Raw genomic sequence first — 57671 nt, 5'->3', positions numbered from 1 at the left:
CACCGTTTGTCTCACCTGGCTCCTGTAATAGTCATATATCTTCTTTCGGATTGGTTCTGGGGCGATCATCCTGAAAAGTTGAAGATTTTTCAGGATGTTGTTTCGCTTTATTTAACGGCGGTAATTGTAATGAGCTTCAGAGCATTGCTCAATGCTTTTGAAGATATTTACAATACTTTTCCGTTTGCGCATGAAAGACCTATTAAAGGATATCTTCAGGTAATTCATTTGATCGCCATAATTGTAGCAGTGCTTGTTGCAGTATCTATTATTTTTAATGTAGAGGTTCTTTCCATTCTGGCCGGAATGGGTGCTATGGCGGCTGTTCTGATGTTGGTTTTCAGAGATTCTATTCTCGGATTGGTGGCAGGGATACAGCTTTCGGCAAACCGGATGGTACGAGTTGGTGACTGGATATCGATGCCCAGTCATAATGCTGACGGCACGGTTATGGAAATAACACTCAATACGGTGAAAGTACGCAACTGGGATAAAACCATTTCCACCATCCCCACCTATGCTATGGTTTCCAACTCTTTTGTTAATTGGCGGGGAATGGAAGAGTCGGGTGGAAGAAGAATTGCCCGGGCCGTACACATTGATATTCGTAGTGTAAAGTTTTGTACTCCCGAGATGCTCGAAAAGTTCAGGAAAATACATCATTTAAAGGACTACATCGATCAGCGGCAGAAAGAGATTGAAGAGTACAACCGCACACACAATATTGATGAGTCGCTTCCTGTTAACGGAAGAAGAATGACCAACCTGGGCGTTTTCAGAAAATATCTTGAGAATTACGTGGCTAATCATCCCAAGATTAATGAGAAAATGACGCTTATTATACGTCACCTGGCACCCACTGAGAAAGGCCTGCCTGTGCAGATATACGCTTTTTCCGGAGAACAGGAGTGGGCTAAATATGAAAGTGTTCAGGCCGACATCTTCGACCATATACTGGCCATTATTCCGCTGTTTGAGCTTCGCGTGTTTCAAAACCCGAGTGGCGATGATTTTAAAGAATTGGTTGGAAGTTTTTCAAATTAAAAGTGAAATTGAAAGTTTATAATTTATTACCACCTGTTTTTATGCATATTTTGTTGGAATATTGGATAATTAATTCTAAATTCGACAAGAATCATTATTAAATAAGCAGGAAAACTTTTAAATTCTAACATTTGTCATTTTTTGATATGGAGAGCAATTTACAGATTGATAGTCTCGACAAAAAAATTTTGTCGATGATCACTCAAAACGCACGAATTCCATTTCTTGAAGTAGCCCGGGAATGTAAGGTGTCAGGGGCAGCTATTCATCAACGTATTCAGCGATTGATGAATATGGGTGTTATTAAGGGGTCTGAATTTATTATTAATCCCGGCAAAATTGGTTATCATACCTGTGCTTTTATTGGGATTTTTCTAAAAAAGGCCAGCTTGTTCGACAAAGTGGTTAAAATGCTCGAAGAAATTCCAGAGGTTGTGGAATGTCATTATACCACCGGGGAATATGCAATGTTTATCAAGATTTTTGCCAGGAGCAACGAACATCTGAAACGTATTTTACACGACCGGCTTCAAAATATACCCGGAATTTCTTCAACCGAGACCATTATTTCTCTTGATGAGTCATTTAAGCGGCAATTGCCTATTGAATAGCTGGATAAAATAATTAGGCAAAAGGGGCATTACAACGGTGTTCCTTTGTTTTTATCTGATGAAATGCTGAGTTGCCAAAATTTCGGGTTGTTCCCGGGTCATTGAAACATCGATTTGCCCCAGCATTACGCCTCCCCATCCAACCTGGTTAATGATTACATCCTGCCCGTCTTTGTTCTTTATTATATCCGGCTTTTTCATGAACGTGTGAGTATGTCCGCCAATAATAATATCGATTGATGAGGTCTGCCGGGCAGTTTTAATATCCGATTCAGGCCTGTCGGGAGTACTCTCGTATCCGAGATGTGAGATGGCCACTACAAGATTGCATTTCTTTTCTTTTTTAAGGAAACGGGCTGTTTCTTCTCCCGTTTGTACCGGGTCGAGCCATTTCATTCCTTCATAATTGGATGGTGAGATCAATCCGTCCGGATTTATTCCCAGACCTAATAAGCCAATTCTGAATTCACCTTTTTCAATGATTTTCCACGGAAGTGTTTTCCCTTTTAAAATGGTGTCACTGAAATCGTAATTGGTACAAATGAAGGGGAATTTGGCATGTTTCATTTGGTCGGCAAGGTGAGTCAGGCCATTGTCGAATTCATGATTTCCAATGGTAGCGGCGTCATATCTCATGTCCGACATCAGTTTCAATTCGGGTTCCCCTCCGAAGAAATTGAAATAGGGTGTCCCCTGAAATATGTCTCCTGCATCAACCAATATCAGATTCGGATGTTTCTCTCGCAATTGTTCTATTAAGGCAGCACGCCGGGCAAATCCACCTATATTGGGAAATTCCGGATGATCCGGGGGGAAGGGATCAAGATGGCTGTGTACGTCGTTGGTATGTAAAATGGTGAGAGAATGATTGTTATTTCCACCCACAGATCGGAAAGGAAGGGCTGTTGCCATCCCTCCGGCTATGAGTGTTTTTATGAATTGTCTACGATTATGTTTCATCCGTATAAAATTTATTTATTAAGGTCGGATGGAACTCGCATGCAAGGATTTATATATGTTCTTTTGTGATAAACCTTGTCATGCTCGTTTCATCAGTATAAAATTAGTCTAAGTTATTGGAACGATGCAACTTATCATACTTTAATTGATGTTAGATTCTTCGCTCCGCTCAGAATGACAGAGTGCTCAGTGTCATTCTGAGGAGGTAACGACGAAGAATCTGTTCCTTGTTTTTGGTTTCTTAGAATGATTAGAGGTTAGATGGTGTTTATACATGTTCTTTTGTGACAAACCTTGTCATGCTCGTTTCATTTGGTCGTTTTTTCTTCTGCCTTCAGGTTGTCAGATACTTTTATTTAACTCAAGATGAAAATAGATTTATATCAATCACTTATTGTATTGGGTCAGATGTTTGCTAAGCTGGCAAATTTTCAGAACAAACTGATATATTCTTTTCTACAAAACTTATTACTTCTGCCTCTCGGTTACTTTTATCTAACTAAAATCATAAGCTTTTCAAAATGATATTTATGTGCATTGGGTAGTTTCTTGAGTGTATCAGTGCCTGAAAATCTCCACTATTGACTACTGACTACTGACTACTGACTAAAAACTACTGACTAAAAACTACTGACTAAAAACTACTGACTAAACTATATCTATACATCTAACGATCTGTTGGAACGTGTTATTCCAGAATAACTCTTTTTTCATCCGTTGGGTTTATTATTATGCCGTGACTTGTCAGCTCGCGGATGTGTGAAATAATAAGGTCTCTTATTTTATGTTTCGATGTATGTTTTTCAGAAGCTTTGGTGAAAATGGTATAATGATCGCCACCGCTGGCGAGATAGTCTGATGTCGCTACATAATAGAATTGGCCGTTTTTCAAGGGGTTCTCGTTAATTTTCGGGTTCAGAACCTGCTGATTCCTGAAAGTGAAAGTTGCGCCGGCTATGCCGTCACCACCCGAAGTTCCGATGTGATTGAACAATTCAGTGATTTCTTCTCCCGATAACTTCAAAATGACCAACTGGTTTTCAAAAGGCATCAACGAGTAAATATTTCCGACAGTAATGTTTCCTTTAGGCAATGGGGCCCTAAGTCCATTTATGTTGATAACAGAAATAAGCGGCAGATTTCCTTTATTGCTCTTCCGAATTTCGTTTTTTGCCGCATCGCGAAGCAGGTCGGCAATAAAATTCGAGAGCGCTGTTCCTGGTTTTTTGGGAAACATTTTCTTTTTAGTCTGCCCGATTATCTCGTTCATGATTGTTTCAACTGAATCGCGGAGAGGTGCGATGTAGGACTCAATCTGAGGAGAGGCGGCAATACTGCTATCCAGTTCTATAATCTCCGATGATGAAAAATGTGGCTTTTCCTGATGCTGGCACGATGTGGAAATAAAGCCTGCTAAAAGAAGAATAAACAGCACATTTTTGAATCTGCCGAAATGTTGCATTTTTTCTTTCAAAACTATAAAAAATGCAGCAAAAGGGAATAATGCTGCATTATATAATTGAACCCGGTCTAAAAAGCATCTTTGTTGCCAAGCTCGTTGTTGTTTTAAATTTTTGCATCCTCATTAACAACAAGTTAACTCCGGCACAAAAAATTTAAAACGCCTTGATTTTGACAAAAATATGCTTTTTATACTGTACTCATAATTGTTAATGTTTGCTCTGTAATTATTTTATTCGTTCAAGATATTTTTTTCTGACTTCGATGAGATAGTCTTCGCTCATTTCGGGATAATAGATGCGGATCATATCCTGAATTCCGAATTTGACATGGAAATGCCCGATGGCTGCGTCGAAAAATGGTCTGTCCCAGTTAAACTTTACCTGCTTTGTAATATTTTCGAAATGCTTCCAGGTAATCTGTTTGGGAATCAGGAAATAACCATGGTCTTTTTCTACCATGTCGAAGAATATACCTGGTTGTTTTTCTTCGAGAATGAAGAATTTTTTAATCCTGATAATTGCCGGACCTTCAACTTTTCTGTTGGGTTTGCTCTTGAATTCAATCCCCTCATCCATGTAACCTCTTTGCAAATCGATTATCTGAGAAAAATTATCCAGATGTCTTACCCGGATGACATCAATCTTCCGGTTAAAAATGTGAACAACACCCGGAGTTGCATTAAAATCGGTTTTGAAATATTTTTGAATGTTCTGTGTGGCCCGGGTAATATCCTCGAGCGTGTACAATTTTTTTAGTACCAAATAAAGGTATAGTGGTTTGCTTTCAACCGGGTGATCGGAATAATAATTATAGAAACCCGGAAATGGTTCTGGAGCTTCCAGCACAAAGGTATTCGGCCAGATTTTGTCTTCAAGTGTACGTAAAGTCTCCTGTTTCAGCAGGTTTCCATAGTGTTCGATATAATGCTCGTTACTCATGGCTTTTTGATTATTTGGTAATTACAATAGTTATCAAAAGGTAATGAAAAAAATGGAAAGATCACTAAAATCCGATGTGTTTTCTTATTTTCTTTCCAACAGGGCGATATTCTCCACATGGTGGGTATGAGGGAACATATCTACCGGTTGCAGTGCGCTGACTTTATAGCGTGCATCCAGAAGGTTAATATCGCGTGCCTGAGTGGCGGAGTTGCAACTGACATATACCACTTTTTCGGGGGCTGCATTCAAAATGGTTCTTACTACATCTTCGTGCATTCCGGCGCGTGGAGGGTCGGTGATCAAAACATCGGGGAAGCCTTCTTTTTCAAACAGATCATACGTCAATATATCTTTCATGTCGCCGGCCAGGAATCTGGTGTTTGAAATCCCGTTCAGTTCTGAATTTTCTTCTGCATTTTCAATGGCTTCGGGAACATATTCAATGCCAATAACTTTTCTGGCGTTATGGGCTATAAAGTTGGCTATGGTTCCTGTTCCTGTGTAAAGATCATAAACGGTTTCGTTGCCTGTAAGACCTGCAAAACTGCGGGCGACTTTATATAAATTGTACGCCTGGAGAGAATTGGTCTGGTAAAACGATTTTGGGCCAATTTTAAATTTCAGTCCCTCCATTTCTTCAAAGATATGATCCCTTCCTGAGAAGAGATGAACCTTCAGGTCTGTTATAGTATCGTTGGCTTTTTCATTGATTACATACATCCATGATGTAACATCCGGGAATTTTTTAATGAGATGTTCGAAAAGCTGTTCTCGTTTCTTTTTATCATCATGATAAAAAACGATAATAACCATGGCTTCTCCCGTACTACTTGTGCGGATGATAAGCGTACGCAAAAAGCCCTCCTGAGTTTTCAGATCGAAAAATGGCCAGTTATTTTCAAGTGCAAAATTTCGGACGGCAAGTCTTACCTCATTCGAGGGCGTGCGTTGAAGATGACATTCTTCAATATCGATTACCTTATCGAACATTCCTGGTATATGGAACCCCAGTCCGTTTTTGTTGCTGATAATTTCATCCGATTCCATCTCTTCGGGCGATAGCCAGCGCCTGTTGGAGAAGGTAAACTCCAGTTTGTTGCGGTAGAAACGTTCTTCGGGGGATGGCAGGATGGGTGATATTTCGGGCAATTCAACCTTCCCGATGCGCTTAAGATTGTTCCATACTTCCCGTTGTTTGAACTTTAATTGTTCGTTATAGGGAATGTGTTGCCATTTGCATCCGCCACATATCCCAAAGTGCCTGCAAAAAGGTTCTGTGCGGATGTCGGAAAGGTGATGGAACCGTACCGGCCTTCCTTCGTAATATCTTTTTCTTTTTTTTGTGACCTGTACATCAACTACGTCGCCAGGGGCGGCCAGGGGAACAAAAACTACTGTGTCATTTACTTTTCCCAAAGCTTTTCCTTCGGCAGCTATGTCGCTGATTACCACTCTTTCCAGTAATGGTTTGTTTCTTCTTGAGCGTCCCACAAATATATTTTTCAGGTTTCCGGCCGCAAAGATATGTGAAACACCTTACATTCGCCAAAATTTTTGTTTCTCTTAAATTATTAACTTTGCATCTGCATCAGAAAAAAATAAAAAGTAACTGATAATGACAGGAAAAACATTGACCTACAAAGACATCGACAAGCGTGTTCTGAAAGCGCTTCCCAATCCAACCAGGGAGGCTTATGAAATAAAGATAAAAATCCCCGAGTTTACTTTTTTGGGGGTGAAGGATCAACCCGATTTTGCAGATGTGTACATCACGTTTTATCCGACTGATAAAATTATTGAGCTTAAATCACTCAAGATGTATGTTCACGCTTTGAGAAATATTACTGTTTCCTATGAGCGTTTGATAAATATTTTTTATGATCATCTAATGGAGGTATATAATCCCGATCGCATTCGCATTGTTATGGTTTGTAATCCAAGAGGAGGCATAAGTTCGCGTCTTACAGTTGATTCCGACTGGAAAGTTAGGGGAGGAGCTGAAAAATACAGCGATTGGAAGAATCACATGGACGATACCTGGAATGTTACACTTTGAGTGATGAGTCCACTCCTGGAAAGATTTTTTGTCAATTTCATTGCTGTAGGAAATTTTTAAATTCTCATTAACAATTAGCTAACTCCGGTTCAAAAAATTCCGTAACTCAACCTTGACAAAAATAGTTTTTTTAGGATCAGACATAGTAATTTATATTGTTTATGGCAAATTCTTTGTCACCATACGAATTCTTAAAGGCTTCTGAGAAATATCCGGTTGTAGATGTTCGTACACCTTCCGAGCATGCAAAAGGACATATTCCGGGTGCAGTGAATTTGCCTCTTTTTTCTGATGAAGAAAGAGCTGTTGTTGGCACTATATACAAGAAACAGGGACGGAATCATGCCATTCTTAAAGGTTTGGAGTTTGTTGGTCCTGTAATGTCACAAATGGCTAAAAAAGCTTTGGAGCTTGCCGTTGAAGGAAAATTACTTGTCCACTGCTGGAGGGGTGGAATGAGAAGTGCCAGTATGGCGTGGTTGTTTGAGACGGTGGGGATTGACACTTATCTGCTGGAAGGGGGTTACAAGGCATACAGGGCTTCCTTCAGGGAGATGCTGAAACAAGGGAAATGGAATTTTATTGTTTTGGGCGGACCAACCGGGAGCGGTAAAACCGATGTTTTAAAGGCACTTGCTGATCAGGGGGAACAGGTTCTCGACCTTGAAGGCCTTGCCAATCATAAAGGATCGGCCTTTGGAGCCCTGGGCCAGAAGAAGCAACCTACCAGTGAACAGTTTGAGAATGATATTCATGATGTTCTTCGTCACTTTGATCCGGAACGCTTTATATGGGTCGAAGGTGAAAGTCACAACATAGGACGGGTTTTTATTCCGGATATGTTGTTCGGAATATTGATGGATTCGCCCCTGGTGATGTTCGAGTTGGAACGTGAAAAACGACTTGACAGACTTGTAAAGGAATATGGCTGTTTTGGTAAGGAGTTGCTGGCACAATCGGTAAAAAAGATAGAGAAGCGACTGGGTGGTTTGCGTACAAAAGAGGCGCTTGAAGCACTCGATTGTGGAAACTACCGAAAGGTTGCGGATATCACTTTGCAATATTACGATAAAGGGTATACCAATTCATTGGCCAAAAGGAAGAAGCCTTTTTTGGTTATTAAAGAGAATGAGGATAAGCCGGATGCTTCGGCAGTGAAAATAAAATCTAAATTGAGTTATGCTTACAATAGATACCAAAGGGAAACTTTGTCCTGAACCCCTCATTATGGCCCGGAACGGCTTGAGGGAAGTAAAGGAAGGCGAAAAAATTCTGGTGATTTCTGACAATGAAACATCTTTTCAAAACCTGATGAGCTTTTTGTCCGATCTGGGAGCCAATCCTGTGGCCGAACAAAAAGGAGGGGAGTATTTGGTGGAAGCAACAAAGCCACCTGAATCGCCCGAAAAATCTGAAAAAAATCCGGAAGCTTATTGTTCTGCTCCCGGAGTGCCTGCACCTTCAGACGATTACGTCGTGGTAGCCCGAAGCTACCGGATGGGAGAAGGCGATGAAGAATTGGGACGTTTGTTAATCCGTGGATATTTTAATGCCCTCAAAGGGATGGATAATTTACCCACCCATATAATTATGTATAACGGTGGCATCAATCTGGCGTTGAAGGATACCGACACTGCCATCGCTTTGGGTGAACTGGAAGACAAAGGGGTAACCGTAATTGTTTGCGGCACTTGTGTGGACTTTTATGAAGCAAAAGAGAAAGTGGCAGTTGGTCGTATCAGCAACATGTACCAAATTGCCAATATACTTGCTGAGGCCGGACATGTTATATATCTGTAAAAAAGATGATAACATTTTCCAATACATATTTTGATAATGCCAGTACCAGTTGGCCAAAGCCGGTTGAAGTCGGTAAAGCGATGGATGAATTTCTCCGCAAGTTGGGAGGCACTTATGGCCGTGCTGCTTACGGACGTGTTTATCAGACTTCAATGATTGTTGAGCAGTGCCGCAATGCCATTGGTGAAATGCTGGGAGTTTCAGAATCAGGTAACATTGTGTTTACTGCCAATGCAACCGTTGGTTTGAATGCAATAATTTCGGGTTTGGATTTACATCGATGCGAAGTGTTGGTTTCACCGCTGGAACATAACGCCGTGATGCGCCCTTTGCAAAGGCTTTCAGAAAAAGCTGATGTTACCTGGAAATTGTTGCCGGCGGGAACCGACGGTCGGATTATTCCCGAAAAAGTTCCGGAAGTAATATCCTCCAAAACCCGTTTAATCATTGTTAATCACCAAAGTAATGTTAATGGTGTTTTGCAACCCGTGGATGAGCTTCGGCAATATACCGGACAAATTCCCTTGGTTGTAGATGTGACGCAATCGCTTGGCAATGAGCCCGTTCAAGGAGATAAGTGGGGCGCCGGTTTTATTGCGTTTACAGGACATAAGGGACTTCTTGGTCCCACCGGCACGGGTGGATTCTTTGTGAGGAATCCGGAAAAGTTGTCACCTTTTTTTTTCGGCGGTACAGGGAGTCGTTCCGAAAGTTTTGAAATGCCGCAGTTTTCCCCCGATAAATATGAAGCCGGAACCCATAACACGGTAGGTTTATCCGGATTACTGGCGGCATTAAATCATCGTCCCAAGCAGGAATGGACAAGAGAAAAATTTAAGGAATTGATTCAACGGCTCAGACGGATAAAAGATGTTCGGATTTTGGGTGCGGATGATTTTCAACATCAGGGAGGCCTGTTTTCGATAGCACATAGTGCTTACCCTCCGTCAACCATTGCCCGGCGGGTTTATGACAAATTTGGAATCGAGATACGTTCGGGATTACACTGTGCTCCACAGGCGCATAAATATCTGGATACATTTCCCACGGGGTCGGCTCGTTTTGCTTTTTCTCCATGGCATACCAATGATGATCTGGAGAAGCTGGGAGATGTACTTGAGGAGGTATTGAAGTAAGCTTCCCGATTTTATCGTCCCGTGTACTGGAAGGTTTTATTTAACCTTCTGTTTCCCGACCTCGAACATCAAAACTCGAACTTCAAACGTCTAACATTTCGCCAATGCCGATATTATTATTTACAAACGTGCATAAGGTCATGAAGGCGGATGCACTATGCCGTCAGCACGATATCGCTTGCCGTGTACTTCCGGTTCCGGAACATATTTCATCGGAATGTGGTATGTGCCTGGAGGTGGAGGCAGAAAACACAGAAAAGTGTAAAGTGGTTTTAAAAGAAAACAACATTCAATTTGAAATACATAATAAGGAGGATTTATGAGCAGTCAGGATACAGATTTGCTTAAAACCGTTGAATATGGTGGCTGTTCGGCTAAATTGCCCCCTGCCGAGCTGGCGGGAATTTTGTCTAAACTCCCGCAGATGCAGCATCCGAATATTATGGTTGATATCGAAACTCATGACGATGCCGGAGTATATAAACTAAATGATGAGACCGCCCTTATTTTCACTACAGATTTTTTCCCTCCAATTTGCTCCGATCCTTTCGAGTTCGGGGAAATTGCTGCTGCCAACGCGCTGAGTGATGTCTATGCTATGGGTGGGGCGCCTTTGCTGGCTCTGAACCTGCTCATGTTTTCATCTGCTCAGATGCCGATATCGGTTTTTGAAAAAATATTGGCTGGAGGACAAAGTAAGGTAAAGGAAGCCGGATGTCTGATAATGGGCGGGCATACCATTGAAGATCATCCTCCCAAGTATGGACTGGCGGTTGTTGGTACGGTTCATCCCGACAAGCTGATTACCAATGCTGCTGCAAAACCCGGTGATGTATTGATACTTACCAAACCGCTTGGAATAGGAGTGCTGGTTGCGGCACAACGGTTAAACATGGTTCGCGAAGATGCCTACCGTAACGGCATTGAACAAATGAAAGTTCTGAATAATTTTGGGCGAGATGTCATGGTTCGTCATGGGGTACGTTGTGCAACAGATATTACCGGATTCGGATTGTTAGGACATGCCCTTAAAATGGCTGAAGCCGGTAATGTGAGTCTGGCGATTAAAAGTCGTGATTTACCCATTATCGATCAGGCAGACCAGCTGGCAAATGATGGTTGTATTCCCGGTGCATCATTCAGGAACCTTAGTTATGTACAACCGCATCTTCATGTTGCAAAGCTTGTGGAACCCCATCTGAAAATGCTGGCTGCTGATGCTCAGACTTCCGGTGGATTATTGATGTGCGTTCCTCCGGATAAAGCACAGGATGTTCTTAATGATCTGAGATCAGCGAATATTCATAACCAGGCATCCGTAATAGGGGAGGTTATACCTAAAACCCGCAAATCAATATACCTTGAGTAATGTTAAGGTCTTTGTGTCTTTTTTGTTATTTTGCGATAACTTTAAGAAAAACAAAATAATGCAGAAACAGGAAATACAGTCTCTTTTGGAAGCTGAAGCTAAAGCGGTTGCTTCCATTCCGGTTACCGACGAATTCGGGAAAGCCGTCGATTTAATATACGAGTATGTCCATAAAAAAAAGGGTAAACTAATTACCAGCGGGATGGGTAAGGCAGGCCAGATTGCCAATAATATGGCCACTACATTCAGCAGTACCGGGACACCGTCCGTTTTTTTGCATCCCAGCGAAGCCCAGCATGGCGATTTGGGAATCATTCAGGAAAACGATGTTATGCTACTGATTTCTAACTCGGGGAAAACAAGAGAAATTCTTGAACTCGTTGACCTGGCAAAAGGGTTGAGACCCGATATCCCTTTTGTCGTTATCACCGGGAATAAGGATTCTTTACTAGCAGAGGCTGCAACAGCCTGTATCTTTACAGGTAACCCTCCCGAAGTTTGTGCACTGGGACTTACACCCACTACTTCAACCACAACGATGACTGTTATAGGCGATGTACTCGTGGTATTACTGATGAAGCGGATAGGATTTACCAATCACGATTACGCATTGAGGCACCATGGCGGTTATCTTGGCGACAAATCGCGAAAAGCTGCTGTTCTTGAAAAAAATAAAATAACTGGTATGGAACAATTCAATTTTAAAGCGTTACACAATGGATCAGATATTCGTGGCATTGCCCGCAAAGGTCTGAAAGGAGAACAGGTGAACTTTGGCCCTGAAGTGATAGAAAAACTCGGGCGTGCTTTCGTTATTTGGTTGCAGACATATTTTTCAGGGAAAGACAAACTGAGAATTTCCGTGGGGCGGGATTGCCGGCATAGCGGAGCAGAGTTGTCGGAGGCGCTTTGCAAAGGGTTGACTGTGGCTGGTGCCGATGTCGTGGATTTCGGACTTGCATCCACCCCCGCAATGTTTATGTCGACTCAGCTTGGCGACAATCCCGTTGATGCCGGAATAATGATTACCGGGAGTCATGCCCCTCAAAACCACAACGGACTGAAATTTTTTACTTCTGAAGGCGGACTTGATAAGAATGATATCAACGAAATTCTGGAATTAGCCGAAAATAATCCTCATAAAGTCAGGCACAAAGGGAGTATCGTGCGCGAGGATTTTATGAAAACTTATTCGGAGTATCTTTCCGATGTTGTTAAAAAGGGCGTTAAACACGCAGAAGTGTACGACAAACCTCTTGAAGGATTGAAAATCGTTGTTGATGCAGGCAACGGATGTGGAGGTTTTTTTGCTACCGAAGTACTTCAATCTCTGGGAGCTGATGTTTCTGAATCTCAGTTTCTCGAACCGGACGGTGATTTCCCCAATCATGCCCCTGATCCTGAAGATACAACAGCCATTGTTTCTCTTTCTAATAAGGTCAAAGAATCAAACGCCGATTTGGGTGTTATTTTCGATACTGATGTCGACCGCACAGGTTTTGTTGATGATACCGGTAAGCCCGTCAATCGTAATTCATTGATCGCCCTGATGTCTGCCATCGTTTTAAAGGAGCATCCCGAAAGTACCATAGTTACGGATTCCATAACGTCAGACGGATTATCCTGGTTTATCAATGAACATCTTGGCGGTAAACACCATCGGTATCAACGGGGATATAAAAATGTCATCAATGAAGCAGTACGGCTAAACGGGATTGGTCAGGAGACCTGGCTTGCCATAGAAACATCCGGTCATGCCGCTTTTAAAGAGAATTATTTTCTTGATGATGGCGCTTATACGGCAATAAAACTGATTATAACCCTTGCCAATTTACGTTCAAAGGGTAAACGGTTGAATGAATTGATAAAAGATTTGCCTGATTCTGTTGATAGCTGCGAGGTTCGTTTGATGATAACATCTTCCGATTATATTCAGGCGGGTTCCGATATTATTTCCGAAACAGGCATTATGGCAGGAAATAAGAGCAACTGGGATTTACTTCCCGAGAATTATGAAGGTGTTCGTGTTAAATGCTCGGGGCCAGGGCAGGATGGATGGTTCTTGCTGCGTTTGTCATTACATGATCCTGTTCTGGCACTCAATATTGAATCGAATGAGAGCGGTGGTGTTCAGAAGATTGCAGAAGAACTGTTCGACTTTTTCGGAAGATTTGAAAACCTTGATTTGTCTGCTTTTAAAAGATTTGGATTGTTATGAGAATATTAAAAGAAAATGCTTTGGCTATGGTTGTGGATGTTCAGGAAAAATTGTTTCCGCATATTCATGAATTTCAGCAATTGGAACAGAACATCTCGATATTGGTGGATGGCTTTAAATTGCTGAATGTCCCGGTTATCGTTACTGAGCAATATAAAAAAGGACTGGGAGAGACCATCCCTTCGCTGGCCAGGCTCGTAAAAGATTATCCGCCCAGTGAAAAAACAGCTTTTAGTTGTTGCGACGATCCCGGAATTATGGAGAAGATCGAAATCTCTTCAAAGCGGGACATCATTCTTGCCGGTATTGAAGCGCATATTTGTCTGCTTCAAACGGCAATCGACCTGAAAGAGAGGGGCTTTCGTCCTATAGTGGTAGAGGATTGCGTCGCTTCCCGTAACCCTGAGAACAAGCGCATTGCTATAACCCGTCTTGTTCAGGAAGGTGTATTAGTGACGAGTTACGAATCAATCCTTTTTGAACTTTGCCGTTATTCCGGTACGGAACAGTTTAAAGCCATTTCTAAACTGGTGAAATAAAGAAGCTGTTACGCATTTTTGGTTTAGGAGAAAATTTAACGGTCTGTTGGTATGATGTTATGCAGGAATTTTTGTAATTGTTCTGTTGTGTCAACAACTTTGTCGGCTCCGGCCTTCTTGAGCGTTTCTTTTTCGAGGGGCCCGGTATTGATGGCTATGGTATAGATTCCCGCATTAACGGCCGATTCAATGCCCAGTGGCGCATTTGTATAATACGCCATCCATGTCGAACAAAAAGGCTTCCGGTTTTACGGGCATTTTTTGTGGCATCGCAGAATTGATTTTGTAAGGCACCAAAAATACAAAAAGGGCGGGGGATTTTGAACTCCGGCACAGAAAAACATTTCTATATCTGAAAAAATTGGTATTTTAGCACATTCGTAAAAAGCCAAATCAAAGGTTGATATGCCCTTACCACAGATTGAAATTCAAACTTTGCTTCATAACAAATTGCCAAATCTTAAACTGGGAATACTCTATTCTCCTGTTTTGGTGACACCTTCCGGAGAGAATCTTGTTTCCGTACTGGATGAGCAGACAGAACAACCGGCCCGGCTGCTTGATGCTGAAACCATCAGGAATATGGAGGCTGTGAAAAGCGCCAGGGATGCCTACAAGGCACTCGGGAAAGATCCTAACCGGTACAGGCCTGCTGCTGAGTCGCTGTTGCGCAGGATAAGTAAAGGAAAAGGACTTTATCACGTCAATTCCGTGGTAGATTGTCTGAATCTTGCATCGGTTCGAACAGGTTATTCTATTTGTGGTTACGATTTTGACAAGATTGAGGGAGACGTTTCCTTAGGGATTGGTAATGCCGGAGAACTTTATGAAGGCATTGGAAGAGGTCAATTGAATATCGAGAACCTTCCGGTTTTCAGGGATGATAAGGGCGCTTTTGGAACGCCCACCAGCGATTCGGTACGCACTCTTATTGATGAGGATACTGAAAGGGTGTTGATGATTATCCCTGCTTTTGACGGTGACAGTGAAAGATTGAAAGCAGCCCTTGAGTTATTATCTGATTTGTTAATAAAGTACGTAAAAGGTGCTTCGCCTGAATTTCAAATAAAGTAAGAAACGAGTCCCGATAGCCCGGGAAGAGTTTTGTCAGGCCAATAACTTGTACTAATTGTAATATTATATGTTAGAAATATGCGCTCTGGCCTCGGGAAGTAACGGTAATTGTTATTATATTGGAAACCAAAAAGATGCAGTTCTTGTCGATGTCGGGATAAGCAGACGGCAGGTGATGGAACGTATGCGTGTGCGGGGGATAGATGCAACAAAAATACGGGCTGTTTTCATTTCGCATGAACATGCCGACCACTTTCGGGGTGTCAGGGTTTTGAGTAAGCAGTTGAATGTACCAGTTTACATAACCACGGCAACTTTTGAAAAAAGCTGGCGTCCCGATCGTCCTGCGAAAATTGTTAATTTTGAACCGGGGGATGTGGTTGATATCGGGGGGTTTAGAATCCATACGTTCTCCAAACAGCATGATGCTGCTCAACCGTGTAGTTTCAGGATAGAGTATGAAGGGACCAATGTCGGCGTAATGACAGACATTGGCGAACCTTGCCGGAACGTGACGGAGCATTTTTCAGCCTGTAATGCTGTCTTTCTTGAGTCGAATTACGACGAAGATATGCTATGGAACGGGCCTTATCCCTGGTATCTTAAAAACAGGGTAGCTTCGGAATACGGGCATTTATCAAACAATCAGGCCGTTGAATTACTAAAGCATTACGGATCGGAACATTTGGAAGTTGTTTTTCTTTCTCATTTATCGGCTGAAAATAACCGGCCCGAAATTGCGTTGGAAGCATTTAGTGAGTTGAATGCAAAGCATTGTGTAAGATTGACCAGCAGGTATGAACCTGCTGAAATTTACCGGCTGAAAGAGAATTTGCTGGTTCTATAACAATGAATCGGGCATTGGATCTTTGAGTGCAGTCTAAAAAACCTTTTGACCCCTGAATCCCCTAAAGGGGACTTTTTCAAACTGCTGATTTTTAGCAGTTCCCCTTTAGGGGTCAGGGGTAAAAATGGTAAAAATCAGCAGTTTGAAGGCTTTTTATACTACACTCATTTTTAGATATAAAATGTAAGACGATTCGTAGAATCTTGATATACTTTGTTCTATAAACTTATGACTCACTTCCGGGTCCCGCCTTTTTGTTTGAGGAATACGGAGCCTGAAGGGCTCTTATGTTTATAGATTATGTAAAATATAAAAGAGTGCGGTATAAAAAGCATATTTTTGTCAAAATCAAGGCGTTTTAAAATCCCAATGACCTGTTTCTATAATCAATTGTAATAAAATGGATTACAAGGATATTTTGATTAAAATCAGAAGAATTGTCCGTTCGATTAACCTCGAGTCGAAGAAAGTACAGAAAGACTTTGGTGTCAGTATTCCGCAGATTCTGTGTCTTGAATATCTGAAAAATTCACCCGGTTATCAGGCCACACAGAAATCCATTCGCGACCACCTGAATCTGAATTCGAGCACGGTTACAGGGATTATCGGCAGACTCGAAAAAAAAGGGTTTCTGGCCCGTTTACCCAAGTCGGGTGATAAACGGGTGATGCATATTGCGCTTACTTCTTCCGGAGATGCCCTGCTTGAGCAGACGCCCGATCTGCTTCAGCAACGTCTCGATGAAAAACTAAAGGGTCTCTCAAAAGAGGAACTTGAAAGAATTGGAAACACACTGGATCTTTTGATTGAAATGCTTGAAATTGAAAGCACAGCAAACGATGAGATGCCTCTTATTACCGGTGATTTCGAGCCTGAAGGAGGTAATGACCAGAATTAAAAGCAGTCACTGACACGAAGCATCTGCGTTTAAGTTCTGGGTGCAGTATAAAAAGCATATTTTTGTCAAAATCCAGGCGTTTTAAATTTTTGTGCCGGAATTAACTTGTTGTTAATGAGGATTCATTCGTACAAAATTAGTCTAAATTATTGGTCGAATGGAACTCGCATGATTGAGTTTTATACATGTTCTTTTGTGACAAATCTTGTCCTGCTCGTTTCAAAAATTTAAAACAACAACGAGTTTGGCAACAAAGATGCTTTTTAGATTGGGCTCAGTTCTTTATTTCCACTTCTGAACGATGAATAAGGTGATCAGCGAAGCCAATACTCCGGGAACAACGGGGTCAAATTCCCATGGGAGAGGTATGCCTGAGAAATGAAAGAATCCGAAAACGGCAGCACCTGCAGCCATAGAAAGAAGACCTGCATTGGGCTTCGGGTTTTTAAAGAAAATGAAACCTATTACCGGTGCAAACAATCCGCTTACCATAAATGAATAGGACAACAGCATTAAATCCAGGACACTTGGCATATACAGGGCAAGTGTCAATGCTAAAGCGCCTAAAACAAATGTCATTATCTGTGATACTTTCAGTGTGCTGTCCGATCTTTTATTTTAAAAATATCACTGACAAAATTTCCCGACGATGCCATCAGACAACTGTCGGCGGTGGACAGGATGGCTGAGAAATAAGATGCCAGGATTATTCCGAGTGCACCCGTTGGCAGGATATATTTTAACATCATGGGCATTGCCGTTTCACTGTCTATTGTTGCAGCTTCTGCACCGGGTATCACTCCCTGGTCAATCGATACTTTTGCCATTAGCCCCAGAAATACGCCAAGGAACGCCATTACCGGATATTCAAATAATCCGGCCAGAAACCATGCTTTTTGTGCTTCTTTCCTGGATGATGCAGCATATATTCGCTGATAAAGTGTCATCCCGATAAACCAGATAGGTATAATGGAAAATGCCCAGTTAACAATTACTGATCCTTTGATATTGGTTAATTGTAGCATTTCCTTATCAACGGATTCGCGCAGCACATCTAAACCACCTACGCTGTGTAGTGCAAAAGGAACGCCCACAAAGGTCAGCCCCGAGAGAAGTATTGCCCATTGAACGGTGTCGGTATATATAACGGCTTTGATGCCTCCTAAAGCTGTATAGACAACGGCAATTACTCCCATGATCAGAGCAGCATTGTTAACAGAAAGGCCGTCGATGGTACCTGCTGTAAGTTTTGCGCCGGCCAGTATCTGGCTGCTGGTAAATCCAAGGTAGCCAATGGCGCTGATAATGCCCGCCCAAAAGGCCACATTTTTCCCGTAATGATGACTGAGCAGCTGGGGAAAGGTCTGGAACTTACTTGTGAATGCGATTTTGTATACCCTGGGAATGAGGACAACGGCCGTCAGCCAGGCACCCACCAAACCTGTAAATAAAATCCATGAACCCGATAATCCCATAACAAAACCAAGTCCGCCAAGACCAATTGAAAAACCGCCCCCGACATCTGTAGCTACAACCGATAGTCCGAGGTGCCACCGCGTCATTTTGCGACCGCCTACAAAAAAGTCTTCCGTATTTTCATTTTTCCGGTGGAACCATAGTCCAACCATTAACATCGCAGCTAAATACAGGAAGATGATAATGAAGTCGGCTATATGCATAGTAACCAGATTTGTTTGGTTAAAAAATTACTTTTCGGCAGAAGACCGGCTGATTGTTTGAGCTCAGGTGTTAAACGATTTTATACCATACGTTCATGCTTTCTATTTGCCCGGCAATTTGCGTATTGTTGACCAGGGTACCTGTATAACGATAATGGTTGTTCATGAACGTTTTGTTCATAGAGGGTGATTTTAACCGGGCTATGGTGTAAAACGATTTAAAACCCTGCGTCATCAGGTAATCCTCCATAGCTCTGAGAAGATGAATGGCGATTTTTTTCCCCCTTTGAGATGGGAGTACTGCAAAATCAGTCATTTCAGCATTCTTTAGCCTTTCATTACATTCGGCCGAGCTTATCCCCACCAGTTCTCCATTTTGAAAAACCCCGAAATAACGGGTTTCTTCATGCATCTCTTTTTTAAGGAAACCGGCATCGAAAATCGGGAAAGGATAGCTGTCGAATACCTGCGAAAATACCGCTGTCATCTCCCCTGCATCTTCGGGGGTTAACAGTCTCAAAACATGGGAATTGTCTAATTCCGGAGCATCGGCATTTATGTCGGACAGGAGTAATTCCTGAAAAAGTTCCATCTCCTTTTTGTCGGGATTTCTGCGTTCCGGGTCATTATATTTCACGACGAACAAGGCGTCTTCGATACCGTTAAAAAAGCCCGGAACTATGGCTTCCGTTTCATAACCTGCCATACGGAATTGCGGCCCGAAACGGGATGGCACCTTGGCAAATAGTTTGGTGTACCCTTGGGTTTTTGCCAGGGTGTCCATCTTTTCGATAATTTCGGGAAAATCGGACGGCCACAAATCCATTAAATAGACGCGGTTGCTTTCACTACCGTGTTGAATGGTCGATTGTCCGATGCGTTCACTCTTGTCCATTATTGTTATCTCCTCTTCTTTGAATCCGTTCATTGTCCGATGGTACCAATGATATGGCTTCATCATAATCGGAAAGAAGCTTTTCGATGCCAATGGCATTTTCTTCATAGCCTTCCTGTAAATCCAACTCCAGATTGCAATTTTCACAATCACGGTTACATGTTGTCGGACTGTAGTTATCGGGCTCTTTGTAAGAAGTAATAACGCCCTCGTAGTTACGCAAAATAACTCTGTTGGTTGACCATGAAATGATGTAGTTAGGCATTACCGGAATTTTACCGCCGCCGCCGGGTGCATCAATCACGTATGTGGGTACGGCAAAACCACTGGTGTGTCCAATCAGACTCTCAATAATTTCAATGCCTTTACCAACGGGCGTACGGAAATGCGACAAACCTTCCGACAGGTCGCACTGATACAGATAATAGGGACGTACCCGGTTGGCCACTAATTTATGCACCAGGTCTTTCATAATACGGGGACAGTCATTAACATCGGCCAGAAGAACCGACTGATTACCCAATGGTATTCCGGCATCTGCCAGTTTTCGAAGGGCCTCTTTCGATGATGAAGTGATTTCCCTGGGATGATTAAAATGTGTGTTTATCCACAGGGGATGGTGCTTCTTCAGCATGTTTACCAGATTTTCGGTGATGCGGTAAGGCAAAACCACTGGTGTTCTTGTTCCGATACGGACTACCTGTACATGTTCAATTTTTTCGAGTTCGGTCAGAATCCAGTCGAGATAATCGTCCGAAAGTAAGAAAGGGTCACCTCCCGACAACAACACGTCGCGTACCTGTGGCGTTTTACGGATGTAGTCCAATCCAATCTCTATCTGTGATTTTCCCGGCACAAAGTCTTTGTCGCCGACCTTACGTTTACGGGTACAATGCCTGCAATACATAGCGCACACATTGCTGACATGGAACAAAACCCGGTCGGGATACCGATGTGTAATGCCGGGAACCGGACTATCGGTGTCTTCGGATAGTGGATCCCCCATTTCGTATGCGGTCACTTTTAATTCCCTGTTATCGAGAAAGGATTGCTTGTAAATGGGATCGTTCCGGAAATTTTCTTTTTTAATAAGAGACAGGTAGTAGGGTGTAATAGAGAGTGGAAATTTTCCTTTGGTTTCTTCAAGCTGTTTCTTTTCGTCGGCCGAAAACTTTATTCCCGTCAGTTCCTCAAATTTGTCAATGGTTTTTATCGAATGTTTCAGGTGCCACTTCCAGTCACGCCAATTCGATAATTCGGATGACGAATCAATCTTGTTTGCAATTCGTTGTTGATTTGCTGTGAAAATTGCCATAATATTCAGTTTGGTGAATAATCGGTTATTAACTGTTCATTTTGTAAATATCCTGTTATGAGTACAGTATAAAAAGCATATTTTGTCAAAATCAAGGCATTTTAATTTTGTACCGGATTTTACTTGTTGTTAATGAGGATTCATCCGTATGAAATTTATCTAAGTTATTGGCCGAATGGAACTCGCATGGTTGAGCTTTATACATACTCTCTTTTGTGACAATCTTTGTCATGCTCGTTTCATCTGTATGAAATTTATTTTTAAAGTCGGATAAAACTCGCGTGATTGATTTTATATATCAACTTTTGTAACAAACCTTGTCATGCTCAGTTCAAAAATTTAAAACAACAATGAGTTTGGCGGCAAAGATGCTTTTTAGACCGCGCTCAACATTTTAACACGATATTTTATGAATCAGTCAAATTAAGAATTAGAAAGAACATTGCAGATTGTTTCTGCGCCACAAATATAGTTAAAATATTTGGATTTCGAAATCTGATGAGCTGGTCAAAGGAAAAAACGAAAAAATATATATGAGATAATAAATAGATTGTTAGTATTTTATGAAATATATTGGACGAATCCAGGTTGCCTTGATGTTTTGTGTGAGAAAGGTTTTTATTTTAAATTTGTTGTATGCAAACTAATTGGTGTTAGTTCATAGAACCATCTTCTCTTTGGGGTATCCATTGTCCATATTTATATCAAAGTTATTGCTTCCTGAAGCTTTAGGATAACCAGGATGCAGGCATTTATCCATGTTCATGTTGCGGCACCCCTCGCCATGTTCGTTGGATTGGTATGGAGTTGGCATTTCAGGCTAGTCCAGATATTTGGTAATGATTTTCATATCAACCGGGTTGCAAATTTAAGCCAGGTCATATAAATTTATGAAACGAGCATGGCAAAGATTGCCTTAATAGATTATCAGATTTTTAGATATAAGCAATTTAGTCAGTAGTTTTTAGTCAGTAGCCAGTAGTGTGAACTATAAACACAACATACGTCTTTGCGTTTTAGCTTTTTTTACCAACCCCTGCAACACCACAGTTTGCCGGTATAAAGAAAAAATATTTATATTGTTGAAAAGAGCATGACAAGGTTTGTCTCAAAAGAATATGTATAATTAACCTCTAATCATCAAAGAAACCAAAAACAGGGAACAGATTCTTCGTCGTTACCTCCTCAGAATGACACCGGGCATCCTGTCACTGAGCGAAGCGAAGAATCTCTCTCTGATTGATAATTGTCAAATCTGTGTCAATCTGTGTAATCTGTGGTGAACTCTTAACCTTAATCTCAACCTCAACCTCAACCTCAACTTTAGCTGTTTGTCATTCTGAGCGGAGCGAAGAATCTACCATTAATTAAAGTATAATAAGTTGCATCATTCCAATAACTTAGACTAATTTTATACTGATGAAATTTATTTATGAGTGCAGTATAAAAAAACGTATATCTTTGTCAAAATCCTGGCGTTTTATATTTTTGTACCGGAGTTAACTTGTTGTTAATGAGGATGCAAATATTTAAAACAATAACGAGTTTGGCAACAAAGATGCTTTTTAGACCGGGCTCATCTATAATATTTTCTGGCCATAAAGTACTATTTACTGTGTTATACTTGTCGACAAGTACTCGTTTACGAAAAGTAAACTTCTTTTTTGGCGGTTTCGCAAGGCTTGTAACCGGCACTTTCTGAACAGACAAATGTTGTAAAATAGAAATATATTTGTTGATACCCAAATTCTTGCCTGCAAGAACTTAGGTGGTAATCAGATATCTAATCATCTTATATCTAAATATCTAATCATCTTATATTTAACTATCAAAATTATGATTATAGACACATTTGAGAATGCAGCACGCTATTACATGATACATCCGGCGCTTGAAATTGTGCTTGATTACATGGAGAATTTTGACATGACTGAATTTAAAGAAGGCCGTGTTGAATTGAATGGCGCTGATGTTTTTGTGAATTTGATGGAGCAGAAAACCAAATTGGAGGAAGAGGCCGTATGGGAGTCGCATGAACGTTACATAGACATTCATTATTTACTCGAAGGCGAAGAAAAAATTAAGTATGCCGAAGAATACAAAATGGATGTGGAAGTCCCCTATGATGAAGAAAAGGATTGTACTCTGTTTGCCGGGAGTGACGGTATGGATGTAAATCATCCCAAGGGTAGTTTTGTGATCTTTTTCCCCGGAGAGATTCATAAAGCGATGATAACCGATGGTATACCCTCGAGGGTCAGGAAGCTGGTTGGAAAGATCAGGATTGACGGCTAAGCTGCAAAAAAAATAAAAAGGTCAGGAAATATTTTGGCTTGGAAATCCGTCCAAAGGAAGGAAAAGCAAAATATTATCTGACCTTATTTTTTTGAAATCACCTATACAGTGTTGTCTTCAACAACACTATGTTAAAATCTGCGATTTCCCCGGTTTCTGTTGTTACCGAATGAACGGTCACGACCACCATCTCTGCCTTCACCTTTCGGGCGGGCTTGCTTAACTACAATCGGGCTGTTGTCAAAAAGACATTCATTGAGGTCTTTAATGGCCTTTTGAGCCGACTCCTCGTCTTTCATTTCAACAAAACCGAAACGCTTGGATGCCCCGGTGTCTCTGTCCATTATTACTTTAGCGGACACTACTTCGCCGTATTCGGCAAACAAATCATTTAAGTCGTCGCTGGTGGTAGCGGCGCTTAACTTAGCTACAAAAAGATTCATAAATTTAAATGTGTAATAAGTAAAAAAAAAAATAAAACTAATAGAAGTGTTGTAAGGGCAATCCAATGAAAATAAAAGAAGTTGCATTACAATTATCCTGACTTGTCTTTTGATCAGGATAAAATCTATTGACTGCAAAGAAACAACCTTTTTTTTATTTTTGGTCATGTTTGAGTGTGAAAAATATATAAAAAAGTAGATGAATTATGGAGTCAAAACCCTTTCATGCTGTTATTGTGAGCGTTATCACAATGTTAGTACCGGGCTGTATATCTGACCAGATCACTTTTGTGACCCGTCTGATCACGGGATATTGCTATTCGACCGGTCAAACCTGACAAATTTTTGGAGTATTTATTGGTATATTTACTGTTGGTATGGTATCAGGATGGTTCCTTTTATCCGCATGGGGAGCTTCAAAGCGTGCTTTCGTCGCGGCATTGTTATGTACATGACCCTGACTAAAAAGCATCTTTGTTGTAAAATCTAACCTGGACAAGCAGAACCAACAAGTTATAATAAATCAAATCAGAATTGGCCTGATAAGGTAATTGCTGCGCAATTCGTTGATCCCGGACAGAAAATGGCGTAGTCATTTTTAGATAACATTAGAAAATATTTTGCCGAAAACTCCTATTTTAGGAGTAACACACTAAAACTGTTTTCGGAAAATCCTGAAATGTGATTATTTTTGTGTACCATGAAACGAGCATGACAAGGTGTATCACAAAAGAACATGTATAAAACTTAATCATGCGAGTTCCATCAGACCAATAACTTAGACTAATTTTATACGGATGAAACGAGCATGACAAAGTTTGTCACAATAGAACATGTATAAAGCTCAATCATGCGAGTTCCATCAGACCAATAACTTAGACTAATTTTATACTGATGAAATTTTTGTGTGGTCTTTTTTAGTTGTACAGAAAAAATGATGAGCGCAGTATAAAAATCATATTTTTGTCAAAATTCAGGCATTTTAAATTTTTGTATCGGAGTTAACTTGTTGTTAATGAGGATACAAAAATTTAAAACAACACTGAGTTTGGCAATAAAGATGCTTTTTAGACCGGGCTCATAATAATGACCAAAAAATAATTTATTAAATTAAGCATGAAGCACATAACTTATATTTTTCTACTCTCTGTTTTTTGTACATTATCTTTCGGACAAACCAAAAATATTGAGCTGGAAGATTTCACCCGCAAGGGAACATTTCAGCCCCAATCAATCGCCGGGCTTCAGCCGATGAACGATGGCCGGTACTATACCATTCTTGAAGAAGACGGAACGAAAATTGTGAAATATTCCTACAAAACAGGGAAAAAGGAAGAGGTGATTTTTGATACCGGTAATATCAAAAGAAATCCCGATTCGGTTAAGCATATTACCGGCTACGAATTTAGTCCTGATGAAAGCAAAATACTCGTTTACAACGATGTTGAACGTATTTACCGTCGTTCTTTTCTCGCCCGTTATTACGTCTACGACAGGAGATACAGGGAGTTGATACCACTTGCCGATGAGGGCAAACAGCAGGTGCCGGCTTTTTCACCCAACAGCCAGATGGTTGCGTATGTGAAAGACAATGATATTTACCTGAAAAAGCTGCGTTTTGGTACCACCAGTGCCGTAACCGACGATGGTGAAAAAAACAGGATCATCAACGGTATTCCCGACTGGGTTTATGAAGAAGAGTTTGGCTACAACCGCGCGTTTGAATGGTCCCCTAACAGTGAAGACCTTGCATTCGTTCGTTTCGATGAATCGGCTGTCAGACAATATTCGTTTCCGCTTTACCAGGGAATGTATCCCCAAAGGGAAGAGTATGCGTTGTATCCCGGACGTTACGAATATAAATATCCAAAAGCGGGAGAGGAAAATTCAAAGGTATCGGTGCATGTTTTCAACGTAAAAAACCGCACTACCAAAACCATGGATATTGGAAATCCGGAAGATGCCTATGTGCCCCGCCTCAGATGGACGCCCGATCCGGACAAATTGGGGATCATCAAACTCAACCGTCTTCAGAATGAGCTTGAATTATATGTGGCCAATCCGGCATCGGGTGTTAGTAACGTGTTGCTGACGGTGCGTGAAGACAAATACATTGCTGAAAATGTTCTCGATAATATCCGGTTTCTTCCGGATGGTAACCATTTTGTCTATGTGGGACAGGAAGACGGCTACAACCATATTCATCTTTATTCCATGGCGGGCATTCAGATTCGCCAGGTAACCTCCGGCTCATGGGAGATCACCGATTTTTATGGTTTCGATGCCGACAATGAAGTTTTCTTTTTTCAGGCAGCTAAAGAATCTCCCCTGCAACGTGAAATCTATTCTGTTGACATGGAAGGGAAAGACCTGAAACGTTTATCCCCTGCCAAAGGATACAGCAGTGCTAAATTCAGCAGTGATTTCAGCTGTTTTATCAACACCTGGTCGTCTTCTTCGGAAGTTCCTCAAATAGCCGTTTATGAAAATGACGGCGATCTGGTAAGGGTGGTTGAAGACAACAGTGCCTTAAAAGAGAAACTTTCTGAATATGAAATTCCTCAAAAGGAATTCTTCACTTTTGAGACATCCGAAGGGGTTGAACTGAATGGATATATGATCAAACCCGTTGGTTTTGATAAGAGTATGCAATATCCGGTGTTGATGTCGCAATACAGCGGACCTGGCTCGCAGGAAGTTCTTGATCGCTGGCAGATGAACTGGGAGCAATACCTGGCATCGAACGGTTACCTGATTGTGTGTGTTGACGGACGAGGTACAGGTGCCCGTGGAGAAGAATTTCTGAAAACGACTTACCTGAAACTGGGGCGTTATGAGTCGGATGATCAGATTGAAACTGCCCGCTACCTGGGTTCCCTGCCTTACGTGGATGCTTCAAGGATTGGCATCTGGGGATGGAGTTTCGGGGGTTACATGTCGTCCATCTGTTTGAGCAAGAGCGATCTGTTTAAGGTGGGCATTGCCGTAGCACCGGTGACCAACTGGCGTTATTATGATACCATTTACACCGAGCGTTTTATGCGAACCCCGCAGATGAATCCGAAAGGATATGACAACAACAGTCCCATTAACATGGCCGGGGACCTTAGCGGCAAACTGTTTCTGATTCATGGAAGTGCCGATGACAACGTGCATTTTCAAAACACCATGGAATATGCCGAAAAGCTGATTCAGGCCGACAAACAATTCGATATGTTTGTTTATCCAAACCGGAATCACAGCATTTATGGCGGAAATACTCGTCACCATCTTTACGATATGATGAGTCGTTATATCTTCAATAACCTGTAAGAATTTTCATTCATGACTGACCCTGCTCGTTACTTTTTCGACAACCTGATTGCTATTGATGAGAATGATGCACTGACGTTATCCGGTAAGGTGAAGCGGTTGCGAATTTCGCTGGAACAATGCTGCAAATATTTGAGCCGGGATGACGGGATAACTTTTTCGAATCTGTTCGGACGTCTCGATTATGTTTGTAATAAACTGCAAACCGGGAACGACCAGAAGCAGCGATTGCACGAGTTCAGGATATTTGCCAATAAGGTTATTAAAGATCATTATGAGCCATCAGAGAAAGAGTATCTCAGAAGTTTAAAAGTTCTTGCCGGGGCCTACGGTCGTTTTTTCGGAGCGGAGGTGCCGGATGAAATAGAAAAGCTTTATCAGCATAAAGAAAACGAAACAGGGGAGGAGTATAAGAAACAATACCATGTTAATCCGAAAGGGTTTCGTGGCATGTTGCTTAAAATCGATCCCGACAAAAAGGAGCTTCTGGTACAACCCGATGTGGAAGGAGATTCGGTTCCCGTGGTGGTTTTGTACGGTATTAAAAATGTTAACGATGAGTTAACACCATCGGTGGAGTTGATGCGGCCGGGTCAGCAACTTCAACTGCTCGAAACGCATCGCAATGACGATGGCAAAGTGGTACCCGGCCTCATCATTCTGGAGCCCGATTATCTGCTTGATGTTACCTCGGTGGCAAAGTGTTTTCAAAATATTCAGGGTAAGAGAATCAGGGCTTTTGAACTTTTTTTTATCGGACGTTCCGAAATTCGTAAGCTCACGAAGGCCATCCATAAAGGGAATGTGGCCAACCTTTTTTTTGACGAGCTGATCAACGATGAAGATGGCTCAAATAAAGAGTTTCAGCAGGTCTTGCTGGACTCTTTCAGGGTGTTTCCGCTTCCGTATACTTCGCTCGAGGGTATTGACAAAAATTATTTTAATGAACTAGAGGAGCAGTTTAATAATCTGCGCCGTATCGTGAATGAGGATTTTCAAAAAGGCGACCATCGACCCGTTAACCGTACAAAAAGCAATCTGGAAGTTTCGTTGATGAGCCCGGAATTAGGGCTTCAGGGACGAATGGACCTGTTTGATGAGACACCTTCGGAGAACGATCATTATCAGTCAAAAATTATTGAGCTGAAATCGGGTAAACTCCCGTTTCCTTCGAATAACCCCTCGGTCGTGGCGGAAGATCATACAGCACAGGTACGCATGTACAACATGATGGCTCAGCGCGTTCTGGGACATCATCCCCAAAAAATTTTCAATGCTGTTCTTTATTCTTCATCACCCAACCAGGGCGAAGCATTGCGTTACGTGTCGCACTTCAGGAGCTTTGAAAGGGAGATTATCAATGTCAGGAATCAGATTGTGGCATGGGAATATCTGCTGGCTGCCGATAAAGAACCTTATCCTTTTTTTGAAAAGTTTTTTTTGTGATATTGATGTCAGAAAATACGGACTTAATCTCGCCGATCAGCGTTTTTCATGGTTCTTTGCTAAGTTTCTTGACTTCAGAAAACTCATTCTTGAAAAGATCACACCGCTCGAAAAGCAATATTATTTTGCGTTCTCATCGTTTATCAGTCGTGAAAAAATATTGAGTAAGGTTGGCGATGGCGAATACACCAAAGGATTATCAGCCCTGTGGAACAAGACCGACCTGACCGATGAGGATGCTTTCAACGAATTGCGCAATCTGAAAATCAAGATCAATAACGCCAACCATAAGAATGCTTGTATTACTCTCAGCCGGCCTGCTGGAATTAATCGTTTTATCAATTTCAGGCGGGGCGATATCTGTGTGCTCTATCCGCATGTTGACGAGCGGTCGCTGGCCACCCAACACCGTGTCCTGAAATGTTCCATTGAACGGTTGACCAACGAGGAGGTAACCGTTCGTTTGCGGCAGAAACAAAGTTCGCTAGACTACTTTGACAGTTATGAGTTTTGGGTGCTGGAACACGACTCGCTCGACAATAATTTTGAGCAGATGCAGTCGGGTCTCATCGAATTTCTGAAGATGCCGCCGGCCCGCCGGGAATTGTTACTGGGACTGAAGGCCCCTGAGTACAACGGGCACGCAATAAAACAATTTGTCACTTCAGCTGAAACGGAATACCTTGAAGAGAGCCGTGAAGAACAAAACAAAGTGTTGTCGGCTGCCTGGCATGCCACCGATTACTACTTGCTGGTGGGGCCCCCTGGAACTGGAAAAACCAACCTTTTTCTCAAACGGTTTGTAAAGGAACTGTATCACCAAACCTCGCTCAATGTTTTATTGGTCAGTTATACCAATCGCGCGGTTGATGAGATGTGCTCTTCGGTTCGTGGCATGGTTGATGACCAGATGATACGGATTGGCTCATCGTTGGGCTGTGACCCTGAGCATGAAGACCTGTTGCTGGATAATAAGATCAATGATCTTAAAAATCGGAGAGAGATTCGTCATCTTATAGAAAAAACCCGTTTATTTGCCGGAACATTGTCATCAATTTTGGGTAAGCCCGAACTTTTTGATCTTAAAAAATTCGACATCGCCATAGTAGATGAGGCATCCCAGATTCTCGAGCCGAACATCATTCACTTGCTGGGTCGTGTTAACCGGTTTGTGCTGATTGGTGACGAACGGCAATTGCCTGCCGTGGTGACACAATCGCCGCAGGAGTCGAAAATTAATGATCCCCGTCTGCATGCGATCGGCCTTTTCGATCGCCGCAACTCCTACTTTGAGAGATTGCTCCATCTCTGCAAGAAAAACGGCTGGGATCATGCCTGGGGCGAACTTACTTTTCAGGGTCGCATGCATCCCGACCTGGCAGAATTTCCCAACCGGCATTTTTACAACAACAAGCTGAAACCTGCTGCGCTTTCTCATCAGCAAGCGCCTTTGTGTCCGGAACACAATAGAGTTGAGGGAGAACTGACCCGGATGATCGCATCGCAGCGGGTGGTATTTATTCCTTCGGCCTTTTCGGTTCGCGAAATTTCAGAGAAATATAATACCACAGAGGCAAAGGTAATATGTAAGGTTTTGGAGATACTCAGAGAAATACATGGTTTCCGGGATGACTTCGAAATGGGCGACCGGACAGGCATTATTACGCCCTACCGTAATCAGATCGCCAACATAAGGGAGCACATGGAAATGGCCGGTTTCGGGTGTTTTGATACGTTACAGGTGGATACCGTGGAACGTTTTCAGGGTAGTCAGAAAGACTTCATCCTGGTCTCATTATGTATGAACAGTCCCTCCCAACTTGACTTTCTGGCACAGAGCCGCGTAATCATCGAAAACAAAACCGAAACGGGCCTGGAACCTGCCGTTGTTGACCGCAAACTCAACGTTACGCTCACCCGTGCACGTAAACAGATCATCCTTACCGGTAACGAAGCCGTTTTGGGACACGACGAGATTTACGGACGGCTGATTTCAGACATTCGCGACAATGGTGGTTATTTTCAACGTGGGGCGAGGTTTTTGGTGGAAGGGTGAAGGATAGTCAATAGTGGTTGGTCAATAGTGGTTAGTCAATAGTGGTTAGTCAATAGTGGTTAGTCAATAGTGGTTGGTCAATAGTCAATAGTCATATTGTTAGAGTGTTAGCTTGTTAAATTTGTTAGAGTGTTAACAACCCTACCCCCCGAACACTCTAACAATCCAACATATTATTAAGACCAGATAAAAATTATCATATTCTAACAATTTTACACTTTTAGATATTCCGATACTATTGTTTGTAAAAAATTGTTGTAAACGACTGATGTTTTGATGTTTACTGATCCATTTATCTGGTTTTCTCTTAACGGCTGTATTTTATGTATTTAGATAGTAAATTGTGAGTAAAACCGGCTTTGTTTGGAGAATAATCTCTTTTGTTATATTTGTGCTTCGTTAAAAGCGAATTATCAAATTTAAACACATTATACAAAATGGGATTAAACATTATTGTTCTTGCCAAGCAGGTGCCCGATACCCGCAACGTGGGCAAGGATGCCATGAAAGCCGACGGCACGGTGAACCGGGCTGCTTTACCGGCAATTTTCAACCCGGAAGACCTGAATGCTTTGGAACAGGCCCTCAGGTTGAAAGATAAATACCCGGGAACTAAAGTTACCTTGCTGACCATGGGGCCGGGAAGGGCGGCCGATATCATCCGCGAAGGCTTATTCCGTGGTGCCGATGGTGGTGTTTTGTTGACCGATCGTGCTTTTGCAGGATCAGATACGCTGGCCACATCTTATGCCTTGTCTTGTACCATCAGGGCAATAAAGGATTATGACCTTATTCTTGCCGGCCGTCAGGCCATCGACGGCGATACTGCCCAGGTTGGACCACAGGTAGCAGAAAAGCTGGGCCTTCCGCAAGTTACTTATTGCGAAGAAATATATAGTGCAGAAAAAGGCAAAATTTCCCTGAAACGGCGACTGGAGCGTGGTGTAGAAACTATTGAATGTCCTATGCCTGCTGTTGTTACCATTAACGGTTCCGCAGCTCCCTGCCGTCCGCGTAATGCCAAACTGGTCATGAAATTCAAGCATGCACAAACTGTAACTGAGCGGCAGAACCGGTCGGAAGATTATATTGATCTCACCAATGACCGGCCATATCTGAATATTGACGAGTGGAGTGTTGACGATATTGAAAGTGATAGAGAAAAACTGGGACTTTCAGGATCGCCGACCAAGGTGAAAAAAATCGAAAATGTGGTTTTCCAGGCTAAGGAATCCAGGCATATACAGGCCAATGATGAAGAGATTGAAGAACTTGTTAAAGAATTAATAGCCAATCATACCCTCGGCTAAGCGGCCAGAAGTTAAAATTAAAATCGAATATAAAATGGACAATATATTTGTTATTTGTGAAATAGAGGATGGGAAAGTGGCTGATGTGAGTCTGGAACTCCTTACCAAAGGTCGTTCTTTAGCCAATCAGCTGAATTGCCGGCTGGAGGCTATTGCCTTGGGACACAATTTGAAGGGCATTGAGGAACAGATTTTCCCTTATGGTGCCGATGTGGTGCATATCGGGGATGATAAGCGCCTGGAACCATATACTACATTGCCCTTTACATCGGTTGTTGTTGAACTCTTTAAAAAAGAGAAGCCACAGATTGCTTTATTGGGGGCAACAACCATGGGTCGTGATCTGGGGCCACGGGTCTCTTCTGCCCTGCAAAGCGGACTCACAGCTGATTGTACCGCTCTCGAAATTGGCGATCATGAAGATAAAAGAGCCAAAAAACACTATAAAAATCTTTTGTATCAGATTCGGCCTGCTTTTGGTGGAAATATTGTTGCCACAATCATCAATCCCGACCACCGGCCGCAAATGGCTACAGTACGGGAAGGTGTGATGAAGAAAGAGGTCTTTTCCAAAACACACAAAGGAGAGGTAAAAGTTATTGATGTTCAGAAATACCTGAAACCTGAGGATACGGTCGTTAAGATCATCGAACGTCATATTGAAAAGAACCGGATCAACATCAAGAACGCTTCAATTATCGTTTCCGGTGGATATGGTATGGGATCAAAGGAGAACTTTTCTATTCTTTACGAACTTGCCGAAGTATTGGGTGGCGAAGTTGGCGCTTCCCGGGCTGCCGTGGATGCCGGTTTTGCCGAACACGACCGTCAGGTGGGACAGACGGGTGTCACTGTACGGCCCAAGTTGTATATTGCCTGCGGTATTTCCGGGCAGATACAGCATACCGCGGGAATGGAGGAGTCGTCTATGGTGATTGCCATTAATAACGATCCGTCTGCACCCATTAATAAAATCGCTGATTTTGTTATTACCGGCGATGTAATGGAAACCATTCCCAAACTGATTAAGGCATATAGGAAAAATACCAAATAATTTTAGGTAATATCTGAATGTAGGATTTCGGACCGGAACCGGTTTTTTTGATTCTGCGTCTGATTAATAAAAGAGAAACAATGGCTAATTTTTTTACAGATAATCCGGACCTCAAATTTCATCTGACACATCCTTTGATGAAAAAGATTGTTGCCCTTAAAGAAAACAACTTTGAGGACAGGGACAAATACGATTATGCCCCGCTCGACTATGAGGATGCGATGGACAGTTATGAAAAAGTTCTCGAAATAGTGGGTGAGATATGTGGCGATATTGTGGCACCCAATGCCGAGGATGTCGATACGGAAGGACCAAAGATTGTAAATAACGAAGTAGTATATGCCAAAGGTACCCGGGAAAATCTGGATGCTCTCGTTAAGGCCGGCTTAATGGGCATTACGCTCCCCCGGGAATATGAGGGGCTTAATTTTCCGATTGTCCCATATAGTATGGCTGCCGATCTGGTGTCGCGTGCCGACGCCGGTTTCGTGAATATCTGGGGACTTCAGGACTGTGCCGAAACCATTCACGAGTTTGCCGATGAAGATCAAAAGATGCGTTATCTCCCACGAATTTCCAGGGGAGAAACCGCTGCAATGGCTCTGACCGAGCCGGATGCCGGCTCCGATCTTCAGTCCGTCCAGTTGAAGGCTACCTATAATGAAAAAGAGGGGAAGTGGTATCTTAATGGTGTGAAGCGGTTCATTACCAACGGGGATGGAAATATTTCACTGGTGCTGGCCCGTTCGGAGCCCGGAACGACAGATGGACGCGGTCTTTCTATGTTCATTTATGACAGGAATCATAAAGCGGTTAAGGTAAGGCGTATCGAAAATAAGATGGGTATCAAGGGGTCGCCCACTTGCGAGTTGGTATTTAACAATGCTCCTGCCGAGCTGGTAGGTGATCGCAAGATGGGGCTGATCAAATATGTAATGGCTCTGATGAATGGTGCACGCCTGGGAATTGGTGCTCAATCGGTAGGTATCAGTGAAGCAGCTTATCGTGAAGCTTTGGCTTATGCTGAAGAACGGAAGCAGTTCGACAAACCCATCATCAAATTTCCCGCTGTATACGAAATACTTGCTACCATGAAAGCAAAGCTGGATGCATCACGTACATTACTTTACGAAACAAGCCGTTACGTAGATATTTACAAAGCTTACATGCACCTTTCAGAAAAGCGTCAATTGACTAAGGAGGAACGGCAGGAGATGAAGTACTATCAACGTCTGGCCGACTTCTTCACTCCGCTTTTGAAAGGAATGAGCAGTGAATATTGCAACCAGCTTGCCTACGATTCTCTTCAAATTCACGGAGGTAGTGGTTTTATGAAGGATTATCCTATTGAACGCATCTACAGGGATGCCCGAATTACTACCATTTATGAAGGAACTACCCAGCTTCAGGTTGTTGCAGCTATTCGGGGCGTTACTACCGAAGTTTACCTGAAACGCATACGTGAGTTTGAGGCCATGCCGCTCAGACCCGAATTGCACGGCTTCCGCCGTACTCTGATAGGTATGACCGAAGAATATGAGCGTGCCGTGAAAAGCGTAGTGGAAGTAAAGGACAATGAATATCTTGATTTCCATGCACGTCGCCTGGTAGAGATGGCCGGTCATATCATCATGGGATATCTGCTTTTGCTTGATACCGAACGTGATGATAAGTTCCGAAATTCAACGGAGATATTTATCCGTATCGGAAGAGCAGAAAATCGTGCCAGAGCTGAATTTATAGCTAATTCATCGCTCAACGATCTGGGCTATTTCAAACAAATACAGGAAGCTTAATCTGTAATTGGGACTGCTGAAAAAGTCAATAGTTTTCAAATAAGTGAGGGAAGAGGCTGTCTGAAAAGTCCGTTTTTCTTTGTGATGTGCTCCGTGCACCTCCGTGTAACTAATTGAAAACAATACTTGCGACAGCAAGGATTGAATTCGGTTTTTCAAAGAATTACTCTTTAGACACCCTCTTCAAAAAGGCTCAAAACACTTATGCCAGCCTACTTCAGCAGTCCCAATAAGTAGACTCATTGATTAATCCATTCCTTAAAACTTTTCGCTTTTTCACGACTAACCACGATTTTTTCTTTGTTTTCGGGCCGGGTTTTCACGATCAGTTTGCCATTAAACCAGTTTTCGACTTTATGTATGGTTTCAATGTTCAGGATGTATTGCCGGTTAACCCTGAAGAATTTCATGGGGTCAAGTTCTTTGTCAAGCTTGTCAAGGGTAAAATCAATGATGTGATGCTGCCCTTCAAAGGTGAAGGCGGTGGTTATTTTATTGGAGCTTACAAACCAGGCAATATTTTTGACGTCTAATTTTTGAAAACCATCGGGAAGGTTCACCAGCAAACGTATTCTGTAGTTTCTTCTGCCCGAGGCCACCATTTCTGCGACAGACTGATAGTCTGTTAATAACGGTGGTGCCTGTTGTTGCATGCTGAAAAACCTTTCATATTTGCTGATGGCTTCTTCCAGCTTTTTTTCGTTAACTGGTTTCAGTAAATAGTCAATGCTGTTGACTTTAAATGCCTGTATCGCGTATTCATCGTAAGCGGTAGTGAATATCACCGGACTTTTGATATCAACCTGTTTAAACAGTTCAAAACTGCTGCCGTCCGAAAGCTGAATATCCATGAAAATCAGATCGGGTTGAGGATGGGATCTGAAGAAATCGATCGTTTCTTTCAGACTTCCTGTAGTTCCGGTCAGCTTCCATGCCGGTTTTATCTTCTTTATCATATCCGCCAGTAAACGCCGGGTAGGGATTTCATCTTCAACAATCAGTATATTCATGACATATTTATTTTATTCTGCATCCAGGAGCAGAGGTAGTTCAATGCAATAGTGTGTCGGTGTTGTGCTAACCCGTATGTCTTCTCCGGTAAGCATTTTATATCGTTGTACAATGTTATCGAAGCCGGTACCGGTGGAGTGAACTGTTCTTTTGGGCTGAAGACTGTTACATATTTTCAGCTGCCTGTTTTCGGTAGTTTCAACAGTAATGACCAGTGGATTTTGTTCGGAGGCACAGTTGTGTTTAATGGCATTTTCAATGAGCAGCTGGAGGGAAAGGGGAGGAATGTGATGGTCGGTATACTGTTCGGAGATATTTATATTAACAACCAATGCATTTCCCATTCGCTTTTTATGAAGAAAGACGAAATCATTTAGAAAATCAAGTTCTTCATGCAATGGAACTGTTATTTCATTTCTTTTTTGGAGTACATAACGGTAAACTTCGGCCAGCTTCTGAGTAAATTCTATGGCTTGTGACGGATTGTAATAAATTTCGGAAATGAGTGTACTAAAACTGTTGAACAGGAAATGAGGGTTCAGCTGATTTTGCAATACTTTATAGTCCGATTGCATTTTGGCTTGTTTTAATGCCTCTACCTCGATTAGGGATTTCCTCCAGTTGAGCAGAAAACTCCGGATAAACAATGTGCTGTTGAAAATAAGAACGAATATCAGTCCGAATGTTATCACCAAAACGGCCGATCTTCTGAAATAGGGGCCTTCAAGAATATGATCGGGTAAAGCCATAAACGAAACAATAACTACGCAGACCGTCCACAGGAAACTCCATAAAAGTTGTTTCTTTATCCGACGTGAAATGCTAAAGAACCAGGGTGACTTTTTATCAAGATAACGGTTGATAATAATGTTTCCTTCGCTGGCAAGGTTAAACGACAGAACCGACAAAATGAAAGGAAGCGGATTATTCAACATATCGGGGCTTTCACCATATAACAGAAAAACAAAGGCAATGACCAGTAATCCGATGGATGATACGATCACAAAACGACTGACTGTTGGCCATACCCCCTTATCAGTTATTGAAATTTTCGGATTCTTAAATTCTTTCGGTATATGTTGCGGTTCATTTTTCATCCGTATATAATTAATCTAAGTTATTGTAATGATGCATTTTATCATACTTTAATTGCTCTTAGATTCTTCGCTCCGCTCAGAATGACAAACAGCTAAGGTTAAGGTTGAGGTTGAGGTTGAGGTTAAGGTTGAGGTTGAGGTTGAGGTTGAGGTTGAGATTGAAGTTAAGGTTGAGAGTTCATCACAGTTGACGCAGATGAACACAGATTATTTTTATTAACATTAATAAAAATAACATTTTAGTCTGTTTGCTTTTTCCATGCCTTATGCCCAATACTTCTGGCTTCAGCCTGTCGTTTAACTTCAGTCTGTTTTATTAAGTTCACCGATTGCCTTCAGATACTTTGTTTCAGCCAGTTTAACCGATGTTCTGGCATCGATATGTTCGCTTTGCGCTTCCTGCCATTGGGCCTGAGCTTCGAGAAGGTTAACCAGGGTTTCCAGTCCTTCTTCGTATTGCTGACGGCTGGTTTCCAGGTTTTCTTCTGCCTGCTCGAGAGCAGTCAGGGTTAATTCGTATCGTTTAACAGCATCTTCGAGATTAAATTTTGCCTGAGCAATTTCGAGTTGAAGGAGTTTTTCTGTTTCTTCAAGATTAAGTTCTGCAGCACGGGCCTCAAGTTTTGCCTTAGTAAGCTTGTTACGTTCTTCGAACCATTTAAAGACAGGGATTTTTACTGATGCCAGCGCTATAAATGACATTTCATCGTTGCCCTTGCCGTTAAGTTCAAGTCCGTCAAAATAATGATAACCGGCCGAAACCCCAACTTCGGGAAGCATTTCAGCACGTGCCATTTTAGCTTCATATTCTTTTATATCGATGACTTTGCTGAGCATTTGGTATTCGGGACGACGATTTATGTTGTTCACGCTATCCGTTAGTTCCACACTTAAAAGCGAATCTTTTTGCGGCAGGGTAACAGAGATATCAGACTGAAGCGGCAGCCCGATAATTCGGCATAGGTTCATTGCAGCCAGTTTTTCCGCGCTTTGAGCCTTTTGAACCATCAGAATGGCATCGTTTCTTTTTACCTGTGCTTTGAGCAGGTCATTTCTTGTAGCGATTCCCTCTTCCATGCCTGCTTTAATGTTGGAAACAAGTGAGTCCAAAAGTGTTTTATATTCCTTCGCTGCAGTCTTCTTTGATTGTACCGCAACCAGTTGATAAAAGGCCTTATCTGTTTTGACCAGTACTTCAGCAACAGATTGTTCAATCTGGAGGCTGGCTATATCAACCCCTGTCTTTGCCAACTTGTTCGCGGCTCGGATTTTTCCTCCCATGTAAACGAGCTGTTGCACTTCGACACCGGCCATGGTAACGCCTTCAAGTCCCACGTTAATGTTCATGTCGGGCATATTGGCATACATGTTGAATACAGGATTTCCATCGGGGCCGGTAACGGGTTGTCCGGTAACCGGGTTTTGCATGAGGTTGGGTTGCATTATACCCTGATCGTCGGGGATGTAGGTAGGTAAATAACCACCTTCAAGAGAATACTCCAGTGCATCCGGTTTATAGAGATACGTTCCGGAGGCACTGAATTTTGGTAAATAACCGGCTTTTGCAATTTTTCTGTCCAGAAGTGCCTGCTCTTTTTGATTTTGCGACAGTTGTAACTGTCGCGAATATTCAAGGGCCATTTCCCTGCATTTATCGCGGTCAAGTTTTACCTGCGATGCGACAGTAAAGTTGCTTAAAATCAACAAAAACCAAGTATATAATAGAATTTTCATCAGTATAAAATTTATCTAAGTTATTGGTCGGATGTAACTCGCATGATTGAATCATATACATCAACTTTTGTGACAAACTTTGTTATGCTCGTTTCATCTTACATTCAATAAATTGGTAAGACTGTTAGAATTGTTAAAGTTGTTAATATTGTTAATGTGTTAGTTGTTAGAATGTTATAAGTTTTATTACATTAGCTAACATTCCCAACAATCTAACATCTAACAATCTAACATTTTATATCTAACAATCTAACAATCTAACAATCTAACAATCTAACAATCTATTGTTGCAACACCTTTACCTTGGTCGTTTCATCAATTCAGACATAGTTTTGTTTTTTGGCTTTTTTACTCAATGGGTGAACAATATTATAAAACAAGGCATAAAGTACGGGCATCATCATTAAGGTGATGACGCTTCCGACCAGCAACCCCGACATCATGGTAACAGCCATTGAACCGAACATATCGTCGTTGATGAGAGGAATCATTCCCATAATGGTTGTTAAAGATGCCATCATGACGGGTCGTAATCTTGATGTTGAGGCATCCATAACGGCAATGAATGGATTTTTGCCGTCTTTAATTTGTAGTCTCACTTCCTCGAGCAGCACAACACCATTTTTAATCATCATTCCCATCAGACCGAGTGTTCCAACTATGGCCATAAATCCGAATTCTTTACCTGTGAGCAACATTCCAATCACTATGCCAATGAAGGCAAGCGGTAGGCTGAAGATGATGATTAAAGGCTTCTTATAGTCATTGAAGAGGGCGATTAGTACGGCAATCATCAGAACAATGGCCAGAGGAAGATACATGAACAAATATTGTTGAGATTCCGAACTGGCCTGGTATTCTCCCTGCCACTCTATCCGATAGCCAACGGGTAACTCAATGGCTTCAATTTTTTCCAGAATACGGTTTCTAACATTGTCGGCGGTGAGTCCCGGCGCCGGATTACACTGGGCTTTTATGGCACGTCGTCCATTGTAGCGTCTTACAACCGGTTCTTCCCATTCTACATCAATACTCTTTACGGCCTGATTTATTGGAACTGCACTAAGTGTTGACTCCAGAATTTCTTCATAAGAGGTGGTTCCCGACATGATTCCTTTTATCGTTTGCGGGTTAAAATTATTCACCGATGGCAAAACGCTGAATGCCGGCGCCGTTTCCAGATTATCAACCTGCTCTCCGTCATTGTCTGTACTTTTTACATAAATTGGAATGGCACGGGTGCCGTCATAAAAAGCTCCAATCGGAAGCCCTTCGGTAGCAGTAAGTAGCGAGAGAGCCAGGTCTGGCCTCGAAAGTCCCGATCTTCTGGCCATTTCCTGACGATAGCGGGCCACCAGTACTTTGGAAGCAGGCTCCCAATTGTCGGTCACCAGGATAGCTCCCGGTTCCTCTTCCATAATTTCTTTTGCCTGACGGGTGAGATCCTTAAGAACTGCCGGATCGGGACCTGTAAAAACAACCTCGACTGGGAATTTTTTGTACATCAGGTTGTACCGTTTTACTCTTGCATACGCCTGAGGATAATTATTTATCAGGTAATCCTGAATTTCCGGAAGTTTTTCTTTCAGGACTTCTTCGTCAGTAAAATCCACAATGAGTTCCCCGTAACTCATCGATGGTTCGGCAATGGAACGAACCAGATTGTACCGTGAAGGCGTCCCGCCCAGGCTTGTAGTGACATTGGTAACTTCGGGCTGAGCAAGCAGATACTTCTCAATTTCGGCAAGATCACTGTCAACTTTTTCAATCCTGGTTCCGGACGGCATGTCATATTCGATGTATAACTGATTGTAGCTCAGGTCGGGAAAGAATGTTTGCGGGATTAGCGGAAAAAGCAACGCACTTCCGGCCAGAAGAATGGTTACAACTATAATGGCCACTGTTTTATGATAGAGCAAATAGCTGAGACTTTTTCGGTGAAAAGTATATATTTTCCCGCTGTAAGGTTTCTTGTCATCGTGCTTTCGTATTTTTGATCGTTTAAACTGTTTATTGGCCATTACCGGCGCTTGCGTCAGTGCCAGAATCCAACTCAGCAGGAGAGAAACAGCGAGGACTATAAACAAATCCCTGACATATTCGCCCGAAGTATCCGGTGACAAAAAGATGGGTAAAAATGCAAAAATGGCAATCAATGTAGCTCCAAGGAGCGGCCAGGCGGTTTTCCGTGCAGTATTTACCAAAGCCTTTTTCTTTTTCATGCCACTCTGTAAGTCCACCAATATACCGTCAACAATCACAATGGCGTTATCCACAAGCATTCCCATAGCAACGATGAGCGAGGCCAGGGAAACCCGTTGCAGCGTTCCGTTGAAGAGGTTAAGTATCACGAAAGAACCAAGGATGGTGAGCAAAAGACCGCTGCCTATAATAAATCCACTTCGCCAACCCATTGTCAGCATTAGTATCAGCACGACAATAGCAACGGATTGAGCCAGGTTAAACATGAATGTCGATATGGCATTATCAACCTTCTCGGGTTGGAAAAACACTTTTTTGAACTCTATTCCTGCCGGGATGCGTTTCGCTTTTAGTTCAACCAGCTTTTTATCTACCGTTTTACCAAGTTCAATAATGTTTTCGCCCGATTGCATTGAGACAGAGATGCCGATGGCAGGCATGCCATTATATCGCATCGCCTCTCTGTAAGGGGCTTCCAGTGTTTTTTCGACGGTTGCAATATCACCAAGTCGTACCTGATCGTTTTCATGCCCCTGGATAATAAGATTGCGTATGTCATTGAGATTATCGAAATCGTTGTTGACATCCACCCGTATCCGCTCGCTCCCGGCTTCGAAATATCCTGCATAAACCGTTTCGTTCTGGTCGCGAAGAGTGGATAGAACTTCGGCAGGATGAACACCCAGATTGGCCATCCTGTCTTGTTTAATATTGATGTTAATGCAGGGATTGCGATCACCATATATTTCTATACGTTTTACTGACGGAATGTCTTCTATTTCCTTTTTTACCAGCAGACCATAATCATGCATCTCTTCGTAGGAGAAACCGTCAGAGGTCATGGCATAGAAAAGCCCGTATACATCTCCAAAGTCGTCTACCACTATTGGATGTTGCGCACCTGATGGGAGATCAGCAGCAGCACGGTTGACTTTTCTTCGAAGAATGTCCCATTTTTGTTCAATTTCATCGGCGTCAACTGTAGGATCGAGTTCCACCTTGATTTCCGAATAGTCGGGTTCCGAGCGCGATTCGGTTTGCTTCAGGTCGCCCATGGTACCAATGGCCTTTTCAAGAACATCGGTTACTTCCAGCTCTACTTCATGAGCCGAGGCACCCGGATAGACCGTTACAACCAGCGCTTGTTTTACTTTAATTTCAGGGTCCTCCAGCTTGCTCATCGACCGGAATGATAATACACCCCCGAGAGCGAGGACTATCAGAAAAAAGTAGAATGGTATTTTGTTTTTAAAGGCAAATTCTGTCATCAGTCAGATAATGAAAATTTTAACTCAATAACTTTCTTTAGTTCCGGCTTGTCCTGGTTAGGAATCGGTTGTTTCTTTAGAATCTTGTTCTGACAAACAATACTCCGTTTAAATTTTGTAATAAGTTGCAATCAGTTTTTTGTGATTAGAGAATTATCTCTGATAAGATGCATTATTCCACATCTCTGCGAATCATCTTGTATTTATGAATCTAATGGGCTAATGTTTACAACAATCCCCCAATATTGCTTTTGGCCGGAGGTTCCAGTTGTTTAACTTTTTGTCCTTCCCGGATCGAATGAATGCCGGCACTAACTACTACATCGTTGGGCTTAAGGTTACCTTTTAAAAATGGCATTGCCTTCTGCATCGATGCGGACTATTTTTACTGTGACCGATTTAACTGTTAGGCTTTCCTTGTCCAGCTTCCATACAAGCGATTGCCCATTCTTTTTAAATACTGCTGTGGATGGTACCGATAATAAACCGTTATCATCTGTTGAGTACTGAATGATTACCCTTGCGCTCATGCCGGGCAATATTTCTACTTTTTCAGGCTCTGAAAGCATGAAGCGGGCAGGATACAGTCCGTTAACATTTCCTTTTGCCACAATGCCTTTTAAAGTCAAAGGCCATTCTTTTCCGGGGTGATTGACAGTGTGGCAACGAAAATCAACGAAATTGTTTTTTTTCAGATAGTCATTGGCGGGCAGATGGGCAACAATTTCGTATTGTCGGGTATCTATCAGGGCAATTACCGGCATTCCCGCATTGACCATCTCATGCGTGTCAAAAAATACGTCTGTCACATTCCCGGCAAAAGGTGCCGTTAAACGGGTATCGTTCAGAGCATTCTTATGAGCTTCATACTGTGCCGTGATTTGTTGAAGTCCTGAAACAGCTTTATCGTAATCATTTTCAGATACTTTCCCTTTTTTGTACAGAGCAGTTATTCTCTCTGTTTCGGCTTTAACTTCCCGGTATTTAGCCTCAGTCCCTTTCAAACGGAGTTCGTAATCGCGCGGGTCAATTGTTGCAAGCAGTTGTCCTTTTTCGACATATTCTCCTTCTTCCACCAGAACTTTTGACAAAGGTCCTGCTACCCTGAAAGAGAGCCTGATGTCTGACGATGCCTTTATGCGGGCGGGATAGCTTTTAGATAACAGATTATGAAAAGATTTTACCTGAGCGGTTTTTACCACAGGCATCTGCTCTTTTTCCCCGGAACTTCTTTCATTACATGATGTTATGAGTAAGATTCCGAGAAGTCCGAATATTTTAAGCAGTTCAAGGCTTCTGTTCATAGTCTTTTTGAATTTATTGCTGTAATTAGTGTTCGTCTATTAAGTCAGGGAAAATTGTATCAAATCTCATGTGTCTGTTCAGAAAGTGCCGGTTGCAAGGCTTGCGAAGCCGCCAAAAGCTGAGTTTACTTTTTGTAAATGAGTATTTTGACGTCAAGCGTAACACAGTTTATGAACAGACATTAATTATTCGATTTGCAAAGTTATCTATTCATTATCTGAAATAAAAAAACAATTGCTGAAGCACAATAAAAAAGAACTGAAATGTAGCTATATGCCGAAGTCTGAGATATTGATTTATGAGACCGGTCTAAAAAGCATCTTTGTTGCCAGACTCATTGTTGTTTTAAATTTTGCAAGCATGACAAGGTTTGTGCTAAACCTTGTCATGCTCATTTTATCTTACTTTTAATAAATTGTTACGGCTGTTAGAATTGTTAGAATCGTTAAAGTTGTTAATATTGTCAATGCATTAGTTGTTAGAATGTTATAAGTTTTGTTACATTAGCTGACAATTTAACAATCCTAACATTTTTATCCGTATAAAATCAGTCTAAGTTATTGTAATGATGCATTTTATCATACTTTAATTGGTGTTGGATTCTTCGCTTCGCTCAGAATGACAGAGCGCTCAGTGTCATTCTGAGGAGGCACGACGAAGAATCTTTCTTTATACTGATGAAACGACTGGAAGGAGTTCGAGAACACCTTAGAAAATCAATTATGATGTTGTCAATGACACGAATAACACGAATGACTATCGCATCAAAGATGCGACTAAATTCGTGTTAATTCGCGCAAATTCGGTGATTCAAACAACAAATGGCGCAGCCTTTTTATAAATGAGTGCGGTATAAAAAGCATATTTTTGTCAAAATCAAGGCGTTTTAAATTTTTGTATCGGTGTTAACTTATTTTGTTAATGAGGATGCAAAAATTTAAAACAACAACGAGTTTGGCAACAAAGATGCTTTTTAGACCGGGCTCATAAATATTTTGCCAAAAAATACAACAAAATCAGAGATAAGGTACTACGTTTTTTCAGGACAAGCCTGAAAAAAAGCCCCTTTGGGGGATTTAGTCAACTTAAACAACATGTTGGTTAGTTTTCTGCCCTAAGCGTCTAATAACCCAACAACCTAATAACCCAACAACCCAACAACCTAATAACCTAATAGCCTAATAGCCTAATAACCTAATAACCTAATAACCTAATAACCTAATAACCTAATAACCTAATAACCTAATAACCTAATAACCTAATAACCTAATAACCACATATCTAAAAATCTACAAAAAGAGCTTTTTACTGATAGATTTCCGACCGTTGGTAAAAACCGCTCTCAATCAGGACTTCATCGATATTTTCCTTTGTTACCGGGATGGAGTTGATCTGAACTGTCGGGACATCCATATAACCATTGTTCACATAATTGATATCATATTTCTTTTCCAGTTTTACTCCATTTACAATGTCCACGGCTACCTCGGCAGCCTTGTAAGCGATGTCCCTGAGTGGATGGTAAAGAGTGATGTGTTGAGTTCCTTCAATGATTCGACGGCATGATTCAATCTGGGCATCCTGGCCTGTCACGATGACTTCTCCATCCAGCCCGTATTTTTCAAGAACTTCAATACAGGCTACACCCATACCGTCGAAACAGGAAATAACGGCATCGACTTTTTGCGGATAGGATGATAGTATCTGATCGAGCTCAAATGCGGCATGGTCGGGGTTCCAGTTTTCGATATAGGTTTTGTACAGAACATTAACATTACCTGATTCAACATGGGGTTTCAATGTTTCCTCTATTGAGGCCATCAGTTCCACTGCATTTCTGTCGAAACGGTCGCCGTTAAGTATCACATAATTCCCTTTTGGTTTTTGACGAACAACGTAACCGGCCATATCTTTCCCCAGTTGTTCGTTGTTTCCCGAAATGTAAACATCAAGTTCACAATTGGAAACCAGCCGGTTGTAAGCCAGAACCGGTATATCACGGGCTTTGGCTTCTTTTACTATGTTTTCGGCTGTATTTACATTGACAGCAATAAGGGCAAGCAGGTCAATGTCCTGTTCCATCATTTCTATGGCTTTCTCGTATTGCAATGCATCATTGTCTTTTGCATGGGCAATCATTACTTCTGCTCCGAGTTGCTCGGCACGTTCTTTAAAGAATTTGCTTTCTTTATTAAAACGTATGGTTACATCCGAGCTATAAAGAAATCCCATCTTTATTTGTTCTTTTTTTCCGCAACCCGATAGCCCTGCAATCAGTATAAAAGAAACAGGAAGAATAAATAGTAATAATCGTTTCATCATAGTTTAGTACTTTTATTAATGAACAACCTAATAGATAATACCTGATAGAGTCAAGCTAAATTACGTTTTTTTTGACTCTTTGTTTTGAAATGATTGATTTTTTTTAAACTTTTGATGAGCATTTGTCATGATTCCGGTTATTGGAATCCAAGACTGCTTTGATAATTAAATATCCGGACATACTATGAATTGGAAAGATTTACGAATCAGTACAAAAATTCGCGGAAGTCTTGCGGGAGTATTATTACTTACTTTGTTGATGGGCGGTTTTACTCTTTACAGCTTGTTTGATATCGGAAAGGGCGTAAAAGACCTTTCCGAAAAGTACATTCCCACTGTTAACGAGGCCAGTCTTGTTGATCAAAACTGGCGACGACTGACTGAAGTAACCCGGTCGTATGATTTTACTTCCATTCCGTATTTTCATGTGGTTTTTGACCGCTATTACGACCAAATGATGGTGGCGTTAAATAACCTGATAGAGATAGAGGGAGAAGGCCCCAGAAGCGAAATTTTTAATTCTCTGAAGGCAGAAATGGAACGATACGCATCTAAATATGACGATTATCAGTCATTCCAATCCACTGCGGCCAATTACCGCGAATTGATGCGTAGTTTGGGAGAGGCGCTTGCAGATGCGGCCGACGATTATCGGGGAAATATTACTTATCAAAGGATTATCAATGAAGCCCTTGGTATCTGGGGGAAAATTCAGGCCAAAGATTACTCACGGGAAGCCGTTGCTCTGGATGAAGAATTGGAGGCTTTGGATGTTCTTAGCAGACGGGTTTCTTCTGTTTATCTTCCGGCGGATTTAAAACAGACGATGCAATCATTTATTGCTTCTGCAAATTCTTTTATCGATAGCTATCAGAATGCCCGCATAGCTGAAGTTCAGCGTTTTGAGATGGCCAAAAGCATCATGTGGGATGTCCGGTCAATATCAGATATGGGGCAGGGCGACATCAAGGCCATGGGCAATCAGAGTGCACGCATTGTTGACAACGTTCAGCAGCTTATCATCTTTGCGCTTATTCTTTTATTGCTTATGGGGCTCGGGCTTGCATTATATCTGCCGGGTTCTATTGCCAATCCGATTCTGGAAGGTATCGGGCTGGCTGAGAAGGTCTCTGCAGGTAACCTGTCTGTTCGTTTCGATACAGACAGGAAAGATGAGGTAGGTCGTTTAAGCATTGCTCTGAACAATATGGTCAATAATCTGCGAACCATTATTTCTGATATCAGAAACGGTGCGAAGGAGATGGTTGAAGCCAGCTCTAGCCTGATGCGCGAATCTACCGAACTGGCTGAAGGTGCCAATGAGCAGGCTTCGGCGGCCGAAGAAGTGTCTTCATCAATGGAAGAAATGTATGCCAATATCCAGCAAAATACCGATAATGCCAAAGAAACTGAAGGGATTGCTCAGAAAGCTGCGAAAGACATGAATGAAAGCAATCAGATATCGGAAAAAGCTGCTGAATATCTGGAAGAAATTACCTCCAAGATATCTGTCATTGGTGATATTGCTTTCCAAACCAATATTCTGGCATTGAATGCTGCTGTAGAGGCTGCCAGAGCAGGCGTAGAGGGACGCGGATTTGCGGTGGTTGCCGCTGAAGTACGAAAACTGGCAGAGCGCAGTCAACAAGCTGCCAATGAGATTAATAAAGTATCCGGACAAACCATTAATTCATCACGTAGTGCCCGTGAGATGTTATTGGCTCTGGCACCTGAAATTGAAAAAACTGCTGGTCTGATACAGGAGATTTCTGTAGCATCGCTCGAACAGCTGTCGGGTGTTGAACAAATTAATAATGCGTTACAGCAACTGAATCAGGTGACACAGCGAAATGCTGCCAACTCGGAAGAAATTAATTCGGCCGCCCAAAGAATTGATAAATTGTCCGATCGTCTCCAAAGAGCTATTTCTGTATTCAGGCTTGAGGAGGGCGATGAAGCAAACGGTGACATTGCTAAGGAAGAGATTGCTTCATCCGCAACAACTGCTAATGAAGAATCCGGTCAGCAGTCGGAAGGTAAGACTCCCGGTGACGGCTCAGTTCCACGAAACAAGCCATCAAAAGGTTTTGATAAGGAGTTTGGTGAAAATGATTTTGGGGAGGATGATGACGATTATGAGCGGTATTGATTTTGCTGAGTCGCACGGTCGCAACCGTGTAATGTAATTTTATTTAATGTAGAGATGCACGGCCGTGCGTCTCTACATTAAATAAATGGTTAATACCTCTATTCATCGGGTTTATCCGGTGGTGTTTGGGGTTCATTATGTTCGGATGTTTTTACCTCAGACTTTACTTCAGGATATTCAATCCGTGCATGGTAAATGTTTTTCAGTTTTTGTTTGAAAACTTCTTTCACCTGGGTTATTTCCCGGAATGTTATGGGAGCATTTACAAATTGGTTTTCTTCTATCTGGCTGTTGATAATATTTTCCACCACTTTTTCGATTTCTTCGTCCGAGAATGTCTTAAGACTTCTGGATGCTGCTTCCACGGCATCTGCCATCATTAAAATGGCAGTTTCTTTGGTGAAAGGAGTGGGTCCCGGATAAGTAAATTTGGTTTCATCAGGCTCTTCACCAGGATGTTCGTTTTTGTATGAATTATAGAAGAACCTGGCTTTCGTGGTTCCCTGATGTGTTCTGATGAAATCAATAATTTGCTCGGGTAGTTTATGTTTTCTGGCTATTTTCACACCGTTTTCTATGTGTTGAATAATAGATTGAGCGCTTTTTTCGAGATCGAGGTTTGCATGCGGATTAAAACCGGTATTCTGATTTTCGGTAAAGAAAATAGGCGAAACGATCTTCCCGATGTCGTGATACATAGCCCCGGCCCTTACCAGGAGAGGATTGCCACCAATCTTGTACACGGCTTCCTGTGCCAGATTACCAACCTGCAACGAATGCTGAAATGATCCGGGTGCTTTTTCGGCAAGCCGACGAAGCAGGGGATGGTTGGTGTCTGATAATTCGACAAGTGTTACATCTGATATAAATCCAAAAGCTTTCTCAAAAATGTAGATGAGGGGATATGCCAGGAAAACCAGTGCTCCATTGATCAGAAATTGTCCGTATAAGGAAATATCGATATTTTTAAGGTTACCTTCCTGCAATATAGCCAGTGCACTGTAGAATGCAGAATAGGTGAGAACTATAAAGATCGAAGTACGAACCAATTGTTCGCGACGCACCATTCTGAAGAGACTGAATATTGCGATCAGTCCGACGGGCACCTCCATATAAACAAATTCAAAACTGTTGCGGGTGAAAAAGGCTGCCATCAGAATTGTAATAACATGCATAAAAAATGCAAGTCGTGACTCAAAAAAAGTACGGATAATGATGGGTAATATGGCGAAAGGGATGATGTACAGCGGGAAAAATTCAAAAAGTCGAGACAACCGAACCAGCAAAAGCATTCCAATAAACATTAGCAGGATGAAGGTAATGGAAAGAAGATTGTTGTATACATCTCTCCTGAAATAGAACAAAAAGAGATAAATCATGGTGAGAAACAAAAAAGTTAACAACACCTGCCCCAGCAGAATGAAGTAATAGCCGCTGCCTCCTCCAAGGGAACTTTCATATTCCTTTTTAAGGGAGTCAAGTATTTTTGCTGTTTTTTCATCAACTATCTCACCGGTGTCAATAATTTTTTGTCCCGACAATACAACCCCGCTGGTGAGACTGATGTTCTTCAGGACAGCTTCCCTTTCACGCGAGGTTCTTTCTGCATCATATTTTATATTCGGTTCCAGGTATTTATTCAGTTGTAAATCGGAAATAAGATTGTCAAGCCGGATATCTTCCACATCAGAGGCATCGCGCAACTGCCGGAACAACATCAAAGATATTTGCTGATAGGCTCTTTGATAATTGTGAAATTCGCTCAAACCGGATGGCTCTGCAAAATTGTTCCTGATCAGAATAAGCTCAAAGGCATCGTCGGCATCTTCGTATGTTTCGGGCAAATGTATCAATCCCTTTGAATAGACTGATGTCAATTCCCGTTCCAATGTATTTTTCAAAAGGTACCAAACTGTTGAATCATTCCCCTTCGTTTGTTGTTCCAGAAAAGGATAATTTTTAGTGAGTTCTTCTTTTTTGTTTTCAATATCCAAAAGAGCCCTGTGTATTTGTTCTATTCCTTTGAGGGTGTCAAAAACAAAATATGGTCTGAAATTGGCAAGAATGCTGTCTCTTTCTTTCTGCAACTCCTGTTGACTTTTATATACCGGGAAGTCAAAGGGAGCGATCAACATTTCGTGCTTCCAGGGTTTTCCTTTAGAATATTCGTATGGAAATTTTCCCTCGCGTGGCAGAATATAAACCACGATAGCTATTGCAGTCAGAAAAATCAAGACCCTGTAAATGGATACCGAATTTTCTTTTATTGTTGAAAAAATTTTTCCCATATCTTCAATAGATCAGATTAAAATAATGAGTCCGGTCTAAAAAACATCTTTGTTGCCAAACTCATTGTTGTTTTATATTTTTAAATGCTCATTAACAACGGGTTAACTCCGGTACGAAAATTTAAAACGCCTGGATTTTGACAAAAATAGGCTATTATACCGCACTCAATACAATATGATTCCGCGTATTAAAGTACAAATATATATTATGAAGTTCACTCCTAAAAGTTTCTTTTTGTCAGGCCAGTTGTTGCCGGAAATTATTAAATTCTCATTAACAACGGGTTAATTTCGTCACAAAAATTTAAAACGCCTGGATTTTGACAAAAATATGCTTTTTATATCGCCTTCATTTGTTATTAGTGGCTTTTGGTTTACTTTTTGATTAATCAATTTCCAGTTTTATTTTATAAAAAATGTTGTATGCCACGATCAATTTGTACTTATGGATTTATTCCGGTTCGCTCAGAACCGTCGGAATCATCCCGGCTGGAGACTCAGATACTTTTCGGTGAAAGCTTTGATATTTTGGAACGGAGGAATAAATGGGCCTATGTCAGGCTGCGTTACGATGGCTATGAGGGATGGATTGATGACAAGCTGATTGAAAAGCTTGATGACAGGGATGTAGAACTGTGGGAAAAGTCGGAAGGTTTCATCGTAAAGAGGCCGTTTGTTAAGGTAGTAAAGGAGTCTGATTCAACGGTACAGTACCTGACCGCCGGAAGCCGGGTTGTTTTTAATGGTGAAGACCGGAACGTCATCAGAATAGGTTACCGGGAATTCTACTGGCAGGGGACAATGCCCGAAAGTAAAGTTGAGCTTGAAGAGGTAGCCCGCGGATTGTTGAATGCGCCATATTTGTGGGGCGGAAAAACATTCTATGGCATCGATTGTAGTGGGTTGGTACAGGTTGTATACAAAACAGCCGGAATTTTTATGCCACGAAATGCTTCTCAGCAGATAGAGACAGGACAAGTTGTCAGTTTCGTGGAGGAGGCGAAATCGGGTGATCTGGCTTTTTTCGACAATGAAGAAGGCGAGATAGTACATGTGGGTGTGTGCCTCGGGCAGGGGCGTATTCTTCATGCCAGCGGATCTGTAAGGATAGATGCTCTTGACCATCAGGGAATATATAATGCCGAAACCAGGAAATATTCGCATCATTTGAGAGTCATCAAACGTGTTATTTGATTTTCAAGTCTCCCGGAGATGCAGCAGATTGATTAAAATTATGACTAAAAAGAAATATTGTTACGATTATCCCCGTCCGGCTGTCACTGCAGATGTGGTTGCTTTAGCAGGAGACAGGCGTGAGAACCTGAGTATTCTGCTGATTAGACGCGGGAAACCACCGTTTGAACGGGATGTGGGCCTTGCCGGGCGGCTTTGCCAACATCGATGAAGATATAGAAGTTACTGCTCATCGCGAGTTGGAGGAGGAGACCGGTCTTAATGGTATTTCACTCAAACAGATAGGCGCTTTTGGGAAAGTGGGGCGTGACCCCCGTCATCGGACCATCACCATTGCTTACCTTGCATCTCTTGAACAAACGGCATTGGTTAACGGGTATGATGATGCTGATGAGGCCCGCTGGTTCCCCCTGAATAACTTGCCTCCGCTTGCTTTTGACCATGATGAGATTATTGAAAAAGGGCTGGAGTTATGGGAAATGGGAAATTAAAAGAGACTTTTACCAGCGGTCTTTTTCTCTATTTTATGCCGGAGTTGAGAACTAATAGTGCTTCGGGCCCTTTATTAAACAATAAGTCAAGGATACTTAGGTTGGGAATGAATCCGTGCCGTTCGTCAAAAACCTGTTTGTAAGGCACCGGGATAAATGTAGAATCCACTTTCCTGAAGTTCTTTTTAGGATGAATGACTTCCCGCAAATCTAATACATCGTTAGGCGGGTTTTTCAGGAAATCATCGGACACTACAATTTCCGTTTCTATTCCAAGTAATTCGCAGAGTAAACGGGTCGATTCCAGATTAAAATCAAACAAATAAGTGTATTTTTTGGAAAAAAAGGGTTCAATATCATCACGGTAAAACTGAAAAAAGGGTGATGAATTGTACGCCGACACGATAGAACGCCAATGGTTGGCCTGCCAATTGCTGTGATAGGCAATTTTTATCTGGCTGTCTTTTACCTTTACAGTTTTACCTTTTTCTACAGGTACCGACAAAGTCAGCGGGCCGTTGGCTCCCAAAATATGATAGCGATTACGATAGGTTTGACGTTGATAATTTGAATGCTTTTCAATGGTTGCTTTACCGGCTTTCCCAAGATGAACAAAATATTGAACAGGCCCGAAGCAGGCCTGAGAAACTAGTATCTGTCCGGACATGTTATTGAGAGATTTTAGCTTAATTGGTAATTGGGAAAGATTCTTCGTCGTTATCTCCTCAGAATGACAAGAGGCCCTTTGTCATTCTGACGAAGGGGGAGAATCTAAAAAAGCAAACAGACTAAAATGTGATTTTTATTGATGTTAATAAAAATAATCTGTGTTCATCTGCGTCAACTGTGGTGAACTCTCAACCTCAACCTCAACCTCAACCTCAACCTTAACCTTAGCTGCTTGTCATTCTGAGCGAAGCGAAGAATCTCATTCTTAATGGATCGTTAATTGGTTAATTCGTCAGCAGCTCAACAGTTTGTCAGCTTTTATGGTCAGGTTCATCAAATTCTTTTTCCGCCATTTTTTCTGTTTTTTCTGTTTGCTCTTTTTGGATTTTTTCTGTTTCAGCTTTTCCGATTGAGCGGTTTCTTCGGAACGAGAAAATGGCTCCGGCAATTAGTCCCAGCAAAAATGCGACGATCAGCAGAACAGAAAGTGATAAGTGTGTTTTCCAGGTGATAAATTTAAAACCTACTTCCTGTGCGTTTTGCACGGAAAACAAGACCAACAGAAGGGCAATGATGATAAAGCCCCAGAATGAGAATGTAGTTTTACGTTTCATATTCTTTAACTTAACAGGTTGTAATTTAGTCAGTAGTTTTTAGTCAGTAGTCAGTAGTTTATAGAAATCAATTTACAAACATTTCCGGAATTTTTCCAATAATATGATTTTCGGGTAACAATCCCCAGTAACGACTGTCGAATGAGTGTGGTCGGTTGTCACCCAATACCCAATAGTAATTAAATTTGAAACAGTAACTGTCCTGGCGTTTTCCGTTAATATAGATACCCTTGTCTGTCTTTTTAAGGTCGTTTTTTTCATACACTTGTATGGCTCTTTTGTAAATGTGGTAATTGTCCTCGTTTATAGGGATAGTGTCACCTTTGGCGGGGATTTTTACGGGGCCCATAAAATCGGTATTCCATCCCATTGAGGTATGAAATGGAAAAGTATGCGGATCGGGCACATTTTTTTCGAGAAGGGCCGGATTGAATCGTGATTTTATTTCGGACGACAGATTATTGAAAGTGCCTGTTGTCATTTCTGCTACGATATTGCCACGATATTGATAATGGTTAATGATATATTTCTGGTCGACATCAGTCTGAAATGTTGCCTTTTCTCCTGTCCATCTGAACTTTTTGATGATAGTCGGAGCTATGTCTATTGTTTTGTTGTTGATGAGTAAAATACCGGTGTTAATTTCAACTGTATCGCCGGGGAGGGCAACGAGACGTTTAACAAAACGTGGCCTCTCCTTTACACCCAGGGGGAGGAGGTTTCCCCAGTTTCTGATTTTTCTCAGCCTGTCGAAATTGTTGTAATGCCTTTTCAGGTAATAATAGCTTTCATCTGGCCGGTTTTCAAGGATGGTATCTCCTTCGGGAAAATTAAACAAAATGATATCTCCTCTTTTCAGCTCACCGATTCCGGCCATTCTGAAGTATTTATCCGGTTTTTCGGGGAATCTTCGCGGCCCTGGAATTAACTTGTTGACAAGGATATAATCTCCCGACTGAATGGCTTTCTCCATTGATGGCGACGGTACCGTAATCAATTCGAAGCCAAACCGGTAAATTAATGTTCCAGCCAATAACCCTGTGCCAAGAATAACAGCCCCCAGAAATATCTGGTAGACATCCGGGTGTTTTTGTTTGAGATTTTTCCGGAATAAATCAACCGGTTCCTGATAATGCCAGTATAGCCAGACGGTAATCAGCAAGACAAATGGTATCAGGATTATACGGAACCACCAGCCAACAGCTATGATCAGTAGGGAAACAACAATTGTTAAAGTTGTTCGAAACATTATTTTCCGGCGTATTTAAAAAACCTGTTCCACCTGATATTTCTTGGAAATGATTTGTTCTGATCAAGTGAAAGCCATACCAGAATGGGTTTTCCGACAATGTGGTCTTCCGGAACAAACCCCCAATAGCGCGAATCGGCCGAATTGTGACGGTTGTCACCCATCATAAAATAATAATCCATCTTAAAGGTATAAGTGTCGGCAGGGTCACCGTTTATAATAATCTTTCCGTCACGAAATTCCAGTGTGTTTCCCTCATAATTTCTTATGATGCGTTCGTAAAGGAGAATATTTTCGGGTGATATTTGCACGGTCGCATCTTTTTTGGGGATAACAAGCGGTCCGTAATTATCCCTGCTCCAATTAAAATAACGGCTGTAAGGAAATACCTGAAGAACGGAACTGTCTGGTTTTTCTTCATCAATTTCAACGTCTTCGATAAAGGGCATTTGTTTTACCTTCTCTAACATGGAACGGGTAAGTGGCAGGGAATAATATGGTCCGCTTCGCCCAACGTATCGTTCGGGATCACTGATGTCGAGTCTTTCATAAAAATTGTGGTTCAGGGTAGTGCCATTTGTAAGGATGCTGTAATTGTGTTGCACGCCTTCGGCTTCCTCAAACATTTCACCGTTGATGTATAACCTGTTGTGACGGATTTCGAAGGTGTCGCCCGGAAGCGCAACGCATCTTTTCACGTAATTGTCACGACGGTCTACCGGCCGGTACAGGACTTCTCCGAATTCATCAGGATTTTGTTTTACATATTCGGCTCCAAGAGTGCGTTCTTTTTGCCGCAATTCGTATTCACTTATGTTACCGGTTGCTAAGTTTCCATTTCGCCTCATCAGGCTCTGACCAATTTCACGAATGATGTTAAAATAGGCCGGGTTTGGCCTCAGATAAGCAACTGTATCACCTGCGGGAAAATTGAAAACAACGATATCACCACGTTCTACTTCTCCAAAACCTGCTATTCTTTTATAGTCCCAGTGCGGCTTCTCAAAATATGATTTTGTATTGATGAGGGGAAAAGTATTCTGCACCAATGGAAATGAGAGCGGCGTAATGGGCATTCGGGGCCCGTAGCTCATCTTGCTTACAAAAAGGTGATCGCCTACCAGGAGCGATTTTTCAAGCGAAGAGGTAGGTATCTTGTAGTTTTGGAAAAAGAAAACATTGATAAGGTAAACAGCCACCAGAGCAAAAATCAGGGCATCCAGCCACTCTTTCCATGCCGGGGGTTTACTGCCGTCTTTTGTCTTTTTCCACGCGCCCCATGGGACTATTTTCGTGATGTAAACATCAAAAATAACGGGAAGCCCCAGAAGAATCCAGAAATTTCCGATCCATATAACCCACAATACAAATACCAGGGCAGCAATGCTGAACTTTATCCAGCTCGCTTTTGATACATCATTCAGTTTAATCATTCATTTAAAATTTTTTCAATATTCCGTTAAAACTTCAACATGTCCTTCATGCCGAGAAAACCTTTGTTTTTAGCAGCAAATTCGGCAGCAAGAACCGCGCCAAGAGCAAATCCTTTACGCGATTTAGCACTGTGGTGAATGGTGATCTCATCCACATCCGATTCATATTTGACGGTATGTATTCCCGGAACTTGGCCTTCGCGGACAGCTTTAATGACAAGATCGGTATCCTTTTCGGCCTTATTAAGCTTCCATTGTTTCTTACGCTCAATATTTTCAATTATATCTTCGGCAAGCGAAATGGCTGTTCCACTGGGAGCATCCAGCTTTTGTGTATGATGAACTTCAGTCATTTCTACATCGTATTCATCACGATCGTTCATTATCCTGGAGAGATAACGGTTCAGTTCAAAAAGAATATTAACCCCGACACTGAAATTGGATGCATAGAAAAACGTCTGTCCTTCTTCACTACAGGCCTTTTTTATTTCGGGTAATTTATCGAGCCACCCGGTAGTTCCTGAAACCACTGGTTTATTGTATTCAAAGCATTTTCGGTAATTGGCAAAAGCCACTTTGGGAGTGGTGAATTCGATGGCCACGTCGGCTGTCTCAAAACCGCCGTCTTCAAAACTTTCGCCGGTTGCAATCGGATCGATTCGGGCCACAATCTCGTGTCCTCTTGATTGTGCTATTTTCTCAATCTCCTTTCCCATTTTCCCGTATCCAATCAATGCTATTTTCATATTGTAAGGTTTTTATGGTTTCTCAATTGTTAAGTGTTTTGATATAATAGTCAGATTATTAGATTTAAGATTTGGAGATATATATACCTGAAGGCAGGGAAGCAATTTGTATTTGACGAAAAAATTTTCTCTCCCAAATTTACCACTTCTGCCTTATGTTTGTTAAGCTTTAGCCAGTCAATTACTTAAATCTAACCATCTGAAAATTTTATGAATGCTTTTTAGACCGGGTTCATATTATATTTTAATTCTGAGTGCAGTATAAAAAGCCTTCAAACTGCTGATTTTTACCATTTTTACCCCTGACCCCTAAAGGGAACTGCTAAAAATCAGCAGTTTGAAAAAGTCCCCTTTAGGGGATTTAGGGGTCAAAAGGCTTTTTATACTGCACTCAATTCTGAAAAGTGCAAAGATAACAAAATACATTGGTTTTAATAGTTGATATTACGTGCTATGCTGACGGCTGAATAGAGGCTGCTGAAAAAGTCAGCAGCCTGTTTCAAATTTATTTTCATCCGTTATAATTTACTTAAGTTATTGGTCGAATGGAACTCGCATGATTGATTATATACATGTTCTTTTGTGACAATTTTTGTCATGCTCGTTTCCATTGTTCTTTTTGGCATTGCCCCCAAAAGCTTTGTGAATGCGTGGAAGTACAAGGGTGGAGAAATATTAAGTGGTTTTATACCGATGGTTCCGGGGAAATCAGAATCAGAAAAGGCTTTGAAAGCATTTGCCCAATTAGAATATGTTTTCTGTACCAATACTTATGTCAGTTTTGCAGGCTTATACCTCCTACGCAGGGAGCGACTGCTGGATTGTGTCTGAAACGATATGGTATTACGAGGATTACTATCAGAATTCCCGTACGCGCTATGAATTTGAAAATAGTTTTGCCCCTCCGATACAGCCTTCTTCAGGAGGAAGCCGTAATAATAGTGATTCAGACAGAAATGTGTTGGCTAGAGGTGAGTATTTGCCTTATGACCCAGTCAGTCAGACACCCCTGATCGACAAATTAGTAAAAGATAATCTTCTTGATTCAGTTCAGAGTAAATTTTTGGAACAGGCTTTGAAAGAGTTGACAGGAGTTTGTTCTGATGAGTATATTTACAACGAGTTGGTTGCTAACAATCAAAAGTTTAATTTTGAGATGGATGGTTCACTTCCTCATCCTGCCGGATATGATCCGGCTTCTAAAACCTTCAGATTCAGGGATAATGATGCCATCACATCCGGAAAACTGAAAGAGGAATTTTTTCATGCTTTTCAGGATGTCTTTTATTCGCGAGGTATTTCGCAGTATGCAAATACAGGGAAAGTGAATATTGAGTTTGA

At 41.8% G+C, this 57671-nt stretch carries 49 protein-coding genes and 1 pseudogene (1 of these 50 running past the window's edge); 26 read left to right on the top strand and 24 right to left on the bottom strand.

The features are described 5' to 3' along the window. Nucleotides 1-1044: the 3' portion of a mechanosensitive ion channel family protein gene (locus tag ATH1_RS0100245; protein ID WP_044114699.1), read on the top strand. 243 nt of this gene lie to the left of the window's left edge; only the last 1044 of its 1287 coding nucleotides appear in the window; its start codon lies beyond the left edge, outside the window; its stop codon occupies nt 1042-1044. Between the two features lie 146 nt (nt 1045-1190). Then, nucleotides 1191-1655 (top strand): Lrp/AsnC ligand binding domain-containing protein, encoded by a 465-nt coding sequence (locus ATH1_RS0100240; protein WP_081467405.1) that lies wholly within the window; start codon nt 1191-1193, stop codon nt 1653-1655. 51 nt (nt 1656-1706) lie between these two features. Here ATH1_RS0100240 and ATH1_RS0100235 read toward each other — a convergent pair whose 3' ends face one another. From ATH1_RS0100235 to rlmD, 4 genes are all read right to left on the bottom strand, one after another. Continuing rightward, a complete protein-coding gene (locus ATH1_RS0100235) occupies nt 1707-2615 on the bottom strand; it encodes a bifunctional metallophosphatase/5'-nucleotidase (protein ID WP_010415949.1) in 909 nt (302 codons plus the stop codon). Nucleotides 2616-3303: 688 nt separating this feature from the next. Next, nucleotides 3304-4077 carry a 5'-nucleotidase C-terminal domain-containing protein gene (locus ATH1_RS0100230; protein ID WP_010415947.1) on the bottom strand — a complete coding sequence of 258 codons (774 nt, stop codon included), beginning with the start codon at nt 4075-4077 and terminating at the stop codon, nt 3304-3306. A 226-nt stretch (nt 4078-4303) separates the two neighbouring features. Further along, nucleotides 4304-5017, bottom strand: a complete 714-nt coding sequence (locus tag ATH1_RS0100220) for a hypothetical protein (RefSeq protein ID WP_010415944.1) — start codon at nt 5015-5017, stop codon at nt 4304-4306. A gap of 84 nt (nt 5018-5101) precedes the next feature. Next, on the bottom strand, nt 5102-6511 hold the full coding sequence (gene rlmD, locus ATH1_RS0100215) for a 23S rRNA (uracil(1939)-C(5))-methyltransferase RlmD (protein WP_010415941.1): 1410 nt from the start codon (nt 6509-6511) through the stop codon (nt 5102-5104). A 124-nt stretch (nt 6512-6635) separates the two neighbouring features. Between rlmD and ATH1_RS0100210 the strand changes: the two genes are divergently transcribed. From ATH1_RS0100210 to ATH1_RS0100175, 8 genes are all read left to right on the top strand, one after another. Further along, entirely contained in the window at nt 6636-7076 is a 441-nt protein-coding gene (locus ATH1_RS0100210) for a preQ(1) synthase (RefSeq protein WP_010415938.1), read from the top strand. A gap of 161 nt (nt 7077-7237) precedes the next feature. Continuing rightward, a complete protein-coding gene (gene mnmH / locus ATH1_RS0100205; RefSeq protein ID WP_010415936.1) occupies nt 7238-8293 on the top strand; it encodes a tRNA 2-selenouridine(34) synthase MnmH in 1056 nt (351 codons plus the stop codon). Continuing rightward, nucleotides 8256-8876 (top strand): sulfurtransferase-like selenium metabolism protein YedF, encoded by a 621-nt coding sequence (gene yedF / locus ATH1_RS0100200; protein WP_010415935.1) that lies wholly within the window; start codon nt 8256-8258, stop codon nt 8874-8876. Before mnmH ends, yedF begins: the two co-directional genes overlap by 38 nt. Before the next feature lie 5 nt (nt 8877-8881). After that, nucleotides 8882-10012 carry an aminotransferase class V-fold PLP-dependent enzyme gene (locus tag ATH1_RS0100195; protein ID WP_010415932.1) on the top strand — a complete coding sequence of 377 codons (1131 nt, stop codon included), beginning with the start codon at nt 8882-8884 and terminating at the stop codon, nt 10010-10012. Nucleotides 10013-10116: 104 nt separating this feature from the next. Further along, nucleotides 10117-10335, top strand: a complete 219-nt coding sequence (locus tag ATH1_RS0100190) for a putative Se/S carrier protein (RefSeq protein WP_029163876.1) — start codon at nt 10117-10119, stop codon at nt 10333-10335. Continuing rightward, a complete protein-coding gene (gene selD / locus ATH1_RS0100185) occupies nt 10332-11381 on the top strand; it encodes a selenide, water dikinase SelD (protein WP_010415928.1) in 1050 nt (349 codons plus the stop codon). The genes ATH1_RS0100190 and selD overlap by 4 nt, the downstream gene beginning before the upstream one ends. A gap of 58 nt (nt 11382-11439) precedes the next feature. Beyond that, the gene (locus tag ATH1_RS0100180) at nt 11440-13599 is read left to right on the top strand and encodes an SIS domain-containing protein (RefSeq protein ID WP_010415927.1); all 2160 of its coding nucleotides are present in this window, start codon (nt 11440-11442) and stop codon (nt 13597-13599) included. Beyond that, nucleotides 13596-14138, top strand: coding sequence for a hydrolase (locus ATH1_RS0100175; RefSeq protein ID WP_010415925.1), 543 nt, complete (start codon nt 13596-13598; stop codon nt 14136-14138). The genes ATH1_RS0100180 and ATH1_RS0100175 overlap by 4 nt, the downstream gene beginning before the upstream one ends. A gap of 35 nt (nt 14139-14173) precedes the next feature. On the opposite strand, the gene ATH1_RS0100170 is transcribed toward ATH1_RS0100175, so the two are convergent. Then, entirely contained in the window at nt 14174-14359 is a 186-nt protein-coding gene (locus ATH1_RS0100170) for an HAD family hydrolase (RefSeq protein WP_010415923.1), read from the bottom strand. A 184-nt stretch (nt 14360-14543) separates the two neighbouring features. On the opposite strand from ATH1_RS0100170, the gene ATH1_RS0100165 reads away from it, so the two are divergent. The 3 genes from ATH1_RS0100165 (at nt 14544) to ATH1_RS0100155 (ending at nt 16957) form a co-directional block, all read left to right on the top strand. Beyond that, the gene (locus ATH1_RS0100165; RefSeq protein ID WP_010415922.1) at nt 14544-15212 is read left to right on the top strand and encodes a B3/B4 domain-containing protein; all 669 of its coding nucleotides are present in this window, start codon (nt 14544-14546) and stop codon (nt 15210-15212) included. Between the two features lie 67 nt (nt 15213-15279). Then, on the top strand, nt 15280-16059 hold the full coding sequence (locus tag ATH1_RS0100160) for an MBL fold metallo-hydrolase (protein WP_010415918.1): 780 nt from the start codon (nt 15280-15282) through the stop codon (nt 16057-16059). 400 nt (nt 16060-16459) lie between these two features. Further along, a complete protein-coding gene (locus ATH1_RS0100155) occupies nt 16460-16957 on the top strand; it encodes a MarR family winged helix-turn-helix transcriptional regulator (RefSeq protein ID WP_010415915.1) in 498 nt (165 codons plus the stop codon). 282 nt (nt 16958-17239) lie between these two features. Here the strand turns inward: ATH1_RS0100155 and ATH1_RS22060 are convergent, their stop codons facing one another. From ATH1_RS22060 to kamA, 4 genes are all read right to left on the bottom strand, one after another. Then, complete coding sequence (locus tag ATH1_RS22060) at nt 17240-17536, bottom strand: SLC5/6 family protein (RefSeq protein ID WP_010415912.1); 297 nt, start codon at nt 17534-17536, stop codon at nt 17240-17242. A gap of 14 nt (nt 17537-17550) precedes the next feature. Then, nucleotides 17551-18636 (bottom strand): sodium:solute symporter family protein, encoded by a 1086-nt coding sequence (locus ATH1_RS18655; RefSeq protein ID WP_010415909.1) that lies wholly within the window; start codon nt 18634-18636, stop codon nt 17551-17553. A 70-nt stretch (nt 18637-18706) separates the two neighbouring features. Next, complete coding sequence (gene ablB / locus ATH1_RS0100145; RefSeq protein WP_044114693.1) at nt 18707-19564, bottom strand: putative beta-lysine N-acetyltransferase; 858 nt, start codon at nt 19562-19564, stop codon at nt 18707-18709. Next, nucleotides 19518-20846 carry a lysine 2,3-aminomutase gene (gene kamA / locus ATH1_RS0100140; RefSeq protein ID WP_010415903.1) on the bottom strand — a complete coding sequence of 443 codons (1329 nt, stop codon included), beginning with the start codon at nt 20844-20846 and terminating at the stop codon, nt 19518-19520. Before kamA ends, ablB begins: the two co-directional genes overlap by 47 nt. A 1836-nt stretch (nt 20847-22682) precedes the next feature. Here kamA and ATH1_RS0100130 point away from each other — a divergent pair. Further along, nucleotides 22683-23141, top strand: coding sequence for a NanQ anomerase/TabA/YiaL family protein (locus ATH1_RS0100130; protein ID WP_010415893.1), 459 nt, complete (start codon nt 22683-22685; stop codon nt 23139-23141). A gap of 131 nt (nt 23142-23272) precedes the next feature. Here ATH1_RS0100130 and ATH1_RS0100125 read toward each other — a convergent pair whose 3' ends face one another. Next, nucleotides 23273-23584 (bottom strand): RNA recognition motif domain-containing protein, encoded by a 312-nt coding sequence (locus ATH1_RS0100125; RefSeq protein WP_016778507.1) that lies wholly within the window; start codon nt 23582-23584, stop codon nt 23273-23275. Between the two features lie 1116 nt (nt 23585-24700). Here ATH1_RS0100125 and ATH1_RS0100115 point away from each other — a divergent pair. The 6 genes from ATH1_RS0100115 to ATH1_RS0100095 all read left to right on the top strand — a co-directional run bounded on the left by ATH1_RS0100115 (nt 24701) and on the right by ATH1_RS0100095 (nt 34558). After that, nucleotides 24701-26896 (top strand): S9 family peptidase, encoded by a 2196-nt coding sequence (locus ATH1_RS0100115; protein WP_010415886.1) that lies wholly within the window; start codon nt 24701-24703, stop codon nt 26894-26896. 12 nt (nt 26897-26908) lie between these two features. Then, entirely contained in the window at nt 26909-28342 is a 1434-nt protein-coding gene (locus ATH1_RS22055) for a PDDEXK family nuclease (protein WP_044114690.1), read from the top strand. Beyond that, entirely contained in the window at nt 28323-30398 is a 2076-nt protein-coding gene (locus ATH1_RS22050; RefSeq protein ID WP_245531671.1) for an AAA domain-containing protein, read from the top strand. Before ATH1_RS22055 ends, ATH1_RS22050 begins: the two co-directional genes overlap by 20 nt. Before the next feature lie 437 nt (nt 30399-30835). Beyond that, on the top strand, nt 30836-31708 hold the full coding sequence (locus ATH1_RS0100105) for an electron transfer flavoprotein subunit beta/FixA family protein (protein WP_010415883.1): 873 nt from the start codon (nt 30836-30838) through the stop codon (nt 31706-31708). A gap of 34 nt (nt 31709-31742) precedes the next feature. Further along, nucleotides 31743-32762, top strand: coding sequence for an electron transfer flavoprotein subunit alpha/FixB family protein (locus ATH1_RS0100100; protein WP_010415880.1), 1020 nt, complete (start codon nt 31743-31745; stop codon nt 32760-32762). Between the two features lie 80 nt (nt 32763-32842). After that, on the top strand, nt 32843-34558 hold the full coding sequence (locus tag ATH1_RS0100095; RefSeq protein ID WP_010415878.1) for an acyl-CoA dehydrogenase family protein: 1716 nt from the start codon (nt 32843-32845) through the stop codon (nt 34556-34558). A 239-nt stretch (nt 34559-34797) separates the two neighbouring features. On the opposite strand, the gene ATH1_RS0100090 is transcribed toward ATH1_RS0100095, so the two are convergent. The 7 genes from ATH1_RS0100090 to ATH1_RS0100055 all read right to left on the bottom strand — a co-directional run bounded on the left by ATH1_RS0100090 (nt 34798) and on the right by ATH1_RS0100055 (nt 45497). Then, nucleotides 34798-35568: a LytR/AlgR family response regulator transcription factor gene (locus ATH1_RS0100090; RefSeq protein WP_010415875.1), complete on the bottom strand. Its 771-nt coding sequence runs from the start codon at nt 35566-35568 to the stop codon at nt 34798-34800. A 12-nt stretch (nt 35569-35580) separates the two neighbouring features. Next, a complete protein-coding gene (locus ATH1_RS0100085) occupies nt 35581-36666 on the bottom strand; it encodes a sensor histidine kinase (RefSeq protein ID WP_010415873.1) in 1086 nt (361 codons plus the stop codon). Between the two features lie 303 nt (nt 36667-36969). Further along, on the bottom strand, nt 36970-38400 hold the full coding sequence (locus ATH1_RS0100080) for a TolC family protein (protein ID WP_010415870.1): 1431 nt from the start codon (nt 38398-38400) through the stop codon (nt 36970-36972). 320 nt (nt 38401-38720) lie between these two features. Beyond that, the gene (locus tag ATH1_RS0100075) at nt 38721-41870 is read right to left on the bottom strand and encodes an efflux RND transporter permease subunit (protein ID WP_010415867.1); all 3150 of its coding nucleotides are present in this window, start codon (nt 41868-41870) and stop codon (nt 38721-38723) included. 226 nt (nt 41871-42096) lie between these two features. After that, nucleotides 42097-42240, bottom strand: a complete 144-nt coding sequence (locus ATH1_RS22045; RefSeq protein ID WP_010415860.1) for a hypothetical protein — start codon at nt 42238-42240, stop codon at nt 42097-42099. Beyond that, a complete protein-coding gene (locus ATH1_RS18635; protein ID WP_010415858.1) occupies nt 42209-43174 on the bottom strand; it encodes an efflux RND transporter periplasmic adaptor subunit in 966 nt (321 codons plus the stop codon). Before ATH1_RS18635 ends, ATH1_RS22045 begins: the two co-directional genes overlap by 32 nt. Nucleotides 43175-44480: 1306 nt before the next feature. Continuing rightward, nucleotides 44481-45497 (bottom strand): substrate-binding domain-containing protein, encoded by a 1017-nt coding sequence (locus ATH1_RS0100055; RefSeq protein ID WP_010415852.1) that lies wholly within the window; start codon nt 45495-45497, stop codon nt 44481-44483. Between the two features lie 184 nt (nt 45498-45681). Between ATH1_RS0100055 and ATH1_RS0100050 the strand changes: the two genes are divergently transcribed. Continuing rightward, nucleotides 45682-47646: a methyl-accepting chemotaxis protein gene (locus ATH1_RS0100050; RefSeq protein WP_010415848.1), complete on the top strand. Its 1965-nt coding sequence runs from the start codon at nt 45682-45684 to the stop codon at nt 47644-47646. 98 nt (nt 47647-47744) lie between these two features. Here the strand turns inward: ATH1_RS0100050 and ATH1_RS0100045 are convergent, their stop codons facing one another. Then, entirely contained in the window at nt 47745-49934 is a 2190-nt protein-coding gene (locus ATH1_RS0100045; protein ID WP_010415845.1) for an HD family phosphohydrolase, read from the bottom strand. A gap of 423 nt (nt 49935-50357) precedes the next feature. On the opposite strand from ATH1_RS0100045, the gene ATH1_RS0100040 reads away from it, so the two are divergent. Genes ATH1_RS0100040 through ATH1_RS18630 form a run of 3 tightly spaced genes read left to right on the top strand, consistent with a single transcriptional unit; the run spans nt 50358 to nt 51619 of the window. After that, nucleotides 50358-51128 carry an NlpC/P60 family protein gene (locus ATH1_RS0100040; protein ID WP_010415843.1) on the top strand — a complete coding sequence of 257 codons (771 nt, stop codon included), beginning with the start codon at nt 50358-50360 and terminating at the stop codon, nt 51126-51128. A 40-nt stretch (nt 51129-51168) separates the two neighbouring features. Next, nucleotides 51169-51339: an NUDIX hydrolase gene (locus ATH1_RS22040; RefSeq protein ID WP_245531670.1), complete on the top strand. Its 171-nt coding sequence runs from the start codon at nt 51169-51171 to the stop codon at nt 51337-51339. Next, entirely contained in the window at nt 51302-51619 is a 318-nt protein-coding gene (locus ATH1_RS18630) for an NUDIX domain-containing protein (protein ID WP_010415837.1), read from the top strand. Before ATH1_RS22040 ends, ATH1_RS18630 begins: the two co-directional genes overlap by 38 nt. Before the next feature lie 28 nt (nt 51620-51647). Here ATH1_RS18630 and ATH1_RS0100030 read toward each other — a convergent pair whose 3' ends face one another. From ATH1_RS0100030 to ATH1_RS22675, 6 genes and pseudogenes are all read right to left on the bottom strand, one after another. Then, nucleotides 51648-52286 carry a WbqC family protein gene (locus tag ATH1_RS0100030; RefSeq protein WP_010415833.1) on the bottom strand — a complete coding sequence of 213 codons (639 nt, stop codon included), beginning with the start codon at nt 52284-52286 and terminating at the stop codon, nt 51648-51650. A gap of 313 nt (nt 52287-52599) precedes the next feature. Beyond that, on the bottom strand, nt 52600-52902 hold the full coding sequence (locus ATH1_RS0100025; protein ID WP_010415831.1) for a LapA family protein: 303 nt from the start codon (nt 52900-52902) through the stop codon (nt 52600-52602). A 67-nt stretch (nt 52903-52969) separates the two neighbouring features. Next, a complete protein-coding gene (lepB, locus tag ATH1_RS0100020) occupies nt 52970-54151 on the bottom strand; it encodes a signal peptidase I (RefSeq protein WP_010415828.1) in 1182 nt (393 codons plus the stop codon). After that, the gene (lepB, locus tag ATH1_RS0100015; protein ID WP_010415826.1) at nt 54151-55584 is read right to left on the bottom strand and encodes a signal peptidase I; all 1434 of its coding nucleotides are present in this window, start codon (nt 55582-55584) and stop codon (nt 54151-54153) included. The genes lepB (ATH1_RS0100020) and lepB (ATH1_RS0100015) overlap by 1 nt, the downstream gene beginning before the upstream one ends. Before the next feature lie 26 nt (nt 55585-55610). Then, nucleotides 55611-56330 (bottom strand): 4-hydroxy-tetrahydrodipicolinate reductase, encoded by a 720-nt coding sequence (gene dapB, locus ATH1_RS0100010; RefSeq protein WP_010415824.1) that lies wholly within the window; start codon nt 56328-56330, stop codon nt 55611-55613. 244 nt (nt 56331-56574) lie between these two features. After that, nucleotides 56575-56756, bottom strand: a pseudogene (locus ATH1_RS22675) (hypothetical protein). Nucleotides 56757-56912: 156 nt separating this feature from the next. Between ATH1_RS22675 and ATH1_RS21330 the strand changes: the two are divergent. Together ATH1_RS21330 and ATH1_RS18625 are read left to right on the top strand one after the other, a co-directional pair. Then, nucleotides 56913-57161: a hypothetical protein gene (locus tag ATH1_RS21330; RefSeq protein WP_156062737.1), complete on the top strand. Its 249-nt coding sequence runs from the start codon at nt 56913-56915 to the stop codon at nt 57159-57161. After that, the coding region (locus tag ATH1_RS18625) for a hypothetical protein (protein ID WP_156062735.1) at nt 57154-57671 on the top strand (518 nt) is incomplete at its 3' end. The genes ATH1_RS21330 and ATH1_RS18625, both read left to right, overlap by 8 nt.

Origin of the sequence: Anaerophaga thermohalophila DSM 12881 (assembly GCF_000191885.1) — a bacterium.
Classification (GTDB): domain Bacteria; phylum Bacteroidota; class Bacteroidia; order Bacteroidales; family Marinilabiliaceae; genus Anaerophaga; species Anaerophaga thermohalophila.
This window is presented reverse-complemented; position numbering and strand designations above follow the sequence as displayed.

Bases quoted from the DNA above. Each gene is read 5' to 3' on its own strand.
- ATH1_RS0100240 (WP_081467405.1), top strand. From the start codon at position 1,191: ATGGAGAGCAATTTACAGATTGATAGTCTCGACAAAAAAATTTTGTCG.
- ATH1_RS0100235 (WP_010415949.1), bottom strand. From the start codon at position 2,615: ATGAAACATAATCGTAGACAATTCATAAAAACACTCATAGCCGGAGGG.
- ATH1_RS0100230 (WP_010415947.1), bottom strand. From the start codon at position 4,077: ATGCAACATTTCGGCAGATTCAAAAATGTGCTGTTTATTCTTCTTTTA.
- ATH1_RS0100220 (WP_010415944.1), bottom strand. From the start codon at position 5,017: ATGAGTAACGAGCATTATATCGAACACTATGGAAACCTGCTGAAACAG.
- ATH1_RS0100210 (WP_010415938.1), top strand. From the start codon at position 6,636: ATGACAGGAAAAACATTGACCTACAAAGACATCGACAAGCGTGTTCTG.
- mnmH (WP_010415936.1), top strand. From the start codon at position 7,238: ATGGCAAATTCTTTGTCACCATACGAATTCTTAAAGGCTTCTGAGAAA.
- yedF (WP_010415935.1), top strand. From the start codon at position 8,256: ATGCTTACAATAGATACCAAAGGGAAACTTTGTCCTGAACCCCTCATT.
- ATH1_RS0100195 (WP_010415932.1), top strand. From the start codon at position 8,882: ATGATAACATTTTCCAATACATATTTTGATAATGCCAGTACCAGTTGG.
- ATH1_RS0100190 (WP_029163876.1), top strand. From the start codon at position 10,117: ATGCCGATATTATTATTTACAAACGTGCATAAGGTCATGAAGGCGGAT.
- selD (WP_010415928.1), top strand. From the start codon at position 10,332: ATGAGCAGTCAGGATACAGATTTGCTTAAAACCGTTGAATATGGTGGC.
- ATH1_RS0100180 (WP_010415927.1), top strand. From the start codon at position 11,440: ATGCAGAAACAGGAAATACAGTCTCTTTTGGAAGCTGAAGCTAAAGCG.
- ATH1_RS0100175 (WP_010415925.1), top strand. From the start codon at position 13,596: ATGAGAATATTAAAAGAAAATGCTTTGGCTATGGTTGTGGATGTTCAG.
- ATH1_RS0100170 (WP_010415923.1), bottom strand. From the start codon at position 14,359: ATGGCGTATTATACAAATGCGCCACTGGGCATTGAATCGGCCGTTAAT.
- ATH1_RS0100165 (WP_010415922.1), top strand. From the start codon at position 14,544: ATGCCCTTACCACAGATTGAAATTCAAACTTTGCTTCATAACAAATTG.
- ATH1_RS0100160 (WP_010415918.1), top strand. From the start codon at position 15,280: ATGTTAGAAATATGCGCTCTGGCCTCGGGAAGTAACGGTAATTGTTAT.
- ATH1_RS0100155 (WP_010415915.1), top strand. From the start codon at position 16,460: ATGGATTACAAGGATATTTTGATTAAAATCAGAAGAATTGTCCGTTCG.
- ATH1_RS22060 (WP_010415912.1), bottom strand. From the start codon at position 17,536: ATGACATTTGTTTTAGGCGCTTTAGCATTGACACTTGCCCTGTATATG.
- ATH1_RS18655 (WP_010415909.1), bottom strand. From the start codon at position 18,636: ATGCATATAGCCGACTTCATTATCATCTTCCTGTATTTAGCTGCGATG.
- ablB (WP_044114693.1), bottom strand. From the start codon at position 19,564: ATGAACGGATTCAAAGAAGAGGAGATAACAATAATGGACAAGAGTGAA.
- kamA (WP_010415903.1), bottom strand. From the start codon at position 20,846: ATGGCAATTTTCACAGCAAATCAACAACGAATTGCAAACAAGATTGAT.
- ATH1_RS0100130 (WP_010415893.1), top strand. From the start codon at position 22,683: ATGATTATAGACACATTTGAGAATGCAGCACGCTATTACATGATACAT.
- ATH1_RS0100125 (WP_016778507.1), bottom strand. From the start codon at position 23,584: ATGAATCTTTTTGTAGCTAAGTTAAGCGCCGCTACCACCAGCGACGAC.
- ATH1_RS0100115 (WP_010415886.1), top strand. From the start codon at position 24,701: ATGAAGCACATAACTTATATTTTTCTACTCTCTGTTTTTTGTACATTA.
- ATH1_RS22055 (WP_044114690.1), top strand. From the start codon at position 26,909: ATGACTGACCCTGCTCGTTACTTTTTCGACAACCTGATTGCTATTGAT.
- ATH1_RS0100105 (WP_010415883.1), top strand. From the start codon at position 30,836: ATGGGATTAAACATTATTGTTCTTGCCAAGCAGGTGCCCGATACCCGC.
- ATH1_RS0100100 (WP_010415880.1), top strand. From the start codon at position 31,743: ATGGACAATATATTTGTTATTTGTGAAATAGAGGATGGGAAAGTGGCT.
- ATH1_RS0100095 (WP_010415878.1), top strand. From the start codon at position 32,843: ATGGCTAATTTTTTTACAGATAATCCGGACCTCAAATTTCATCTGACA.
- ATH1_RS0100090 (WP_010415875.1), bottom strand. From the start codon at position 35,568: ATGAATATACTGATTGTTGAAGATGAAATCCCTACCCGGCGTTTACTG.
- ATH1_RS0100085 (WP_010415873.1), bottom strand. From the start codon at position 36,666: ATGAAAAATGAACCGCAACATATACCGAAAGAATTTAAGAATCCGAAA.
- ATH1_RS0100080 (WP_010415870.1), bottom strand. From the start codon at position 38,400: ATGAAAATTCTATTATATACTTGGTTTTTGTTGATTTTAAGCAACTTT.
- ATH1_RS0100075 (WP_010415867.1), bottom strand. From the start codon at position 41,870: ATGACAGAATTTGCCTTTAAAAACAAAATACCATTCTACTTTTTTCTG.
- ATH1_RS22045 (WP_010415860.1), bottom strand. From the start codon at position 42,240: ATGCAGAAGGCAATGCCATTTTTAAAAGGTAACCTTAAGCCCAACGAT.
- ATH1_RS18635 (WP_010415858.1), bottom strand. From the start codon at position 43,174: ATGAACAGAAGCCTTGAACTGCTTAAAATATTCGGACTTCTCGGAATC.
- ATH1_RS0100055 (WP_010415852.1), bottom strand. From the start codon at position 45,497: ATGATGAAACGATTATTACTATTTATTCTTCCTGTTTCTTTTATACTG.
- ATH1_RS0100050 (WP_010415848.1), top strand. From the start codon at position 45,682: ATGAATTGGAAAGATTTACGAATCAGTACAAAAATTCGCGGAAGTCTT.
- ATH1_RS0100045 (WP_010415845.1), bottom strand. From the start codon at position 49,934: ATGGGAAAAATTTTTTCAACAATAAAAGAAAATTCGGTATCCATTTAC.
- ATH1_RS0100040 (WP_010415843.1), top strand. From the start codon at position 50,358: ATGCCACGATCAATTTGTACTTATGGATTTATTCCGGTTCGCTCAGAA.
- ATH1_RS22040 (WP_245531670.1), top strand. From the start codon at position 51,169: ATGACTAAAAAGAAATATTGTTACGATTATCCCCGTCCGGCTGTCACT.
- ATH1_RS18630 (WP_010415837.1), top strand. From the start codon at position 51,302: ATGTGGGCCTTGCCGGGCGGCTTTGCCAACATCGATGAAGATATAGAA.
- ATH1_RS0100030 (WP_010415833.1), bottom strand. From the start codon at position 52,286: ATGTCCGGACAGATACTAGTTTCTCAGGCCTGCTTCGGGCCTGTTCAA.
- ATH1_RS0100025 (WP_010415831.1), bottom strand. From the start codon at position 52,902: ATGAAACGTAAAACTACATTCTCATTCTGGGGCTTTATCATCATTGCC.
- lepB (WP_010415828.1), bottom strand. From the start codon at position 54,151: ATGTTTCGAACAACTTTAACAATTGTTGTTTCCCTACTGATCATAGCT.
- lepB (WP_010415826.1), bottom strand. From the start codon at position 55,584: ATGATTAAACTGAATGATGTATCAAAAGCGAGCTGGATAAAGTTCAGC.
- dapB (WP_010415824.1), bottom strand. From the start codon at position 56,330: ATGAAAATAGCATTGATTGGATACGGGAAAATGGGAAAGGAGATTGAG.